Here is a 57671-nt window from a genome sequence, read left to right as displayed (position 1 = left end):
ACGCAGGGCCTGAAGGACGAGCCGGTTATAGATCGGCTTGACCAGGTTCTTCAGCCCGCGTCCGTATTTGTACTTGAATAGCGACTCCGACAGCAGCTTGTGAAATTCGAGGTCGGGATATTCCTGCTTCGGGTAGAGCCTTGCTGCGACCTCTGGCTGGCTGTCGAACACGAAGAAATCAACATCGCCTTGCGCAACCGTCTTGAGGATGTGGCGAATCGCCAGGAGAATCGCTGCGTCCCCTGTGTTCAGGCAGACTGTGTTTTCGACCGCGATCTTCATGGATTCACCTCATTTTGCGGGTAAGGGCTACGGCTGGGCCAGCGGTGCTCAAGACGGGTATAGCGGCCGACAAAATCCGTGCGTCAGGACGATCCCGATACGGTCCGCGTTACCATTTTTGCGCTGAACCGAGCGGGTGGTCAGCGCGTAATCGGAGTGGCGCTCAAGCAGGGTCGAGAGTAACGCATCGATTTTGCAGCGCAACAAAAAACGTTTTGTTTTTTGCTCCGCTGCGCCAAAAATGTTGCGCTGCAGCAAAGGCTGTACTACCATCTTCATGGGCGGGCTAACAGCGGTAGAGTTTTCATGCTGCATGTCTTGTACCTTGTGCATGACGTTTCCGACCCGGCAGTGCGCCGACGGATCATAATGCTCAGGGCAGGTGGCGCCCAGGTCACGCTAGCCGGTTTCCGTCGCACCGCGAGTCCGATCGCGGACGTCGATGGATTGCGGCCGATCGACCTCGGCGCGACGCGCGACGGCCGATTCGGCCAGCGCCTGACGGCGATCGCCAAGGCGATGGTTTCGATCGGATCGAAGCTTGCCGCCTCGAGTCCTGCAATACCGAGGCCCGACCTGATCATCGCGCGCAACCTGGAAATGTTGGCGCTCGCCCGGCGCGCTAGAGCGACGTTCCGGGCAGCGGTACCGATCGTCTACGAATGTCTCGATATTCATCGCCTGGTGCTTCGCGACGATTATCTGGGCAAAGCGATACGCGCCGCGGAACGCTATCTGGCCAGGGACGTTAAGCTCCTCGTCACGAGTTCGCCGGCGTTCGTCGCCAACTATTTCAAGCCTTTTGGACAGGTTGCCGCGCCGGTGGAGTTGGTCGAAAACAAATATTTCGAAACCGCGCCGGTCCTAGCGGATGATCGATTGAGGGCGGAAACGCCTGTTGCTCCGCCTTGGCGGATCGGCTGGTTCGGCGCACTCCGCTGTCGCCGCTCGCTCGAACTTCTGGCCGAATTCTCCCGCCGGCTCGATGGGCGATTCGAGATCATCCTCAGGGGCCGTCCGGCCCTGTCCGAATTTCCCGATTTTCACGCTTTCGTCGAATCCGAGCCCTGGCTCTCGTTTCGCGGACCCTACCGCAACCCCGAGGATATGGCGGCGATCTACCAGGAGGTTCATTTTTCCTGGGCGATCGATTTTTTCGAGGAGGGGCAGAATTCCGAATGGCTGCTTCCCAACCGCCTCTATGAAGGCTGCCGCTTCGGCGCCGTGCCGATCTCGATGGGCAACACCGAGACCGGGCGGTTCCTCCAACGACAGGGTCTCGGCATTTTGCTGCCTGAGGCCTCGCCCGCGGCGCTCGAGTCCGCGCTCGGCAAGATGGACGAGGATCGTTTCCGGAAATTGCGCGGAGACGTGCTTGCCCGCAACCCGCGAACATGGAGTTACAATCGCAGCGATTGCCGGGCCTTCGTCGACAAACTCAGTGGCCTGGCGGCGCCATCTGATCCCCTCGTAGCCGAAGCATTGGCGTAGCATGGCCGAGGATGGACAAGTGCCGATGACGCAAACGGAAGCGCTTCCGCCAAGCCTGATCGTGATTCCGTGCCTGAACGAGGCGGCGCATATCGGCGCGCTGCTTGAGCAGCTTCGCCCTGCCGCCGAAAGGCTCGGCGCCCGCATCATCGTTGCGGACGGCGGCAGTACCGACGGCACCCTGGGCATCGTCGGGGAGATCGCCGCAAGGGATCCGCTGGTCATCCTTGTCCACAACGACAAGCGCATCCAGAGCGCCGCGGTCAATCTCGCCGTCGACACGTTCGGTGACGGCGCGGAATACCTCATCCGTATCGACGCCCATGGCGGCTATCCCGCGGACTACTGCGACCGGCTGGTCGAGGAGGCGCTCGCCACCGGCGCGGATTCGGTCGTTGTCTCCATGCTGACCAGCGGCAGCGGTGCGGTGCAGAAGGCGGTTGCGGCGGCACAGAACTCCAGGCTCGGTACCGGCGGCTCCAAGCACCGGCACCTTTCGGCCGGAGAATGGGTCGACCACGGTCATCATGCGCTGATGCGCATATCGGCTTTCACGCCGGTGGGCGGCTACGACGAGACGTTCAGCCACAACGAGGATGCCGAGCTCGACTATCGGCTCCGCCAGGCCGGCTACCGCATCTGGATGAGCGGCAAGACGCAGATGGTGTACTATCCGCGCTCCTCGCTGAAGGGCCTTTACTTTCAGTATCTCGGCTATGGCCGCGGCCGCGCCAAGAACGTTCTCAAGCACCGAGTGATCCCGAAGGTCCGGCAAATGGTGCCGCTCCTGGTGTTTCCCGTTGTTCTGCTTGCAGCTTTTTCCTTCGTACACTGGCTGGCGGCCGTACCGCTTCTGGTATGGGCGTCGGTTTGCCTCGGCTATGGCGTGTGGACCGCCGTCAGCCAGCGCAATCCGGATATCGCACTGGCCGGGGTTTCGGCAATGGTCATGCATTTTGGCTGGTCTGTGGGCTTCTGGCTGCAGCTGCTGCGCCCGCGGTCTGAGCGCAGGGTGGCGTGATGGGCGTGGCCGGAAAGAACCGCAGCATTGACATCTCGGTCTGTACGTTTCGGCGGCCGGAGCTTGCCGACACGCTTCGCTCGATAGCCGCCATGGACAGGCCTTCGGGGTTCGAGATCGGTGTCATTGTTGCCGACAATGACGATGCGCCGACTGCCCGGGCGCTGGTGACGACGCTGGCTAGAGAATTGAAGCTGGCGGTCACCTACCGGCACGCTCCCGCGCGCAACATCTCGATTGCCCGCAACGCGTGCCTCGACGCCAGTACGGCGGACCTTGTCGCCTTCATCGACGACGATGAGACCGCGTCGTCGCGGTGGCTCGCCGAACTGGTCGCGACGGCAGAGACAAGCGGTGCCGTAGCGGTGCTCGGGCCGGTGCGGGCGCATTATGGATCGGACGCGCCGGACTGGATGCGCAAAGGCGATTTCCACTCGACCCTGCCCGTCTGGGTGCGCGGCGAGATCCGCACCGGTTACACTTGCAACGTCCTGCTCAGGATGAGCGACGAGAGCCTTCGCGGCCGCCGCTTCAGCCTGGCGCGCGGCCAGACCGGCGGCGAGGATACCGAGTTCTTCGATCAGATGGTCAAGGCCGGCGGCCGCATTGCCTTTTCGCCGGAGGCCCGGGTCGATGAGGTGGTGCCGCGCGCCAGGGCCGCGTTCGACTGGCTCGGCCGCCGCCGGTTTCGCTTCGGCCAGACGCACGGGCACCTTCTGGGCAGCAATGCGAGCGGTCTCAGGCTGGCCGTGCAAGTCGGCCTTGCCTCTGCGAAGGCGGCCTACTGTTTCGCCTCGGCGGTCGTGACGGCCGTCAGCCCGGTTCGCAGAAACCGCAGCGTGCTTCGCGGCATCATGCATGTCGGCGTCGTGAGCGGCCTCGTCGGCGTTCGCGAAATTCGCCAATATGGTCTGTCCTCGCCGCAGGAAGGGGGCAAGCGTGCAGCCTGACGTCACCTTCGTCATCGCCGCCTACAATGCCGAGGCGACCATTGACCGGGCGATTGCCAGTGCCATCGCCCAGCGCGACATCACCGTCGAGGTGATCGTCGTCGACGACAAGTCGCGCGACGGGACGCTAGACGTGGCGCGGTCCTACCCGCAAGACATCGTGCGCGTCGTAGCGCTTGAGCAAAATCGTGGTCCCGGCGGCGCCAGGAATGCAGGCCTCGATCTCGCCCGCGGCAGGTGGATTGCGGTTCTGGATTCCGACGATGCCGTCTATCCGGGACGGATCCGCGCCATGATCGACCGTGCAGAAAAGGCGGGCGCCGAGATAGCGGTGGACAACCTCCAGGTCGTTCGCGAGGACGGCGTCGCCGAAGAGACGATGTTTCCCATCGACTACATGGAAGGCTTGAGCGAAATCTCGCTCGCCGACTACATCGCCGGCAATGTGATTTTCGAGTCCAGGTTCAACCTCGGCTATCTCAAGCCGATCTTCCAGCGCCGGTTCCTGGACGAGAACGGGCTTCGCTATGATGAAAATTTGATCATCGGCGAAGATTACATCTTGCTGGCCAGCGCTCTGGCCAAGGGTGGAAAATGCGTGGTCGAGCCGGCGACCGGCTATGTCTACCACATCCGCACCGGCTCCATATCCCGCGTGCTCGAACTCCATCACGTCGAGGCGATGCGCAAGGCCGATGCCGTCTTCGCCAGAACCCATTCCATGGACGCAGACGCCGCAGCCGCATTCGCCAAGCGCGGCCGCAGCTTGCGCAGGGCGGCATCGTTCCTGTCTTTGGTCCAGCACATCAAGGCGCGGTCTCCGCTTAAGGCGATATGGACAGCGCTCAGTGATCCGGCGGCGGTTCGGCATATGGGCATGCCGATCGGCGTCCGGCTGCGAAGGGTGGCGGCACAGTTTGCCGTGGGCGGGGAGGTGAAGAGTGCAGGTGAGTGAAAAAGGGTTTTCATGGCCTGCAATGGGTGAAGTCGATCTCCTCAGAAGGAATATGCAATGAAGAAAGTCAGGAAGGCAGTCATACCGGTAGCGGGGCTTGGAACGCGGTTCCTGCCGGCGACCAAGTCCATGCCGAAGGAAATGCTGCCGGTCGTCGACAGGCCCGTCGTCCAGTATGCGGTAGACGAGGCGTTCGAAGCCGGGATCGAGCACATCGTGTTCGTGACGGGTCGCAACAAGGCTGTCATCGAAGACTATTTCGATCTGCATCCTGAACTGATCGGCACTTTGGAGCAGACCGGCAAGAAGGCGCAACTCCAGTCGCTTGAAGGCCTGCTTCCCGTCGCCGGCGCCACGAGCTTCATCCGCCAACAGTCGCCGCAAGGTCTCGGCCATGCGGTATGGTGCGCGCGCGAGGTCATCGGCGATGAGCCCTTCGCATTGCTGCTCCCCGACATGGTGTCCTTTGGCGGGCGCGGATGCCTTGCCGAGATTACCGACCTTTATGCCCAGACCGGCGGCAATGTCATTGCCGTCGAACGTTGCGACCCGAACGAGACCAGCAAGTACGGCATCGTCGGCCGTGGCGCGGATGTCGGCACCGGCTTCGAGGTGACGGCCATGGTCGAAAAACCGGCGCCTGCCAATGCGCCGTCGAACTTCTACATCAACGGCCGCTATATCCTGCAGCCCGAGATTTTCTCGCTGCTGGGCAATCAGCAACGCGGCGCCGGCAACGAGATCCAGCTTACCGACGCCATGGTCCGCCTGTCGCAGAACCAGGCCTTTTTCGCCCAGCCCTTCAACGGCCGCATGTTCGACTGCGGCTCGAAGGAAGGGTTCATCCAGGCCAATGTCGCGTTCGCTCTGGCGCGCGACGATATGAAGGGGCCTATTTTCGATATGCTTCAGGAGTTCGTCCGGTCGCATGAACGCCGGGAAGAAGCCGCATAATGCCCATTTTTTGGGTGTATATGCGTTAATGACGGTGCAACACATGCCGCTTCGCTGGCCAGTCAGGCCTCGCGCGATTCGGCATGAAGTTTGCGTGGCTTTTTGGCCGTGCCCCACCAATCTTCGAGGCCTGATAGCGCCTGCAACCTAGAATTGGACCGAAGATGAATTATGCCAACTTTCCTCTCGACAAGAGGATGCCATTGCCAAATTCCGATACGGAAAAAGGTGAGGACTTCATCGACATCGAGCGCCTGCTTGGCATGGCTGCCCGCCAGGCGAAGGTGGTTGCGGTATGTGCCTTCATCGGTCTTTTTATGGGCGTGCTCTATCTGCAGACCACGCCGCCCACCTACATGTCGGCCAGCAGCGTGCTGATCGACGAAGGGTTGAACAAGGTCGTCGACGAGGTCTCTGCGGCGTCGGTCAGCATGCAGACTGACGCCGCCCTTCTCAGCCAGATCGAAATTCTCACGTCGGCGAGGCTGGCGGCTGTGGTCGTCGACAAGCTGAAGCTCGACCAGAATAACGATTTCATGAATCCCCCGGTGTCGGCCCTGTCGCAGGGCATCGGCTTTGTGCGCGGCGTGGTCCGGTACTTTCGTCACAGCCCCGCGGTACCCGGCGTAGCTGGCGACGTCACCCAGGTTGACCCGGCGACGCGCGACGCCATGATCGCCTCGGCACGCCGCGACTATGCGATCCTCAAGCTGCAGAACGAGGTGATGGCGCAGCGCGTCGGCCGAAGCTATGTGATCTCCATCAGCTACCAGTCGACAAATCCGGCGTTGGCGACGGCGATCACCAAAGCCTATTCCGAGGCCTATCTCGCCGACCAACTCAATGCGAGTTTCGACGCAACCGAACGGGCAGCGGTCTGGCTGCAGGGCAGGCTGACCGAACTGCGCGAGAGTTCGCAGCGCGCGGCAATGGCCGTCGAGAAGTTCAGGGCCGAACATGGATTGGCCTCCAACGCCGATGGCCAGTTGATCAGCGACAAGCAATTGTCCGATCTGAATACCCAGCTCATTGTCGCGCAGGCCGATACCGCCCGCGCCGGTGCCCGCTATCAGCAATACAAGGCAATCGTGGAAAGCGGTTCGGAAGGTGCGTTCAAGGATGCGGCGATATCAAGCGACCAGCCGGGCAGTTCGATCATCGCAGGGCTCAAGACCCGCTATCTGAATGTCGCCAAACGGCTGCAGGACGTCCAGAACAACTTCGGCCCCGAGCATCCCCAGGCGGTCGCACTGGCCAAGGAAAAGGCAGATGTATCAAAGCAGATCTTTGATCAATTGAATCAACTGACCGAAAGCTACCGCAACGATTATGAAGTCGCTCTCCAGCGCGAGACGGCGCTCAGGCAAAATGTCGCAGCCGCGGCCGGCAAGAGCTCGATAGACAACCAGTCGCAGGTCAAGTTGCGTGAACTGGACCAGCAGGCAACCGCGCTGAGCACGCTCTACCAGACGTTCCTGGGCCGCTACGAGGAAGCCACGCAGCAGCAGACCTTCCCGGTCGGCAAGGTTCGTATCATCTCGGATGCGGCGATGCCTCTTTCGGCCGCGAGCCCGAGCACGATGAAGGTGTTGGCGCTTTCGCTTGTGCTTGGCGTCCTCATGGGAGCCGGGTTTGGCGGCTTGAATGAATTCAACGAGCGGTTCTTCAGAACGGGCGAGGACGTTCGCGATCGCGTCGGCCTCAAATTCCTCGGCTACCTGCCGACGATCGGCGGCAAGCTCGTCAAGGACAGCAAGCGCGATGACGGTAAGGCGGATGTCAAACCCGTCGACAATTTGTCGACCGCCGAAAATCGGGCCCGAATGAGAGTGAGCATCGATGCCCCGGCGTCGATGTTCTCCGAAACACTCCGCAATGCCAAGATCGCTTTCGATGTCGTGATGGAAGGGCAAGGCAGCCGGGTCATCGGCGTGATCTCGGTTCTCCCGGGCGAGGGCAAGTCGACGATAGCAGCAAATCTGGCGGGATTGCTGGCCGCCAACGGCTCGAAAACGCTGCTAATAGACGGCGATCTGCGCAATCCGGGCCTCAGCCGCAGCCTTGGCATGGGGGCCGAGCAAGGTCTGATGGAAGCTGTGGTCAGGGGCCAGACCTGGCAGTCCGTCGGCAAGATCGACCGGCAGACGAAGCTGGCGATCATCCCGGCCGTCCTGCGTGGCCAATTCTCGCACACAAGCGAACTTCTGTCGTCGGCCGGAATGCGGCGATTCATCGAGAACGCCAAGGAGACTTTCGAGTATATCATCGTCGATCTGCCACCGCTCGGCCCCGTGGTCGATGCCAAGGCCTTCGCACCGCTTGCCGACGGTTTCGTGCTGGTGACCGAATGGGGCCGCACGCCGCGTGCAATGGTGCATTCGATGTTGAGCTCGGAACCCTACATCGCCAACAAGATCGTCGGCGCCGTCTTGAATAAGGTCGAGTTGAAGAAGCTGGCGAAGTACGGATCGCTGGGCGGCTCCGAGAAATTCTTCGACAAATATTCGGCCTACTATCTGGAAAAGTCGAACGTGCGCACGAAGGCTGCCGCCTGAGATCAGCCTGCGCTTCGGCAGGTCAGGAAAATATCAGCCTGCCGTGCTTGCCGGCAATCCTGAGCGCGGTCAGCCGCCCGCTCTGAAAGGCGCCGGTGTCTATCCCGAGCCGGCGCCCGTCGAGCTTCGGAACATCCACCGGCGTATGTCCGTGCACCACCCAACGGTCGAGAAGATGAGCCGTTTCGAAGAAGTCCGAGCGGATGTTGAGCAGGTCGCCATCGTCCTGGGCGGCGAGATCGATGCCCGGCCTGATCCCGGCGTGAACGAACACGAATTTCTTCGAACAGACCATGATCGGCAGCCTGCGCAGGAAGCTGATATGAGCGGCGGGAATGATGTCCCGTATGCGCCGGTCGACCTCCTCGCTTGAGTTGTAGAGCTCCTCAAGTCGCGCCGGGTCGACGCCATAGGAAAACAGGGTTTCGAGGCCGCCTGCCGCCAGCCAGGGCTCCCTCGAAAGGTACCCGTCGAGATAATTCAGCATCGCAACCTCGTGGTTCCCGGCAAGGCAGATGCGCAGGAACCCCTTCGGCGGCGGCGCCAGCAGATGATCGAGCACGCGCGCCGACTGCAGCCCTCGATCAACATAGTCGCCAAGCATGATGATGATCTTGCGTCCGCGCAAAGGCAGCGAATCGAGCAGGATCTTTTGCTCCAGCGAACGGAGCTCCCTGTAGCACCCGTGCACGTCGCCGATCGCATAGACGACCGTATCCTGCATATCCATTTCCAGGCGCTGGCGCGCGGCAGTCGAAGGTTTTCTCGATCGCTGGAACAGGGTCACGGTTTGCGGCTCGTATGCCTGAAGATGGTACTCGGCAGAAGATGATTCTCGATTGTGAGGAACGCTGTCATGCCCCGCTTACAAAAGCGTGGATACATGCGTTGCGGGAGAAATTCCACAGCAGAGACAGGCCACCGGAGATATAGGCTGGGAAGCTTTAGCGCTCGGAGCCAGCGGGGTGTGCCGCTTTCGTTGGGCGCCGTTCGGCGACGCTGATTTTTACAGCCCGATTCCGCGTCCCTTCAGCGCCGCAGCGATCTCGTCGAGGATGGCCGGATCGTCGATGGTGGCCGGCATGGTCCACTCTTGCCTGTCGGCGATCTTCTGCATGGTGCCGCGCAGGATCTTGCCGGAGCGCGTCTTGGGCAGGCGCTTGATCGTCACCACCGTCTTGAAGGCGGCGACCGGGCCGATCCGCTCGCGCACCAGCCCGACCACCTCGTTCTCGATGATGCCGGCATCGCGGTCGACGCCCGAATTCAGCACGACGAAGCCGAGCGGAACCTGGCCCTTCATCGCGTCGGCGATGCCGATGACGGCGCATTCGGCGACGTCGGGATGCGCCGCCAGCACCTCCTCCATGGCGCCGGTCGACAGCCGATGGCCGGCGACATTGATGATGTCGTCGGTGCGGGCCATCACGAACAGATAGCCATCCTCGTCCATCATGCCGGCGTCGGCCGTCTTGTAGAAGCCGGGGAACTCGTCGAGATAGGCTTGGCGAAACCGGTCGTCGGCGTTCCACAGTGTCGGCAGGCAGCCGGCCGGCAATGGCAGCTTTACCACGACATTGCCCAGCGTGCCGCGCGGCACCTCGTGGCCGGCATCGTCGAGCACGCGGATGTCGTAGCCAGGCATCGGCACGCCGGGCGAGCCGTACTTCACCGGCAGCAGGCCCAATCCGGCAGGATTCATGGTCATCGGCGAGCCGGTCTCGGTCTGCCACCAATGGTCGATCACCGGCACGTTCAGTTTCTGCTCCGCCCATTTGATGGTTTCCGGGTCGGCGCGCTCGCCGGCGAGGAACAGCGTGCGGAATTTCGACAGGTCGTATTTCGGGACGAATTCGCCCCTGGGGTCCTGCCCCTTGATGGCGCGGAAGGCGGTCGGCGCGGTAAACAGCGCGACGACGCCATGCTCTGCGATCACCCGCCAGTAGGTGCCGGCATCGGGCGTGCCGACCGGCTTGCCCTCAAACAGGATGCTCGTGCAGCCATGCAGCAGCGGGCCGTAGACGATATAGGAATGGCCGACCACCCAGCCGACATCGGAAGCCGCCCAGAACACTTCGCCCGGCTTGACGCCGAATTCGTTCTCCATCGACCATTTCAAGGTGACCATGTGGCCGCCATTGTCGCGCACGATGCCCTTCGGCTGGCCAGTCGTGCCGGACGTGTAGATGATGTAGAGCGGGTCGGTGGCAAGCACCGGAACGCAGTCGACATTGGCGCCCGCTGCCCGCTCGCGGGCAACGGCGTCGGCATAGTCGATGCCGTAATTCTCTTTCAGCTCGCAGCGCAACTGGTCGCGTTGCAGGATCAGGCAGGCTTCGGGCTTGTGCCGGGAATTCTCGATGGCGTTGTCGAGCAGCGGCTTGTAGGCGACGACGCGTCCGGGCTCCAGGCCGCAGGAAGCGGAAATGATCAGCTTCGGCTTGGCGTCGTCGATGCGGGTGGCGAGCTCGTGCGAGGCAAAGCCGCCGAAAACGACCGAATGCACGGCGCCGATCCGGGCGCAGGCAAGCATGGCGAAGGCGGCTTCCGGCACCATCGGCATGTAGATGATGACGCGGTCGCCCTTGCTGATGCCGCGGTTCTTAAGCACCGAGGTCAGTGCAATCACCTCGCGCTTCAGTTCGGCATAGGTGAATTTCCTGATCGTCCCAGAAATCGCGCTGTCATGGATCAGCGCGATCTGGTCGGCGCGGCCGCCTGCCACATGGCGGTCGACGGCGTTGAAGCAGGTGTTGCAGGAGGCGCCGTTGAACCAGCGCCCATAGACGCCGGCTTTCGCATCGAACACGCTGTCCCAAGGCGAGAACCAGTCGATGGCTTGGGCCGCATCCGCCCAAAACCTTTCCGGATCGCGTTTCCAGCCGCCATAGACCTCGTGATAGCGTGACGCCATCCAACTTCCTCCCAGGAACGATTTGCCGTCTTTGGAAATAGCCTATGCTGTTTTTCCCAATCGTGTCTTCCCTGAATTTCGTCCATGCCGATCTCGCCTTCATCGCAGATATTCGGCACCATTACTTCTCGACCGCCACCGCCTCACGGCGGTGACCACCGATGTGAAATGAAGGGCGTGAACGCAATGCCGCATCATTGGCGAACCATCGCATGGCCGCTGCTGGCGGTTGCTGCGTCCCTTGCGCTCTTCCCAGGAGCCGTCGAGGCCGGCGATGCGGCGGCAAGACGCGTCATCGGCTTTTCGCCGGACGGCAGTTATTTCGCCTTCGAGCAATACGGCACGCTCGACGCCGGCGCTTCCGCCTCGGGCTGGTCGGAGATCGACATCATCGACACGCGCACCGACCAGTTCGTCGGCGGCAAACCGATCCATATCGTCGACGAAACGGAAGAGTCGACGCTGACGCTGGAGCAGGCGAGGGCACAGGCCGCCGCGCAGGCGGCGCCGATCATCGCCAGACATGCCATCGCCATGCGCGGCGAGCGAACGGCCTTCGACCGATTCACCTTTCCAGACGACATGATCGCCTATGACGACATCACTCGCCTTGAGCAGGTTTCGCAGAAATGGCTGGCGCCGTCCCATGGCGAACTCGGCATCTCGACCATCCGGCTCGACCACATCCTTGCCGACAGCGCCACGGATTGCTCGTCAAGCTTCGACGAGACGCAGCAGGGCGAAACAACAGGCAAGGCGCTCGGTTTCCGCCTGACGCTGCAGGGGCAGGATGGCAAGGTGTTCAAGGTGCTGCACGAGGACAAGGCCGTGCCCGGCTCAAGGAATTGCCCGACCTCCTACAGCCTGTCGGAATCCTATGAATTCACCCCCGGGGGCAAGCCGGCCGTGCTTGCCGTGCTCGTGCAGCGCTTCAGCCAGGGGTTCGAAGGGCGGGACCGCCGCTTCATCGCCGTGACCGGTCAGGCGCACTGAGAGTTTTTGTCTAAAGCGGCAGCGCCGCGAGCATCAGGCCAACACCGCCGGCGATCAATATGGCGGCGGCCAAGGCCTTCCGGTGACGTTCGAAACTCGTCGGAGCCCGATCCCAATTGTAACGCATACTCAATCTCCCAACACCGGCGAACTCTTAGCTTCCGCAGGGGAAGAAAAGCAACACTCCGGCTAAATCCGCTTCGACTGGCGGGCTACATCCCCCAACGCAGCGCTGCCGTATGCACCGGTGCGTCCCATAGGGCTGTCGTCTCGGCGTCAAGCATGCTCAGAGTGATCGAGCAGCCGGCCATGTCGAGCGAGGTTACATAGGACCCGACCAGTGAGCGGGTGACCGTCACGCCATTGCTTTCGAAGATCTTTCGCGCGCTGTTGTACATCAGGTAGAGCTCCATCAGCGGCGTGCCGCCGAAGCCGTTGACGAAGAGCAGTGCCTGGCCTTTCGCCTTGTCGCCCAGATCGCCCAGGATCGCTGCGCAGATTTCCTCGGTGATCGTATCGGCGCTCTTTAGCCGATCGCGGCGTCTGCCGGGCTCGCCATGGATACCGACGCCAAATTCCATCTCGCCGTCGCCGATGTCGAAGGTCGGTTTCCCGGCCGCCGGCACGGTGCAACTGGTCAGCGCTACGCCCATCGAGCGCGTCGCGCCGTTGGCGCGTTCGCCCAGGGCCTTCAGCTGCTTCAACGCCATGCCTTGCTCGGCGGCGGCACCGACGATCTTCTCGACCACCAGCGTGCCGGCAACGCCGCGCCGGCCGGTGGTGTAGGAGGAATTCTCGACCGCGACATCGTCATTGGTCACTACTTGCATGATGCCTTCCGACATCTCGGCCGCCATGTCGAAATTCATCACGTCGCCTTCGTAGTTCTTGACGATGAACAGGCAGCCGGCACCGGTGTTGACGGCTTCCGCCGCCGCCATCATCTGGTCCGGCGTCGGCGAGGTGAAGACCTGGCCGGGGCAGGCGGCATCCAGCATGCCGTGGCCGACCAGCCCGCCATGCAGTGGCTCATGGCCCGAGCCGCCGCCCGAGATCAGCGCCACCTTGCCCGGCTTGAGCGCCTTGCGGCGGACGAATTTGTGCTCCTCGCCGAGTGCCAGGATGTCGGCGTGCGCGGCAACGAAGCCGTCGAGGCTCTCGGTCAGTACCGTGTCCACGGAATTCAGAAATTTCTTCATAGCTGTCCTCCCGAGATTGCCTGATGTCAGGCGCCACTCTTGCCGGCAATGCTGGTGATCTTCTGGATGAAATCGTTGACCGCCCGGTCAAGCGCCGCATTCTGCTTGTCATCGCCGAAATCGGGGACGATCAGCGATACGTGCCGCGTCTTGCGCATGCCTGATGCCACCGACATCTTTCCCGGATGCGCCTGGTGGTAGGCGGCCAGAAACTGATCGCGCTCGGCCGGGCTGAAATGGCAGACCGAAAAGATAGCCGGCAAATGTCTGGACGGGATCGGCGTGGAATAGGCCGGACTGGAAATCTGCGTGACGAAGCTGCGGTGCTTGCCCAGTGCGTCGGCAAGGCGCTGGCGCATACCGGACGGGCGCTGGTCGATGACATGCGACAGGATCGTCTTGTAGGCGCGGATCGCCGCCTCCGAACCGGGTTCAGGCGTCTTGTCGGTCTCGGCCATGTGCAGCGCCGCCCTAGACGGATACGTCCGCGATGGCCGCCTTGGCCATGGCGAGCTGGGCAGGGGCCACGGAAAGGTCGCGCAGGCCGGCTTCGAGCAGCGCCGGAATCGACGCCGGATCACCGCCGGCGTCGCCGCACAGGCTGACCGGAATCTTCTGCGCGCGGCCGAACGCGGCAACCGAGGCGATCAGCCGAAGCACTGCCGGATGCCTGACCGAATTGAGATGCGCGACCGAAGCGTTGTCGCGCGCCGCCGCCATCACGTACTGGGTCAGATCGTTCGAGCCGATCGAGAAGAAGGCGACATCGGCAAACGCCTCCGGTGCGATTGCCGCCGACGGCACCTCGACCATGATGCCGAGCGGCGGCATCTTCTGCACGACGCCGCGCGCGGCGAGCCCGGCCTGCTCTTCCGCGAACAGCGCGGCGGCACGCTCATACTCGTCCTTGACGGCGATCATCGGGAACATCACTTTCAGATTGCCATGGACGGCGGCGCGCAGCAGCGCCCGGATCTGCACCCCGAAGATCTCTGGCCGGGCCAGCGACAGCCTGATGCCGCGCAGGCCAAGGAACGGATTGCCTTCCTCGACGGTGAAGCCTGGCACCGGCTTGTCGCCGCCTGCATCGACGGTGCGGATGGTCACCGGCTTGCCGCCGGCCCATTCCAGCACCTTGCGATAGGCGCGATATTGCGTCTCCTCGTCCGGCAGCGTCTTGCCGAACAGGAATTCGGTGCGCATCAGCCCGACGCCGTCGCAGGTCGAGACATCGATGCCGTCGACATCGGACGGATCGGCGATGTTGACCTGCACCCGTATCGCGGTGCCGGCTTTCGTTACCGCCGGCTTTCGCAGATAGATTTCCGCTTTCTCGCGTCGCGCCGCAAAGGACGATGACAACAGTCGGAACGCCTCGACCTCGGCCTTCGACGGCTTGAGCACGATGCCGCCATGCTCGGCATCGAGCAGCGCGATGCCAACCGGATTGGCCGGCGAAGCGCCAAGCCCGACCACCATTGGCACGCCGCGCGAGCGTGCCAGCATGGCGACATGGCTGGCCGCGCTCCCGGCTTTCAGCGCGATGCCGCCGCCGGAGCTCCAGTCGGTTTCGAGGAAGCGCGTCGGCGCGATGTCCTCGCCATAGAAGATGGCGCCTGCAGGTGCTGCATTCTCGCTCTCCTCGGTCAGCGCGCGCAGCACCTGGTCGCGTATGTCGCGCATGTCGGCGGCACGCGCGCGAAAATACTCCTGGTCGGATGTCTCATAGCCGGCGATCTCCGCGTCGAGTGCCTGCCGCCATGCCACATCGGCCGGTTGGCCGGAGCTAACCGCGGCAAGGGCCGGGCCGGTCAGCGCGCCGTCCTCCAGCATGGCGATCTGAAACTCGAGAATGCCCGCCGCGTCGCGGTCGGCTGTTTCGATCAGCGCAGCGAGCCGGCCTGTCGCAATGCCGATTGCCGTCTCGAGCGCGGCTTCCTCGTCCGCGACCGTCGCCTTGCCGGCGTAGCGCATGGCTATCCGGTCGAGATGGAACAGCGGCCCCTCGGCATAACCGGCCGAGGCCGAAATTCCCTTCAGCCTAAGCGGTTCGGACATGGTCCGCGCCTTCGTCGAAATCACGCCGCACCAGCTCGACCAGCGCTCCGACCGCCTCGCCGGCACCATCGCCCCTGGCCCTGATATGCAACATCGTACCCTTCGGCGCCTTGGCCGCCATCACCTTGACGATGCTCTTGGCGTCGAACCACGGTCCATTGGCGGCGAGCGCCACTTCGACTTCGGCCGTGAACGTCTTGGCGAGCTTGGTGAATTTCACCGAAGGGCGCGCATGCAAGCCCACCTCGTGGGTGATCAGGACGGTGGCTTCGGCGGATGCGGACATGCTGTCAAAATTCCTGTTCATTCACGACGGCGACAATTCATGCGCCGTCGCCACCACTTCCCGGAGCGAAGCGCCGCCGGAAGCCTCCGTTGCCGCCATCACTGCGCCCTCGACGATCGGCGCGTTGCAGACGATAATCTTCTGCGCGCGCGGCTCGCCGATCATCTCGACCGCCATCTCGCTGTTGGTCTCGGCGCCGCCAAGATCGACAAGTATGGCGACACCCGCTTCCGACCAGGCCTTGTCGATGGCGCCCATGATCGCCTCGACGTCGGTGCCCAGCCCGCCATGGCCGTTTCCGCCGCACCATGCAAGCGGCACTTCGTCGCCGACCATCTGGCGCACCATGTCCGCCGTGCCCTCGGCGACCAGCGGTGAATGCGATACGATGACGATGCCGACATTGCTCATCAGTGCCCCTCGATGGTTTCGGCGACAGCCCGCATCAGAAGCGCGACCGAGCGTGCCCCGGGATCCATATGGCCGATCGAACGGTCGCCAAGAAACGAAGCGCGTCCGCGCAGGGCCTTCATCGGCACCGTCGCATCGGCTGCCCTGCCGGCGACATCGGTGATTTCCGCCGCCGTCTTTCCCTGCAACAGCGCCTCATGCACCGGCTGCAGCACGTCGAGCATGGTCTTTTGTCCGGCCTGCGACTTGCCTCTGGCGGCTACAGCTTCGATTGCCTTGCCGAAAGCCGCCGCCAGGTTGGCGCGATCCGGCTCCGCTGAAATCTCCTTGCCGAGCGCCATGAACAGCGTGCCGAACAGCGGTCCTGAGGCCCCGCCGACGGTCATCACCAGCTTGGTGCCGATCGCCTTCAGTGCCTCGGGCAGCGGCTTTGCCGCGAACGCGTCGGCCTCGGTCCGCACCGCTTCGAAGCCACGCTTCATGTTCAGCCCATGGTCGCCGTCGCCGATTGCCTGGTCGAGCGCGGTCAGCTCTTCCGCATGAGCTACGATCGTATCGGCGGTGGCGATGATCAGCGCCCTCAGATCAACCTTGTCCATCGTCTCCGCGCTCATCGGGTTGCGATCCTGTTGCCAGCCTGGTCGAAGAACAGCGGTGCGCGGTAGCGGATCGTCACCTTGTCGCCCTTTTCCAGTTGCGTCTCGGGGTCGGTCAGCGTCACCAGTTTCTTGCTGCCTACCGTTACATGCAGATGGTTCTGGTCACCCAGATGCTCGACCCAGTCAACTATGCCGTCGGCGTGGCCGTTCGACGCCTTGCCGATCGACAGATGTTCGGTACGCGCGCCAATGGTTTTTGTTCCCGCCGGCATGTCGCCATCGGGCAGCAGCCCGGTCGGCAACAAATTGATCGCCGGCTGGCCGAGCCTGGCGGCGACATGAAGGTTTGCCGGCTGCGAATAGATCGTCCGCGGCGTGCCGATCTGCACCAGCACGCCATCGGCGAGGATGCCGATGCGGTCGGCCATGGTCATCGCCTCGATCTGGTCGTGCGTGACATAGAGCATGGTGGCACCGAGCTCGGCCTGGATGCGCTTCAGCTCGAGCCTGAGATCGGCGCGCAGCTTGGCGTCGAGCGACGACAGCGGCTCGTCCATCAAATAGATAGCGGGCTTGCGCACCAGGGCGCGGCCGATGGCGACGCGCTGCATCTCGCCGCCGGAGAGCTTGGTTGAGCGGTTGTCCAGCTTGTGGTGGATGCGCACCATCCTCGCCACATCCTCGACGCGGCGGCGCACCGCATCTTCGCTCAGCCGCCGCGCCGGTGAGCGCAAGGGAAAAGCGAGGTTGTCGTAGACCGACAGATGCGGATAGAGCGAATATTGCTGGAAGACGAAGGCGGTGTCGCGCTCGGCCGGCGACAGTATCGTCGCATCGCGGCCGGCAATATGGACCGTGCCTGTGTCGGGCCGTTCCAGCCCGGCGATCAAGCGCAGCGTCGTCGTCTTGCCGGCGCCGGTCGGCCCAAGCAGCACTACGAATTCACCGTCGGCGACGTGCAGGTCGAGATTACCGACGGCGATCTGCTCGCCAAAGCTTTTGGTCACGCCTTTGATGTGCACGTCAGCCATGACGGACCTCCGCGGTCGCGTCATGGATCGCGGTTCGTACCGCGCGGCCAGAGCCTCTCTCGAACAGCGACAGCCGCGCGCTGCTCAGCGAAAGACCCACAGGCTCGCCCGGGTTGAGCCGGATTTCGGCCGGCACCCTGGCCTTGATGATGCCGTCGGCCGTCTCCACAGCAACGATCTGCGTGGTGCCGAGATATTCGGTGCCGTAGATGGCACCGCGCAGGCTGGATTTGTTATCGAAGCGGATGTGTTCCGGCCTGATGCCGAGCGCCATGTCGCTCGGTGCGATATCCTCCCGCACCTCCGGCACCGCTACCTTGGCGCCTTGCACAACGATTTCCTTCGCGCCTTTCGAAAGGCCGCCGCCGAAGCCGAGGAAATTCATCGGCGGTGAGCCGATGAAGTCGGCAACAAACATTGTCGCCGGCCGGTCGTAGATTTCGCGTGGGCTTCCGAATTGCTCGATGACGCCGTGGTTCATCACCGCGATCTTGTCGGCCATCGACATCGCCTCCATCTGGTCGTGCGTGACATAGACCGTGGTGGCGTGGATGCGGTTGTGCAGTTCGCGCAGTTCGTGGACCATGAGATCGCGGAATTCGGTATCGAGCGTGCCGAGCGGCTCGTCCATCAGGAAGCATTTTGGCCGCCGCACGATGGCGCGGCCGAGCGCCACACGCTGGCGGTCGCCGCCGGCAAGGCCGGAGACGGATTTGTTGAGCAGATGGTCGATGCGCAAAAGCTTCGCCGTCTCTTCCACCCTGGCGCGGATTTCGGCGCCGGGCATGCCTTGCGCCAGCAGTGGGAAACCGATGTTCTTGCGCACATTCATGTGCGGATAGAGCGCGAACAGCTGGAAGACGAAAGCGATGTCGCGCTCGCGCGCCCGCCGCATGGTGACGTCCTCGCCGCCGAGCAGGATCTTGCCGCCGGTCGGCAGCTCGAGCCCGGCGATCATCCTGAGCGTCGTCGTCTTGCCGCAGCCCGACGGCCCGAGCATGACGAAGAACTCGCCATCCCTGACGACGAAGTTGGAATCCTGCACGGCGACGAAATCGCCAAATGCCTTCCTGAGATGCTCAACCCTGATCTCCGCCATCGTCTACTCCGGAAACTTCGAGACGATGATGAACATCGCCGTGCCGGCCAGCATGGTGATGAAGGAATAGGTGTAGAGCGCCAGCGCGAAGGGCTGGAACAGCATCAGGAAACCGGTGGCGATGGTCACCGTCGCAATATTCTCCATCAGGCCGCGCCTGGCCCAGGCCGGCCAGCGCGATTTGCGTTTTGCGGGCCGGGTCAGGCTCATTTGCGCACCGCGCCGAAGGTGATGCCGCGCAGCAGCTGCTTGCGAAGCAGGATGGTGAAGACGAGGATCGGCACCAGAAAGATCGTCGTGCCTGCCGCGACGGCCGGCCAGTCCTGGCCGCCTTCGCCGATGATCGTCGGGATGAAGGGCGGTGCGGTCTGCGCCGTGCCTGACGTCAGGAGTGCGGCGAAGGCATACTCGTTCCAGGCGAAGATCAGGCAGAAGATGGCGGTCGCGGCGATACCGGTGGTCGCCTGCGGCAGCACGGTGCGCCAGAACGCCTGCAGCCGCGTGTAGCCGTCGATCATCGCCGCTTCCTCATATTCGCGCGGGATCTCGTCGATGAAGCCCTTCAGCAGCCAGACGGCGAGTGAAACGTTGACCGCCGTGTAGAGCAAGATCATGCCGAGCGCGGTGTCGGAAAGGCCGAGCTCGCGATACATCAGGTAGATCGGGATTGCGACCGCAATCGGCGGCATCATCCGCGTCGACAGGATGAAGAACAGGAGGTCGTCGGCCAGCGGCACCTTGAAGCGCGAGAAGCCATAGGCCGACAGCGTGCCGAGAAACACCGCGCAGAAGGTCGATCCGAAGGCTATGATCAGCGAATTGACGAAGCGCGGCATGAAGTTGGACGGGCCGGCGATCACCATGTTGCGCTTGCGCACTGTCTCGTCGCACAGGCCGGTCGCCGGTCCCAACGCCTTGATGTATTCCGGCGTCTGCCGCGTCCGCGTCGTGAACAAATTGCAGTAGCCTTCGAGACTCGGCTGGAACAGGATCTTCGGCGGATAGGCGATCGAATCCGGCGGCGTCTTGAAGCTGGTGGCGAAGATCCACAGCAGCGGCACGATCGAGATCAGCGCGTAGGCGACAATGATCGTGCCCGCGATGCGCCTCGATGTGGCGCTTGGGGCGACGACCGAATGGGCTGATGTCAGGCTCATCGCTGCTTCACCTTGTTGAGCGCCTTGACGTAGATGTTGGCGAGGCCGAACACGGCGACGAACAGGATGATGGCGAAGGCCGAGGAATAGCCCGTTCGCCAGCTTTCGAAGGCCTGCCGCTTCAGCGTGATCGAGGCGACCTCGGTGGTCGAGCCCGGCCCTCCGCCGGTCAGGAGGTTGACCATGTCGAACATCTTGAAATTCTCGATGCCGCGGAACAGCACCGCCAGCATGATGAAGGGCAGCGCCATCGGCAGCGTGATCGACCAGAACTGCCGCCAGTTGGAGGCGCGGTCGACCTCCGCCGCCTCGTAGATGTATTCGGGGATCGAGCGCAGCCCCGCGAGGCAGATCAGCATTACGTAAGGCGTCCACATCCAGGTGTCGACGATGATGATCGACCACGGCGCCAGCGACACGTTGGAGAGCATCTGGATGTTCGTCGGCGGAATGCCGCTGACGAACGAGACGGCATAGGCGAACAGCCCGATCTGCGGCTCGTAGAGGAAGCGCCAGAAATTGCCGACCACCGCCGGCGACAACATCATCGGCACCAGGATGATGGTCGTCCAGAAGGCGTGGCCGCGGAATTTCCGGTCGATCAGCCAGGCCAGCGTGAAGCCGATCAGCGTTTGCAGCAGGATGGTCCAGAAGACGAAATGCGCCGTCGTCTGCATGGCGATCCAGATGTCCTGGTCGCCAAGGATGCGCTTGTAGTTGGCGAACCCAAGGTTCTTCACCACTTCGTTGGGACGATTGGCACGGTAGTTGGTGAAGGAAAGATAGATCGCCCAGAACAGCGGGAAGATGTTGATGGCCAGCAGCAGCAGGATCGTCGGCGAGATGAACAGCCAGGCCAGCCCTTTGTCGCTGATGCCCCGGACCCTGCGGGCCAACGGCTCGGGGGTAGCCCGGGCAACGCTGTCCGCAGTCCGATTGAGCATGGTCAGTCCTGCTTCGGTCACTTGGGTCGTCTCGACGATGGAATTTATCTGAACTGCGTCCCGTGCCAAGGGGTGGCACGGGACGCTTGGGCCTAGCTCGGGAGGAGCCGTTCACATCTTGCCGTCGTCCTGGAACACCGCGGTCCAGTCCTTGACCAGGCCGTCAAGCGCATCCTTGCTCGAGCCCTGGCCGGCCACGACATAGTCGTGGAAGCGCTTCTGCGAAGCCTGCAGCAGCGGCGCGTAGCTGGGCTCAGCCCAGAAATCCTTCACGATGGCCATCGAGTCGAGAAAGGTCTGCGCATAGGGCTGACTGGCCGGGAAGCTCCGGTCCTTTACGACCGCGTTGAGACAGGAGTAGCCGCCGAGCGACCACCACTTGGCTTGCACGTCCTTGTTGGCAAACCATTTGATGTATTTGAGCGCGGCGTCCTGCTTGTCGGAATAGGAGACCACCGAGATGCCCTGGCCGCCGAGCTGGGCGAACTGGTCGCCGTCGGGACCCTTGGGATTGGCGAAATAACCGATCTTGTCGCCGCCGACATTCTCGTCCTTCTGCAGGCCCGGCCAGGTAAAGGCGAAGTTCATGTGCATCGCCACCTGGCCAGATTTGAAGGCATCGACGCCTTCGCCCATGTAGCTGTTGGACGCCCCGGGAGGGGTGCAGCAGTCATAGAGCGCCTTGTAGAACTCCAGGCCCTTCACCGATTTGTCGGAGTTGACGAAACCGTCCATCTCGTAGGGCTTGTCGGGATTTTCGTATTTGAAGCCGAAGCTGTAGAGCACGTCCATGGCGCCCATGGTGATGCCTTCGGAGCCGCGCTCGGTGTAGATCGAGGCGCCGTAGACCGTCTTGCCGTCGATCTCGCGTTTCTGGAAGAACTCGGCGACCTGCTTGAGCTGGTCGAAGGTCGCCGGCGCGGCGAGATCCCAACCATACTTCTCCTTGAATTCCTTCTGCAGTTCCGGCTTAGAGAACCAGTCCTTGCGGTAGGTCCAGCCGACGACGTCGCCCATGGCCGGCAGCGCCCAGTAATTCGGCGAGTTCTTCGGCCATTCCGAATAGCCGACGACGGTGGCCGGCACGAAGTCGTCCATGCTGATCTTCTCCTTGTCGAAGAAGTCGTTCAGCTTGACGTAGTGGCCGTTCTCGGCGGCGCCGCCGATCCACTGGCTGTCGCCGATGATCAGGTCACACAGCTTGCCGTGCGAATTCAGCTCGTTGAGAAAGCGGTCTGCATAATTGGTCCACGGCACGAACTCGAATTTCATGCCGATGCCGGTCTCTTTGGTAAAGTCCTTGGACAATTCCACAAGCGCGTTGGCCGGGTCCCAGGCTGCCCAGCAAAGCGTCAGGTCTTCCGCATGCGCAACGTTCGAGACGGCTGTCGACGCAAGCATCGCCGAGGTCAGTCCCAACGCCAGTTTCAAGGTCGATTTCATGCCTTCCTCCCATTTGCGAAACGCGTCCGGATGACGGTTTCAAGAGCCCGCAAAACCCCTCCTCCGGGGCCTAAACATGACGACGCGGTGGCGCACCGATGTTTAGTAATTTGTTTAGTGATGCAATTTTTACTAAACAAGGCAAGCGAATTCGTTGCTGCGCCGCAGCATGGCGCGGATGGCGGTGCTGGAAGGTGAAGCGCAGTGATACGGCCGTGACTGCCGGCCGGCGGAAGCTCAGTGCGTCGGTGGCCGGCTCATTTGACCACCTTGTTGCTAACCGTCACCGGCCGGATCGGCGGCGCAGGCGGCAGCAGGGCGCGGATGTCGGCGAAGGGAAAGACCGGCTCGAAGCGAAATGCCTCTGCAAGCGCGCCCGTCTCGCCATTGCATTGGCCGGCACGAAAGGCGTTCTGCGTCCGCGCCGCATCGACGAAACGTTCGGGATCCTGTGACTGGTGCGCCCGGATCGCCTTCGCCTTGAGATCGAAATGCCCTGACATATCGACATAGTGCGTCGGCGAAAAACCGGTGCCGCCGAGCGTATCGGCATGCAGGACCGGGACAGCGAAGGACGCCGCGATGCGCACGCCGTCCGACAGCGCGCGGTGGTCGCCATGATAGTCGTTCGGCGCATGGGTGATCGCCAGATCCGGCCTGATATCACCGATCAGCGCCTTCAGCGCTCCGATCAGGGCGGCATCGGCAACCAGCGCGCCGTCCGCAAAGTCAAGAAAGTGCGGCGTCACGCCAAGCAGGCTCGCCGCCGCCGTCGCTTCCTGGCGGCGCGCCCGGGCAAGTGATGCCGGATCGCCATGTCCGCCCCTGGCGCCATCGGTGGCTATCGCAAAAGTAAGTTCTGCGCCTTGCGCGGCATAAGCGGCCATCGTACCGAACATGAAGATCTCGATGTCGTCCGGATGCGCACCGAGCGCCAATATTCTCACTCTGCTCTCTCCCGGAAATGGAAACACGTGACGAACGGAATTCTGCTCGCCCTGATCGCCTATGCAAGCTATTCGTGCAGCGATGCCGTCGTCAAAAGCCTGGGCGGACAGTTGACGGTGTTCGAGATCGGTTTCTTCTCGATGCTGTTTGCCGGCTTCTTCCTGCTCTTCAGCCGGCCAGCCGGCGAACGCTGGCGCGATTTCTGGCGCACCAAGCGGCCCTGGGCAGTGCAGGCCCGCGCCTGGACAGGCATCGCCTCTGGTGTGCTCAGCGTCTATGCCTTCACCACCATTCCGCTGGCCGAAGTCTATGCGCTGATCTTTCTGGCGCCGCTATGCGTCACCATCCTCTCTACCGTCATTCTCAAGGAGAAGGTCGGCCCGTGGCGGTGGCTGGCGGTGGTCGCCGGCTTTGCCGGCGTCATGCTGGTCGTCAGGCCGGGCTTTCGCGAGCTGCATCTTGGCCATCTTGCCGCGTTCGGCGTTGCCTTTCTCGCTGCCGCCAGTGTTATCCTGATGCGCTCGCTTGCCGCACAGGAAAAGCGCACGACAATGCTCGGCGTGCTGATCGGCTATGGCCTGTTCTTCAACGGTATTGGTGCAGCAGTCACCTCGTTCTCGCTGCCGGACTTAAGACAGCTAGCCTGGCTGGTGCTGGCTGGCGCCTTCACCGCCGGTGGTCAGTTGCTGCAACTGCTGGCCGTCAAATACGCGCCCGCAAACTGGATCGCGCCGACGCACTATTCGCAGATCGTCTGGGCGGTGATCCTGGGCGCACTGTTCTTCCGGGAGTATCCGGATTCTCTGTCGCTGGTCGGGCTCGCCGTCGTCGGCGGCTCCGGCCTGCTGACCATGGTGCGCGAGGAGGCGAGGCTCGGCACCGTGCGCTGGAACCCGTTCTCGCGGACCCGGCTTGAGCCGGCCACGCACGCCGGTTGCGCGGCAACCGCGACCGCTGATATGCGGGCGCTGCGAATTGGCAGCGTATCCTTGAGACGATGACCAGAAAACCCTTGCCGGAGCTTCCGGTATCCGCCGTGCTGCCGGCGCTCGGTGAAGCGCTCGGCCAAGGCAACAGCGCCGTACTGGTGGCGCCCCCCGGCGCCGGCAAGACGACGCTGGTGCCGCTGGCGCTGCTCGACGCGCCCTGGCTCGGCCCGGGAAAGATCGTTCTGCTCGAGCCACGCCGGCTTGCCGCCCGCGCTGCCGCCCGCCGCATGGCCGAACTGCTCGGTGAAGAGCCCGGCGAAACGGTCGGTTATGCCATGCGCATGGAAAACCGCACTTCTGCGAAAACCAGGATACTGGTCGTCACCGAAGGCGTGCTCGCGCGCATGATCCTCGACGATCCGGAATTGCCCGGTGTCGCGGCGGTGTTCTTCGACGAATTCCACGAACGCTCGCTGGACGGCGATTTCGGCCTGGCGCTGGCGCTCGATGTGCAAGGCGCGCTGAGGCCCGATCTGCGGTTGCTGGTCATGTCGGCGACGCTCGACGGCGCCCGTGTCGCAAGATTGCTTTCCGGCGCGCCGGTGATCGAGAGCGAGGGCCGCGCCTTTCCGGTCGACATCCGCTACGACGAGCGGCCGGCCGGCGTTGCCATCGAGGACGCCATGGCCAAGGCGATCCGCTCGGCGCTTGCCGAGGAGAGTGGCAGCGTGCTTGCCTTCCTACCTGGTCAGCGAGAGATCGAGCGCACCACGGAACGGCTGCAAACCCGCATCGGCGCCGACACCGACATCGTGCCGCTCTACGGCATGCTCGACAACAAGGCGCAGGACGCTGCGATCAAGCCGCCGCCGCCCGGCCGTCGCAAGGTGGTGCTGGCGACATCGATCGCCGAGACCTCCATCACCATCGACGGCGTGCGTGTCGTCATCGATTCCGGTCTGTCGCGACTGCCGCGCTATGAGCCGGCCAGTGGCTTGACGCGGCTGGAGACGGTGCGCGTTTCCCGCGCCTCTGCCGACCAGCGCGCCGGCCGCGCCGGGCGCACCCAGCCGGGCGTCACCATCCGACTGTGGCGGGCCGAGCAGACAGCGGCGCTTCCCGCCTTCACCCCGCCAGAGATCCTCGAGGCCGACCTTTCCGGGCTGATGCTTGATTGCGCGGCCTTCGGCGTCGCCGATCCGATGAGCCTTTCCTTCCTCGATCCACCGCCAGCCCCCGCGCTCAACGAAGCAAGGGCGCTGCTTCATGCGCTCGACGCGATCGACGAGGCAGGGCGCTTGACCGAGGCAGGTGCTGCGATGCGCAGACTGGCGCTGCCGGTGCGGCTCGCCCATATGGTGGCCGAAGCAGCAAAGGCCGGCCAGGCGCTCGAAGCAGCCATGCTCGCCGTGCTGCTCACCGAACGCGGCCTTGGCGGCGACGGCGCCGACCTCGAACGGCGGCTGATGCGGTTTCGCACCGAGAGATCGCCGCGCGCCACCGCCGCGCGGCAGCTTGCCGAGGGGCTGGCAAAACAGGCCTTACCCTCCTCCTTGAGGGGAGGGTCGCTCCGCGAAGCGGAGCGGGGTGGGTTGGGATCGGGCACGCCATCGCCGACCCCACCCCGTCTCTCTCGCTTGGCGCCAAGCACGTTCGCCGACCCTCCCCACAAGGGGGAGGGTAAGGCCGCCGGCACCCTTCTCATCCACGCTTGGCCGGATCGCGTCGCCAGGGCGCGCGGCGAGCGCGGCCGCTTCGTTCTGGCCAACGGTTCGGGCGCCATGCTCGTCGCCGCCGATCCGCTGGCGGGCGAGACCTGGCTCGTCGTCGCCGACCTGCAGGGCAAGGCGCAGAACGCCCGCATCACTGCAGCGGCTGCGATCGCAGAAGCCGACATTCGCGCAGCACTTGCCGACAGGATCGAGACCCGCCGCGAAACGAGCTTCGACCGCGACCGGCGTGCGGTGCGCGTGCGCGAAACCGTTCGCCTCGGCGCCATCACGCTGTCCGAACGCATGTTGCCGGCGCCGGACGGCGCCGATGCGGATCTTGCCATCCTCGACGCCTTGCGTGAGCACGGGCTGTCGCTGCTGGAGTGGAGCAAGGAGGCGGAGACGCTGCGCCAGCGGCTCGGCTGGCTGCATCGCGGCCTCGGCGCACCCTGGCCCGACGTTTCCGACATCGCACTTCTCGACCACCTCGACGATTGGCTGCTGCCTTTTTTGGGTGGCGCAGCTTCCTTTTCGGCGATCGATCCCGGCACACTTTCGGCCGGCCTCATGACATTGGTGCCGCATGACCTGCAGCGCCGGATCGACACATTGGCGCCGACCCACTTCGACGCCCCATCGGGCAGCAGGGTACCGATACGCTACGATGGCGAATGGCCTGTGCTGGCAATCCGCGTCCAGGAACTCTTCGGTCTCGACCGGCATCCCGCTGTCGCCGGCGGCACCGTGCCGCTGACGCTCGAGCTTTTGTCGCCGGCGCACCGGCCGATCCAGACGACGCGCGACCTGCCCGGCTTCTGGCGCGGCTCCTGGGCCGATGTGCGGGCCAACATGCGCGGCCGCTATCCCAAGCATGTCTGGCCAGAGAACCCGCTGCTGGCTGCCGCCACCAGCCGCGCCAAGCCGCGCGGCACCTGATGCCTGGAGATAGAAACATCATGGTCTACCCCCGGCCGTTTCCCGGCTATAATCCCTGGCCATGATCAACATCCTCAACGCGCCAGACTTCCAGCAAAGCCAGCGGCTGCGCCTCAATACGCTGATCAGGCTGCGCTGGCTTGCCGTCGTCGGCCAGAGCCTGACGGTGCTTGGCGTTGCCTATGGCCTGAAATTCCCGCTGCCGGTCAGCGTGTGTTTCGCGCTGATTGCCTGTTCGGCCTGGATGAACCTGTTTTTGACCTTCCGGTTTCCGGCGGCGCATCGGCTCACCCCGCTGCCGGCGTTCGCGATCCTGACCTTCGACAGTCTGCAGCTTGCTGGCCTGCTCTACATGACCGGCGGCCTCACCAATCCGTTTTCGGTGCTGATGACCGTGCCTGTCGTCATCTCGGCGACGTCGCTGCCGCTGCGGCTCACCGCCATCCTCGGCGCGCTGGTGATCTCGGCGGCGACCTTGCTGGTGTTCTTCCATCTGCCGCTGCCCTGGTATGAGGGTGCGCCGCTGACGATGCCGTTCATTTATGTCGCCGGCATCTGGATGGCGGTGTTCTCCTCGATCGCCTTCACCGCGATCTATGCCTTCCGGGTGGCCGAGGAAGCGCGCTTGCTCGCCAACGCGCTCGCCGCGACCGAACTGGTGCTGCAGCGCGAGCAGCATCTTTCGGCGCTGGACGGCCTCGCCGCCGCCGCCGCGCATGAGCTCGGCACACCGCTCGCCACCATCACGCTCGTTGCCAAGGAGATGGAGAAAGTGCTTGGCGAAGACCCTAAATACCGCGAGGATGTGACGCTGCTGCGCTCGCAGAGCGAGCGGTGTCGCGAAATCCTCAAGCGCTTGACCAGCCTGTCGACAGAGGGTGAGGCGCATCTCTCCCGCCTGCCGCTGACCTCGCTGGTCGAGGAGGTGACGGCCCCGCACCGCGATTTCGGCATCTCGATCAAGCTTCGGCCCGGCGAGCGCGTCGGCCCGGAACCGGTAGGGCGGCGCAATCCCGGCGTCATCTACGGCCTCGGCAACCTGGTCGAGAACGCCGTCGACTTCGCGCGCGAGAGCGTCACCGTGAGCTGGAGCTGGGACGATGCCGCCGTCACCTTATCGATCATCGACGATGGGCCGGGCTTTCCGCCTGAGATCATCGACCGCATCGGCGAGCCCTATATGTCGACGCGCCAGGGTACCGAAGCTGGCGGCGGCCTGGGCCTGGGTCTTTTCATCGCCAAGACCTTGCTCGAACGATCCGGCGCCACGCTCGATTTTCGCAACTCGAGCGGGCTGGGCGAGGGCGCCGTCGTGCAGATATCGTGGCCGCGCAGCATGTTCCTTAACCCTGAATCGACTTCGGCCACCATGTTTGACACGGCTTGAGGTCTTGTTGGAGGCGGCAAAATTGGACAACGGCGCTGCGGAACTGTATCTGCGTAAAATTAAGGCAGTAGGAATTTCATGACGATGAGTGGAGACGAAGCGACTGGCGCAATGATTGAAGGCGAGGACACCTCGCTGCTGATCGTCGACGACGACAAGCCGTTCCTTACGCGGCTTGCGCGCGCCATGGAAACCAGGGGGTTCGTGGTCGAGACGGCCGAAAGCGTCGAGGAGGCGGTGGCCAAGGCGCGTGCCAATCCGCCCGCCTATGCGGTGGTCGACATGCGGCTCGCCGACGGCAACGGCCTCGACGTCGTCGCCGCCATTCGCGAGAAGCGCGACGATGCCCGCGCCATCATCCTCACCGGCTATGGCAACATCGCCACCGCGGTGACGGCGGTGAAGCTTGGCGCCATCGACTATCTGTCGAAGCCGGCCGACGCCGACGACATTTTCGCCGCACTCACCCGCACGGCGGGCGAACGTGCCGCACCGCCAGAGAATCCGATGTCGGCGGATCGCGTGCGCTGGGAGCATATCCAGCGCGTCTATGAAATGTGCGACCGCAACGTCTCGGAAACCGCGCGCCGGCTCAACATGCATCGCCGCACGCTGCAGCGGATTCTCGCCAAGCGCGCCCCGCGCTAGCGCGTGGTTCCCAGCGAAATCGGTTTTCGCTGCGGATCGTGCGCGAAATCAAAGTGCTACAGCATCCTTTGCGCGTCCCAACGGAGCGCGGCGCTGTGGAGGCTTGCTCCGCCGCCGGTGTTTGCGCATCATCGCACGCAACGAAGACGGCCTGCCGGCCGACGGGACGGAGACGACATGCAGGACGAGAAGCAGCGGCCGGTCTCCGTCTTTCGTGAATTCCTCGATGGCGAGGCGGCCGGCGGCATCATCTTGATGGCAGCAGCAGCGTTGGCCTTGATCGTCGCCAATTCGCCGCTGGCCGAAACCTATTTCTCCACTCTCCATGCCTATCTGGGACCGCTCAGCGTGTCGCACTGGATCAATGACGGCCTGATGGCGGTGTTCTTCCTGCTGGTCGGCCTGGAGATCAAGCGTGAGATGCTTGACGGCCAGCTTTCGACCTGGCCGCGGCGCGTCCTGCCCGGTATCGCCGCTGCCGGCGGCATGGCGGTCCCGGCGCTGGTCTATGTCGCCATCAACCGCAACAATGCCGCCGCTCTGTCCGGCTGGGCGATCCCGACCGCCACCGACATCGCCTTCGCGCTCGGCGTGCTGTCGCTGCTTGGCAACCGCGTGCCGGCCTCGCTGAAGATTTTTCTCACCGCGCTCGCCATCATCGACGACCTCGGTGCCGTCCTCATCATCGCGCTGTTCTATACCAGCGGCCTGTCGCTCGCCTATCTCGGCGCTGCTTTTGCCGTCATCGCCGTGCTCGTCATGCTCAACCGCATGCGCGTGCTGACGCTGGTGCCCTACATCGTGCTCGGCGTCGTTCTGTGGGTGCTGGTGCTGAAGTCGGGTGTCCATGCCACGCTGGCCGGCGTGGCGCTGGCGCTTACCATCCCGCTCGAACGCTCCGCCGGCATCGGCCACGACCTGGAGCATTCGCCGCTGCACCGGCTCGAACACGGCCTGCACAAAATAGTGCCCTTCCTCGTCGTCCCGATCTTCGGCTTTGCCAATGCCGGCGTCTCGCTTGCCGGCCTCAGCACCGCGGCTCTGATCGAGCCGCTGACGCTGGGCGTCGCCGCCGGCCTGGTCGCCGGTAAGCTGGTCGGCGTGTTCGGCTCTTCTGCGCTTGCCATCCGGCTCGGCCTTGCCGACCTGCCGGTAAACGCCGGCTGGCCGCACATGATCGGCATCTCGCTGCTCTGCGGCATCGGCTTCACCATGAGCCTGTTCATCGGCCTGCTCGCCTTCGCCAGTGACGTGGCGCTGCAGGACGCGGTCAAGGTCGGTATCCTCGCCGGGTCTTTCATCGCCGCCATCCTCGGCGCCGCCGTGCTGCTCATGGCGCCGGCCGCAGATGGGGCGGACGAGGGTGAAGAGTAGAATTGCCATTTGACGCTGGCGAACGCTGAACCGAAGCACCCGAACCTACTCGCTCTCATCGTCCAGCGCCGGCACCGGGACGCCGGCGAGTTCGGCCGCCAGCAGCCGCGAAGCGCCGGCCCGCGCGATCCTCAGCATCAGCGCCTTGCGCGTTGCCGCCGCCATGCGGTGCTCGGGCGCTTCGCGCAGGATCTCGGCGCCATAGCCGTCGGAGAGGATGAAGCCGCATTCCTCCGGAAAGATTTCCGAGGGTACGCCGGGATGGGTGGCGAAGAAGAAGCGGTCGGAATGCAGCCGGTAGTCAGGCCATTTGCGGTCGACCCTGAAATCCTCGATCGACGACTTGATCTCGATGATCCAGATATCGCCCTGCCGGGTCAGCGCGACGAGGTCGGCACGGCGGCCGGTAGCCAGCGACAGTTCGGGCAGCACATGCGCGCCCATTTCCATCAAAAGCCGCTGCACGCCGCGCCGCACCAACAGCGCACGCTCCGACTGGCGGCCGTCGATAAGAGGGTTGATGGGTAGAGGCGAAATGATTGGCATGGCGGCTACCATGCCAGACTTTGTTCACGGTTTGAACCCGTTTTCTTGGATCGGGTTCATCGCACCCGAATGCCGTCTTCGCGAACGCCATTGTCGCGTCCGGTCGGCGGCCATTGAAACCGCCCCATTGAATTTGCTTCACAATCCTGTCGGGCGTGTTGCCGAAATGCCATAGTCGCGGGCTTACCGGCGTGCAAGCCCCTGCATGTAGGCATCGCCCGCTTGGCAAGCAAAGAAAATGCCAGCATGAATAATGGCAACAAAAGCGGCTGACTCGTGTCGCTACATCTCAGGCGGGGCATCGGAACTATTCATGCGCGTGAAGTCATTTGCAATCGTCGCGGCTCTCGCGCTGTCGACCGCGATCGCCGGGTGCAGCACCATCGGCTCGCAGATGTTCTCCAACAATTATGGCGCGATGACCGATGCCGGCTATCAATTGCCGCGCATCCCGATCGAGAAGGTGCCGGCGAAGTATCGCCGGCAGACGGTGCGCTACGACACCAAGGAAAAGCCGGGCACCATCATCGTCGATACGCAGAACAAATTCCTCTACTTCGTCATGGCCGACGGCGAAGCGATGCGCTACGGCATTGGCGTCGGCCGCGAAGGCTTTGAATGGCACGGCACCGCCCATATCGCGCTGAAGCGCGAATGGCCGACCTGGACGCCGCCCTCGCCGATGATCAAGCGTCAGCCGGAGCTTGCCAAATTCGCCAGCGGCATGGAGCCGGGCCTGAAGAACCCGCTCGGCGCGCGCGCCATGTATCTGTTCAACAAGGGCGGCGATATGGGCTACCGCCTGCATGGCAGCCCGGAATGGAACTCGATCGGCAAGGCGATGTCGTCGGGCTGCATCCGGCTGATGAACCAGGACATCATCGACCTCTACGACCGCACATCAGTCGGCGCCAAGGTCATTGTCTTGTAAAACCTTTCATACGCGGACCGTCCAGGCAACAACGGACGTCCCAAACAGAAAACCGGGCACTTTGGCCCGGTTTTTTGTTGGCTGCTTGAAAGAGAACTGGCGCTTAAGAGACCTGCTCGACATGCTGTACTTCCGGCACGAAATGCCGGAGCAAGTTCTGGATGCCGTGCTTCAGCGTCGCCGTCGATGATGGACAGCCGGCGCAGGCGCCCTTCATGTGCAGGAACACCGTGCCGTTCTCGAAGCCGCGGAAGGTGATGTCGCCCCCGTCCTGGGCAACTGCAGGGCGTACCCGCGTGTCGAGCAGTTCCTTGATGGTGATGACAAGTTCCTCGTCGGCCTTGTCGTAGAATTCGCCGGTCTTGCTGGTTTCGGCGGCGGGGCCGGCATTGGCCATCACCGGCGCGCCCGACATGAAATGCTCCATGATGGCGCCGAGGATCGCCGGCTTCAGATGCTGCCAGTCGGGGCCGTCCTTGGTCACGGTGACGAAGTCATAGCCGAAGAAGACGCCGGTGACGCCCGGGATATCGAACAGCCGGCCGGCCAGCGGCGAGGCCGCGACAGCACTCTCGGCATCGCGGAAATCGGCGGTGCCCTGGCGAAGCACTTCCTTGCCGGGCAGGAATTTCAGCGTCGCCGGGTTTGGCGTCGATTCGGTCTGGATGAACATGGCCGTCTCCATGCCCGTAACGGGCAGATAGTTTGGAACAATTCTAAATAGGCTCTATCGGTTGGACATTCAAGCGAAACGCGTTGCCGGAAGGGCTTGCCAGCGGAATGTTTTGCCGAGGAAAAATCGATCCTGTGCAGGCTCAGGCCAGGCTGTCGATCTCCTCGTCCGAAAGGTTCTGCGGCACCACAGTGACCGGGATCGGGAAAGCGGCGCCCTTGCCGGCCACCGCGCCGACCAGCGGACCCGGGCCTTCCTTGCCGGCGCCGGCCGCCAGCACCAGAATGGCGATATCCTGGTCCTCTTCGATCAGCTTGTGGATCTCGTCGGTCGGCTTGCCTTCACGCACCACCAGTTCCGGCTCGATGCCGAGCTTCTGGCGCACCTTGTTGGCATAGCTGTCGAGTGCGGCACGCGCCGTGGCGGTCGACTCCTCGCGCATGATCTTCTCGACGCCCAGCCAGTGCTGGAAATCGTCCGGCTCGATCACATAGAGCAGCACCAGCACACCGTTCGTGCTCTGCGCCCGCTTGGAGGCGTAGGCGACGGCGCGCTCGCATTCCGGCGTGTCGTCGATGATCGCCAGGAACTTGCGGCGGTGGCCGGCTTCGCGGCTAAGGCGTTTGGAGACCATATTCTACCTGTCCGATGGTTTCGGCCGCAATCTGCCACCGCCACAGACCGGCCGCAAGCGACCGGCGGGTGTGGTGGTGTTGGTGCAGATCAGTTCAAAGATCAGCCCTGCAGCAGGCCGATGATGTCGCGCACGGTCTTCATCGTCGCTTCGGCCAGTGTGCCCGCGCGCTCGGCGCCATCCCGCAACACCGCGTCGACATAGGTGCGATCGTTGGAAATGCGACGCATTTCGCCGGCGACCGGCGCCAGCTTTTCCACCGCGAGGTCGGCCAGCGCCGGCTTGAACACCGAAAACTGCTGGCCGCCGAATTCCTTCAGCACGTCCGCCTTCGATATCTCCGCAAGACCGGCATAGATGCCGACGAGGTTTTCCGCCTCGGGCCGGCTGACGAGGCCGTCCAACTCGCCAGGCAACGCCTCGGGGTCGGTCTTGGCCTTGCGGATCTTCTTCGAGATGGTGTCGGCATCGTCGGTCAGGTTGATGCGCGACAGGTCCGACGGATCCGACTTCGACATTTTCTTCGAGCCGTCGCGCAGGCTCATGATGCGCGCCGCCGGCCCGCCAATGATCGGCTCGGTCAGCGGGAAATAGCCGTTCACTGTCTCCTCGCCGACTTGCATCTCGATGCCGACGCCGAGTGCGGCGATGCGATCGGAAAAGTCGTTGTTGAACTTTTGCGCGATGTCGCGCGTCAGCTCCAGGTGCTGCTTCTGGTCGTCGCCGACCGGCACATGGGTGGCGCGGTAGGCGAGGATGTCGGCAGCCATCAGGCTCGGATAGGCAAGCAGGCCGAGCGAGGCGTTCTCGCGGTCCTTGCCGGCCTTGTCCTTGAACTGCGTCATCCGGTTCATCCAGCCGATGCGCGCCACGCAGTTGAAGATCCAGGCGAGCTCGGCGTGCTGCATGACCCGCGACTGGTTGAAGACGATGTGCTTCTTCGGGTCGATGCCCGACGCAAGAAACGCCGCGGTGATCGAACGCGTCTGGTCGGCGAGGTCCTCATGGACGAGCTGCGCGGTCAGCGAATGAAGGTCGACGACGCAATAGATGCAGTCGGAAGTTTCCTGCAGGGCGACGAATTTCTTGATGGCGCCGAGATAGTTGCCGAGATGCAGATTGCCGGTCGGCTGGACGCCGGAAAAGACAAGCGGTTTGAAGGCGGTCATGATGTCCTCATGGCTTGTGGAGGGCCGTTTCGCGCGCGGCGAAAGTCTTTCGACGGCGCGCTTATGGACGAAGCCGGCGATGGGATCAAGACCAGCATTGCGCCGTCTATTCGTCCGGCTCGGGTCTAGCCGCCGATGGCGCAGCTTTTGCCGTTCCCCGCTTGACGTTGCGCCGGATCATGCCGAAATCGGCGCCGCCGGTGACGAAGGCGGTGATGAAGTAGAGCACCGCACCGCCGCCGACGAGCAAGAGAAGCGTGACCGCCTTGGTCACCAGCGGCGAGCCTGAGCCGAGCCTGGCGGCGAACCAGTGCTCGGCAAAATAGAGCGCCGCCGCCATCACCGCCGCCGACAGCACCAGCCGGGGGATGCGTTTCATCAGCGGTACGTCTCGGCCCCAATGCCCGCGCCGGATCAGCACGCCGAGCAGCATCAGTGCATTGACCCAGCCGGCGACCGCGGAAGCAACAGCGATGCCTGGCGCGCCCATCGACGGGAACAGCGTCAGCGCGGTGGTGACGTTCACTCCCACCGAGATGGCGGCAAAGATCATCGGCGTGCGCGTGTCCTCGCGGGCGAAATAGCCGGGGGTGAACGCCTTGATCAGCACGAAGGCCGGCAAGCCCAAGCCGAAGATGGCCAGGATCGCCGCCACCACCGGCGTCGAGTTGTTGGCGGCGAACGCCCCGCGCTCGTAGACCAGCCGCACGATCGGTTCCGACATGACCAAAAGTGCCGCCGCCGCCGGCAAGGTCAGGAACAGCGTGAACTCGACCGAGCGGTTCTGCAGATTGGCCGCCTCGATCAGATTGCCCGATTTCAACGCCCGCGATAGTTCCGGCAACAGAACGATGGCGACGGCAACACCGACGACCCCGAGCGGCAACTGGTAGATGCGGTCGGCATAGGCGAGCGACGACACCGCGCTGTCCTGCGCCGACGCGATCGCCGTGCCGATCAGCTGGTTGATCTGGGTGATGCCGCCGGTGATCGCCGCCGGCAACGCCAGAATCAGCAGACGTTTGACAGAAGGCGTCATCTTCGGCCGGCGGAAACCGATCGAGATGCCGGCATGGCGCACCGCTACCCAGACGATTGCCAGCTGCACCAGCCCTGCCGCCAGCACGCCCCAGGCCAGCCCGAAGCCGACGGTGCGGGCATCCGAGCCCCTGTACCAGGCATAGGCCAGCACGGAGATCAGGATGACGTTGAGGAACACCGGCGCCACCGCGGCGGCGAAATAGCGGCGCAGCGAATTCAGCATGCCCGCCATCATGGCACCGAGCGACATGCAGATCAGATAGGGAAACATGGTGGTCGCCAGCGCCACCGTCGTCTCGAATTTCCCCGGCGTGTCGGCAAAGCCCGGCGCCACCAGGTAGCGCACGATCAGCGGCATCGCCAGTTCCATGGCAATCGTCAGCGCCAGCAGCGCCGTGAACAAGACGCCGAACACTTCCTCGGAAAAGCGCTTGGCGCCATCGGTGCCGTGGGTCTCGATCTCCTTGGCAAAGAGCGGCACGAAGGCGGCGTTGAAGGCGCCTTCGGCGAACAGCCGGCGAAAGGTGTTGGGAAACTGGAAGGCGGCGTTGAAGGCGTCGGCGACCGGCCCGGTGCCCAGCGCTGCCGCCATCAGCATCTCGCGGCCGAAGCCGAGGGCGCGGCTCATCAGCGTGCCGGAAGCAACGGTGGCAAATTTTTTGACAAGGCTCATGCGTAGGGAGACTGCCTGCAGGATTGGGACAAATAAATGGTGACGCTCACTCGGCCGCCGCCTTGGCCTTGCCGCCGCGCTCGGGCGTGGTTCCTTCGAGCACCCCGATAAGCCGGTTGTGGATAGTCGCCGTACGCGTTGGGCTGTCGATCTTCTGGCCGGTGAGGTCGGTGACATAGAAGGTGTCGATGACCTTTTCGCCAAAGGTGGTGATGTGCGCCGATGCGATGTCGAGCGACAGGTCGGACAGCACGCCCGTGATCTCCGACAGCAGGCCCGGCCGGTCCAGCCCTTCGACCTCGATCACCGAGAACCGGTTCGACAGCGTGTTGCGGATTTCGGCGCGCGGCGGAATGCGGAACACCTTGGCACCGCGCCGCGGCTTGGTGCGCTTTTCGATCATTTCGGGCAGCCAGCTCTTGCCCGACAGCACGTCTTCGATCAGCCGGCCAACGCGCTCGGCGCGCCGGCGCTCGTCCTCGTCGCGGTCGAACTCCCTCGAGATCAGGATGGTGTCCAGCGCGCGGCCGTCGGAGGTGGTGAAGATCTGCGCGTCGACGATGTTGCCGCCAGCCCCCGCGCAGGCGCCGGCAATGACCGAGAGCAGGCGCGGGTGGTCCTGCGCCAGCACGGTGATCTCGGTCACCGCCTCGAACTGATGGGTCTTGACCATGGTGGCAAGCTTCTTGCCTGCTTGGTCCGCCTCGCGGATGAATTCGGCATGGCGAAGCTGGTCGGCGAGATCGACTGTCAGCAGGTAGTTCTCGTAGTGCTTGCCGACATAACGCTTGCGCGCCTTTTCCGGCCAATCGGCAAGCGCCTCGGCCAGCTTTTCGCGAGCGGCCGCCGTCCGCATCGCCCGCGACACTTCCGAAAACCCGCCGGTCAAAAGCAATTCCGTCTCGTAGTAGAGCGTGCGCAGCAACTGCCCCTTCCAGCCGTTCCAGACGCCTGGGCCGACGCCGCGGATATCGCAGACGGTAAGCACGAGCAGCAGCTTCAGCCGTTCGGCCGACTGCACGATCGAGGCAAAATCCTCGATGGTCTTGCGGTCGTTGAGATCGCGGGTCTGCGCCGTCATCGACATGGCGAGATGGTTCTCGACCAGCCAGGCGACCGTTTCGGTGTCGGCCGGCGAGAGCCCCATATGCGGGCAGATGCGCCGCGCGATCCGGGCGCCCGCTTCCGAATGGTCCTCCGGCCGTCCCTTGGCAATGTCGTGCAAGAGCACCGCGACATAGAGCGCCTCGCGGCTCTTCTTCAGCCCGGGCATCAGCGAGTGCGCAAGCGGATGGATCTTTTCGCCGTCGCCGCGCTCGATCTCGGCCAGTACGCCGATGCAGCGGATGAGATGCTCATCCACAGTATAGTGGTGATACATCGAGAACTGCATCATGGCGACGATCTTGCCGAAGTCGGGGATCAGCTTTGCCAGCAAGCCCGCCTCGTTCATGCGCCTGAGGTTGAGTTCGGCGTTGCGGTCTGAGGTCAATATGTCGAGGAATAGCCGGTTGGCTTCCTCGTCGCGCCTCAGCGCTTTGCCGACCAGGCCGAGCGAGCGGGTCAGCAGCTTCAGCGCGTCGGGATGGAATTCCAGCCCGTGCTTGTCGGCAAACCAGAACAGCCGGAGAAGATTGACCGGATCGCGCTCGAACACCTGGTCGTCGGCTATGTTGATGCGGTGGTTGTCGACGATGAAATCGCTGGTGCCGGCAAGCTTGCGCTTGCGCCGCGAGAAGGTGAGGAAGATGCGGTTGAAGCCCGGCACGTGCTTGGCCTGTTCCTCCTCGAGCGCCGCGCAGAAGATGCGGGTCAGGTCGCCGACATCCTTGGCGACGAGGAAGTAGTGCTTCATGAAGCGCTCGACCGCCGACAGGCCGGGATGGGTGGTGTAGCCCAGCCGCTCCGCAATCTCGCGCTGGATGTCGAAATGCAGCCGTTCCTCGGCCTTGCCAGTGAGGAAATGCATGTGGCAGCGCACGGCCCACAGGAAATCCTCGGCCTTCTGGAATTCCCTGTATTCGCCGTCGGTGAAGACGCCCTTGTCGACAAGTTCCTCGCCGGTGCGCACCCGGTAGAAATATTTGCCGATCCAGAACAGCGTCTGCAGGTCGCGCAGGCCACCCTTGCCGTCCTTGACGTTGGGTTCGACGAGATAGCGGCTTTCGCCGGCCTTGGCGTGGCGCTCGTCGCGTTCGGCAAGCTTGGCCTGCACATATTCGGGTCCGGTCGTGCGCACCACCTCGTGGTCGAAGCGCAGCAACAGCTCGTCATAGAGCTTCCGCTCGCCCCACAGGATACGCGCCTCCAGGATCGAGGTGCGGATGGTGATGTCGGTGCGCGACAACCTGAGGCATTCGTCGATGTTGCGGGTGGCGTGGCCGACCTTCAGTCCCAGATCCCACAGCATGTAGAGCATGTATTCGACGATCTGCTCGCCCCATGGCGTCTGCTTGTAAGGCAGCAGGAACAGCAGGTCGATGTCGGACCCCGGCGCCAGCGTGCCGCGGCCGTAGCCGCCGACCGCAACGACGGCCATGCGTTCGGCCGACGACCGGTTCTTGACGCGGTAGACATGGGTCGCGGCGAAATCGTAGAGGGCGCGGATGATCTCGTCCATGAGATGCGACAGCCGTGCGGCACAAGCGGTACCGCTGCCGTCGTCCTTCAGCATGGCCTCAGTAACCTTGCGGCCGTCGGCAAGCCTGCCCTTGAGAAGCTGGAGAACGCCGCTGCGAACGGCTTTTCCAGAACCGTCGCCCGCCGTGGCGGCGGTTAGCGCGGTCATCTCGCGGCGCAAGACTTCGCCGTCGATCAGTTCGTCGAGTTTCAGAGATATTCTTGCCATATGCGCAGTCGGCTTTGCCTTTTTGGCGGCGTCTATAGCGCGTTTTCACGATTCTGGGTATGGGGCGGGCGGACACGTTTTCCAAGGTCGTCGAATGGGTACGACCTTCTCCTGCCTGAGCCGGCAGAGGTCCACAGCCTGTTGCGCTATCCGTTTGATCTCGATCCTGATTCTGTTGACCGCCATTTTCTCGCGTTCTTTAGCGGTGCCGTTTGCGACATATGGGCGAGCCTATCGCGGGATCGATCGAGGTTGACGATTAGGCGTTTATTTTTGAGCGGGATCAATGCGGTTGGGGCCCGGTGGTGTCCATCGTGTGGCGATGCAATTGCGTGCGGATTTTTCAGCGCATGCAGTTCGGCGCCGCCGACGGCCTAAAAATTCGATACTGCCCCTTGACCTTCCAGTTACTGGAAGTACCACCTCATTGACATCGAGACCAGCGAGGGCTTTCCAATGGCGCATTCCGACCATGACCATCACGCGCAAGCCGCTGGCGGCTGCTGCTCGGCGAAGAGCACTCCGTCTATCGCGGACGCCGTCGTCCGCGATCCGGTCTGCGGCATGACCGTCGATCCCGCCGCCGGCAAGCCGACGGCCGAGCATGGCGGCCACCTCTACCATTTCTGCAGCGAAGGCTGCCGCTCGAAATTCGTCGCGGAACCGGAAAAATATCTGACGGCCACCGATCCCGTCTGCGGCATGAGTGTCGACCGCGCCACCGCCAGGCACTTTTCCAGGCACGAGGGCCAAGGCTTCTATTTCTGCTCGGCCGGCTGCAAAGCGAAATTCGAGGCGGAGCCGGCAAAATATCTCGGCGGCAAGCCGGAGCCGCAGGCGATGCCGAAGGGCACGCAATACACCTGCCCGATGCATCCGGAAATCATCCGCGACAAGCCCGGCGCCTGCCCGATCTGCGGCATGGCGCTGGAGCCGATGGGCGTGCCGACCGGCGACGAGGGTCCGAACCCGGAACTGGTCGATTTCACCAGGCGCTTCTGGGTCAGCGCCGTGCTGTCCGTGCCATTGCTGATCTTCGCCATGGCGCCGATGCTCGGCCTGACGTTCAGCGGCTCTATCGACGATCGGGCCAAGGTCTGGGTGGAATTGGCGCTGGCCAGCCCGGTGGTCTTGTGGGCCGCTTTCCCGTTCTTCCATCGCGGCTGGGAGTCGGTTCTCAACCGCAGCCCCAATATGTGGACGCTGATTTCGCTTGGTGTCGGCGCTGCCTATCTCTACAGCGTTATCGCGACGCTGTTTCCGGACATCTTTCCGCATCAGTTCCGCGGTCACAATGGGACCGTGCCGGTCTATTTCGAGGCGGCCGCCGTCATCGTGGCGCTGGTATTCCTCGGCCAGGTTCTCGAGTTGCGCGCTCGCGAACGGACCGGCTCGGCCATCCGCGCGCTGCTCGACCTTGCGCCGAAGACGGCGCGGCGGATTGGCGAGGACGGTTCCGAGAACGACGTGCCGCTCGATACCGTCAAAACCGGCGACCGTTTGCGCATCCGCCCCGGCGACGCCGTTCCAGTCGACGGCATTGTGCTCGAAGGCCGCTCTTCGGTCGACGAATCGATGATTACGGGCGAACCGCTGCCAGTGGAGAAGACCGAAGGCGACGCCCTTACCGGCGGCACGCTCAATAAGAACGGTTCGCTGATCATGCGCGCCGAAAAGGTCGGCGCCGAGACCACGCTGGCGCGCATCGTCGAGCTCGTCGCCAAGGCGCAGCGCTCACGCGCGCCGATCCAGGGCCTGGCCGATCGGGTCTCGTTCTATTTCGTCCCGGCCGTCGTGCTGGTCGCGATTGTCGCTTTCGTCGCCTGGGCGATACTCGGCCCCGAGCCCAGCCTGATTTTTGCCATCGTCTCGGCGGTGTCGGTGCTGATCATCGCCTGTCCGTGCGCGCTGGGCCTTGCCACGCCGATGTCGATCATGACCGCCACCGGGCGCGGCGCACATGCCGGCGTGCTGATAAAGGAGGCGGCCGCCCTCGAACGCTTTGCCTCGGTTGACACGCTGATCATTGACAAGACCGGCACGCTAACCGAAGGCCGGCCGCGACTGACCGATGTTGTTGCCGCCAAGGGCATCGCGGAAAATGATCTGCTGGCATTGGCCGCCACGTTGGAAAAGGGCTCGGAGCATCCGCTGGCCGAGGCGATCGTCGAAGGTGCCGGCGAACGCGGCCTGAAGATCACCGATGCCAGCGAGTTCGAGGCGGCCACCGGCAAGGGCGTTTCCGGCACGGTGTCGGGAAAGAAGGTGGCGCTCGGCAATGCCGCGATGATGGCCGACCTCGGTATCGACACTGCATCCGTCTCGACCAGAACCGAGGCGCTGCAGGCCGAGGGCAAGACGGTGATGTTCGTTGCCGTCGACGGCAAGCTGGCCGGCACCGTTGTCGTTGCCGACCCGATCAAGGCGACGACGGCGGAGGCGATCAAGGCGCTGCATGACAGCGGGCTAAAGATCGTCATGGCGACCGGCGACAACGAGCGCACGGCAAAGGCCATCGCGGCAAGGCTTGGCATCGACGAGGTGCGTGCCGGCCTGCTGCCGGAACAGAAGGGGGCCTTGGTCGAGGAGCTGCGCGCCAAGGGCGCCGGCGTCGCCATGGCCGGCGACGGCGTCAACGATGCGCCGGCGCTTGCCGCCGCCGACGTTGGCATCGCCATGGGCACCGGCGCCGATGTCGCAGTCGAAAGCGCCGGGATCACGCTGATCAAGGGCGACCTCAACGGCATCGTCCGCGCCCGCACGCTGGCCCAGGCGACGATCCGCAACATCCGCCAGAACCTGTTTTTCGCCTTCCTCTACAACGTGCTCGGCGTGCCGGTCGCCGCCGGCGTGCTCTATCCGCTCACCGGCACACTTCTGTCGCCGATGATTGCGGCGGCGGCGATGAGCCTGTCCTCGGTTTCGGTCATCAGCAACGCGTTGCGGCTGAGGACGTTGAAACTCTGAGCCAAATCCCCAGATAGAAATTCGTTCAAAAAGGAGATCGCGAATGACCTTGGCCAAGAAGATCGTGTTGTTGCTGATGGCGGCCGGAATGCTGCTGGCTGTTTTTCTCGAGAGCGTTCCGGCGCAGTCGCAGGAGATGAAACACGACATGGGCGCCATGGCAACGGACAATCCTTCGACCGACGCCTACAAGGCGGCGATGGACAAGATGCATACCGACATGATGGCGATCGAATATTCCGGCAATGCCGATGTCGACTTCGCCCGCAGCATGATTCCGCATCACCAGGCAGCGATCGACATGGCCAAGGTTCAGCTCGCCAACGGCAAGGATCCGGAAATGCGCAAGCTGGCCGAAGCGGTGATCACTGCGCAGGAAGCCGAGATCAAGCAGATGCAGGCCTGGCTCGCCGCTCATCCAGTGGAGTGAGCGTAGCGCATACCCGCGTCCGAAATGACGCACGCGCTGTAACGGCGAAGCACAAACCGGGAGAGGCCTTCATCTGGATTTCTCCCGGCATCTATGATGCCATGCCAGCGATCGCGCGGCCGCCCGGGAGTATATCATGCCGACAACCATGAGAACGACCACGCTGCCCTCGGGCGAAGCCGTTCCGGTGCTTGGTCAGGGCACGTGGAACATCGGCGAGGATTTCAGTCGCCGCGCCGACGAGGTGACGGCCCTGAAGCTCGGGCTGGATCTCGGAATGACGCTGATCGACACCGCGGAAATGTATGCCAGCGGTGGTGCCGAGGAGGTGGTTGCGGAGGCCATTGCCGGCCGCCGCAACGATACCTTCGTGGTCTCTAAGGTTCTGCCCACCAACGCTTCGCGCACGGGCGTGCCGGCGGCTTGCGAAAAAAGCCTGAAGCGCCTGCGCACCGATCGCATCGACCTCTATCTGCTGCACTGGCCGGGCAGCGTGCCGCTGGCGGAAACGGTCGAGGCGTTCGAAGCCTTACGAAGGGCGGGCAAAATCCGCCACTGGGGCGTCAGTAATTTCGACACCGACGAGATGGAGGAACTGACCCGTCTGCGCGCCGGCGGCAACGTACAGACCAACCAGGTGCTCTACAATCTGTCGCGACGCGGCATCGAGTTCGATCTGGCGCCCTGGAGCCGGCAGCGCGGCATTCCGCTGATGGCCTACTCGCCGGTCGATCAGGGCGTATTGGCGCGCAACGCGAAGCTCGAAGCCGTTGCTGCCCGCCATGATGCCACGACCGCCCAGATCGCCCTTGCCTGGGTGATGGCGCAGCCCGGCGTCATCGCCATCCCGAAGGCCAGTAAACAGGAGCATGTGCGCCAGAACGGCGCCGCGCTCGACGTCAAGCTCACATCGCAGGATTTCGCCGATCTCGACCGCGCCTTCCCGCCGCCGACGCGCAAGCGCGGGCTGGAGATGATCTGAGGCGTCTAACCAATAGCCAACCGCGCCCGCTCTCGTTGCAGGGCGCGTGAAAAAACCGCCGTATCATCGAAGGCGCGGGCAAGGGTGAGCGCGCCTTGGATTGCGGCGACAGTTTCTTCGGCAAGGTCGGCCGCCTGCGCCTCGCCACGCCCAGTACGTTTCAGTGCCTCGGCAAGGTGAGCCACCCAGCGGCTGAAATAGGTTTTTATCTCCTTGGCAAACAGGTCGCGCGCATCGTCCAGCGCAAACGCGCCGACGAGACAAACTCGCCGTCCGGAACGGAAATAGTGGTCGGTCGCCTGCAGCATGCGGCTAATGCCCGCGCGCGGCTCCTGCACGTCCTGCAATGGCGCGAATACATTGGTTTCGAACCAATGATCGATATGGGCTATGACGGCCGCCGCCATCTCCTCTTTCCCGCCAGGGAAAAAGTGATAGAGGCTCCCCTTGCCAAGCCCCGTCGCCTGGCCGATCAGGGCGAGGCTGGCGCCCTCATAGCCGTGTTCGCGAAAGACCTCGGCCAGGATGGCCAGCAGGCCGTCGCGATCGGGCGCGATCCGCCGCATGGCTTCTACAGTCCGAGCTCCGAAAGCCCTGGATGGTCGTCGGGCCGGCGGCCAAGCGGCCAATGGTATTTGCGGTCGCTCTCGGCGATCGGCAGGTCGTTGATGCTGGCCAAGCGCCGGCGCATCAGGCCTGCGTCGTCGAATTCCCAGTTCTCGTTGCCGTAGGAGCGGAACCAATGGCCGCTGTCGTCGTGCCACTCATAGGCGAAGCGGACGGCGATGCGGTTGCCGTTCCAGGTCCACACTTCCTTGATCAGGCGATAGTCGAGCTCGCGCGCCCATTTGCGCGTCAGGAAGCCGACGATCTCGTTGCGGCCGGAGAGGAACTCAACGCGATTGCGCCACACACTGTCCTCGGTATAAGCAAGCGAAACCCGTTCCGGATCGCGGCTGTTCCAGGCATCCTCGGCCAGGCGCGCCTTCTGCGCCGCGGTTTCAGCGGTGAAGGGCGGCAGTGGCGGACGGCTCATGGCATTCTCCATCGGATAGTAGCTCCCCGGTACGGCCTGATGGGAATTGTACCGAACGGTACAATGATGTCAAGGCGGATTGCAGGCTGAAACGGCAGCGCTATGGCTTTGCCACTAGCCCTTCAGTCGGTAGAGCGCTTCCAGCGCCTCGCGAGGCGTCATCTCGTCGGGGCTGATCTCGTCGAGCGCTGCGCTCAGCGCGTCATTCTTTGCCGGCTTCGGTGCCTCTCGTTTCACCGCCACCGAAAACAGCGGCAGATCGTCGACCAGCCGGTTCGCCTTGCCCGAAACCTCGCCTTCTTCCAGTTGGTGCAGCACCTCCTTTGCCCGGCCGACCACCGCTTCCGGCAGCCCGGCCAGCCGCGCCACCTGCACGCCATAGGAGCGGTCGGCCGCACCCTTGCCGACCTCATGCAGGAAGACGACATCGCCTTCCCACTCCTTGACCCGCATGGTGACATTGTGCAGTCGCGGCAGTTTCCCCGCCAGCGCCGTCATCTCGTGGAAATGGGTGGCGAAGATCGCCCGGCAGCGGTTCTTCTCATGCAGGTATTCGACCGCCGCCCAGGCGATCGACAGGCCGTCGAAGGTGGCGGTGCCGCGGCCGATCTCGTCGAGGATGACCAGCGCGCGTTCGCCGGCCTGGTTGAGGATCGCCGCCGTCTCGACCATCTCGACCATGAAGGTCGAGCGGCCGCGCGCCAGATCGTCCGACGCGCCGACGCGCGAAAACAGCCGGTCGACGACGCCGATATGGGCTGATGTCGCCGGCACGAACGAGCCGGTCTGGGCAAGGATGGCGATCAGCGCGTTCTGCCTGAGGAAGGTCGACTTGCCGCCCATGTTGGGGCCGGTCAGCAGCCAGATAGCGCCGGCCCTCGCATCGCCCTCCGGCGACAGATCGCAATCGTTGGCGACGAACGGGCCTTCGCCCGAACGCCGCAGCGCCTGTTCGACCACCGGATGCCGTCCGCCCGAAATCTCGAAGGCAAGGCTCGCGTCCACCAGCGGCCGGCACCACGCCTCGCTTTCGCAAAGCAAAGCAAGCGCTGCCGATACGTCGAGCACGGCAAGCGCTTCGGCGCCGGCGCGGATTTTGTCCGCCTGGCCGACCACTTCCGCCGTCAGCGCGTCGAAGGCGGCAAGCTCTATGCTCAATGCCCGGTCGGCGGCATTGGCGATCTTCGATTCCAGCTCGGCCAGTTCGGTGGTGGTGAAGCGCATGGCATTGGCCATGGTCTGGCGATGGATGAAGCGCGCCTTCGCCCCATCGTTGTCGGTCATCGCGGCATGGTGGTTGGCGGTGACCTCGATGTAGTAGCCGAGCACATTGTTGTGCCGGATCTTGAGCGAGCGAATGCCGGTCTCGTCGATCAGCGAACGCTCAAGCCCGGCTATCACCTTTCGCGATTCGTCGCGCAGCGCCCGCATTTCGTCGAGCTCGACGTGGTAGCCGGAGCGGACAAACCCGCCGTCGCGCTTGAGTAGTGGCAGTTCGTCGCTCAGCGCCTGCGTCAGATGCTCGGCCAACGCGTGTGGCAGCGCCTCGATTGCCGCCAGCGCCGCTGCCAGCTCCACGGGCAGCGCAGTCGCCCTGAACAGTTCGGCAATAGCGCCCGCCGCCTCGAAGCCGGCCCGCAGTGCGCCGAGATCGCGCGGTCCGCCGCGGTTGAGCGCCAGCCTGGACAAGGCGCGGGGCATGTCGGCGACGCTCTTCAGCCTCGCCCGCACCGACTGGCACAGGCTTGTCTCCGAACGGAAGAACGATACCGAGTCCAGCCGGGCACCGATTGCCGCCGGATCGGTCAGCGGCGCCATCAGCCGGTCGGCGAGCAGCCGCGCGCCGCCGCCGGTCACCGTGCGGTCGATCGCCTTGAACAGCGAGCCGTCGCGGCTGCCGGACAAGGTGCGCAACAGCTCCAGATTGGCGCGCGTCGCCGGGTCGATGAACAGCGTCGAACCTTGCTCCTCGCGTTCCGGCCGCGACAGCGGCGGCCGCTCGGCCTTCTGCGTCTTCTCGACATAGGCGATCACCCCCGAGATCGCCGACAGCTCGGCGCGGGAGAACGTGCCGAAACTGTCCGGTGTCGCCACCTCGAAGAAGCGCGCGATGCGTCCCGCCGCCGAAGCCGAATCGAACAGCGACGGCGGCTGCGGGTTGGCGACGCGACCGAGCACGTCGAACACCGGCTTCAGCTCGGGGTCGTAAAACACCGGCTCGGCGACAATCAGCTCGCGCGGGTCGACGCGGAAGACGTCGGCGAGCAGCCGGTCGGCACTGGTCTCGGCGACGCGGAAGGCGCCGGTCGAGATTTCGATCCAGGCCAGGGCGAAGGCATGATCGCTGTTGCCTTTCACCCGTCCCAGCGCCATCAAAAAACTCGATTCCGACGGCGCCAGCAATTTATCCTCGGTGATGGTGCCGGGCGTCACCAACCGCACCACGTCGCGGCGCACCACCGATTTGCCGCCGCGTTTCTTTGCTTCCGCCGGATCCTCGATCTGCTCGCAGACGGCGACGCGGAAGCCCTGGCCGATCAGCTTCTGTAGATAATCGTCGGCCGCATGCACCGGCACGCCGCACATCGGGATATCGAGGCCCTGGTGCTTGCCGCGCTTGGTCAGCACGATGCCGAGCGCCCGGCTCGCCTTTTCGGCATCGTCGAAGAACAACTCGTAGAAATCGCCCATGCGGTAAAACAGCAGCGAATCCGGGTTCGCCGCCTTGATCTCTATATACTGCTCCATCATCGGCGTTGCCGGCGCAAAGGCCGGCGTGGCGTTGTCGCTGCGAATGGGCGTTTCGTCGTTCAAGAAACTGCTTCCGAAAATTTCCAAGCCATCTGCTTGGCGGTTTACAGCGGCGAAGTGTAGCCTTAATCCCGAACGTTCCACAAAAGAAAGCACTGCACCCGTCACAACGAGGTGCCGCATGGGCGAGGAAATCAAGGCATCATGGCCAGGAAAACCGAAAGCAATGGCCCCTCCGTCAGCGCGCAGGAGGCGTTGGAATTCCACGTCATGGGCCGCCCGGGCAAGCTGGAGATCGTCGCCACCAAGCCGATGGCGACGCAGCGCGACCTGAGCCTCGCCTATTCGCCGGGCGTTGCCGTGCCGGTACGCGCCATCGCCGAGGACCCGAGCCGCGCCTTCGACTACACGACGCGCGGCAACATGGTCGCCGTCATCTCCAACGGCACTGCCATCCTCGGTCTTGGCAACCTCGGCGCGCTGGCCTCCAAGCCGGTGATGGAAGGCAAGGCGGTGCTGTTCAAGCGCTTTGCCGATGTCGATTCCATCGACCTCGAGGTCGACACCGAGGACGCCGAAGAATTCATCAACTGCGTACGCTTCCTCGGTCCCTCCTTCGGCGGCATCAACCTCGAGGACATCAAGGCGCCGGAATGCTTCATCATCGAGCAGCGGCTGCGCGAGTTGATGGACATCCCGGTCTTCCACGACGACCAGCACGGCACCGCCATCATCTCGTCCGCCGGCCTGATCAATGCGCTGGAGATCACTGGCCGCGACATGAAGACCACCAAGATGGTCTGCAACGGCGCCGGTGCCGCCGGCATCGCCTGCATCGAGCTGATGAAGGCGATGGGCTTTGCGGCGGATAACATCATCCTGTGCGACACCAAGGGCGTCGTCTTCCAGGGCCGCACCGAAGGCATGAACCAGTGGAAGTCCGCCCACGCCGTCAAGACCGAGGCGCGCTCGCTGGCCGAGGCTCTGGACGGCGCCGATGTGTTCCTCGGCCTCTCTGCCAAGGGCACGTTGACGACCAAGATGGTGCAGTCGATGGCCAAGAATCCGATCATCTTCGCGATGGCCAACCCCGACCCGGAGATCACGCCCGAGGAAGTGGCCGAGATTCGCACCGATGCCATCATGGCCACCGGGCGCTCCGACTATCCGAACCAGGTCAACAACGTGCTCGGCTTCCCCTACATCTTCCGCGGAGCGCTGGACGTGCGGGCCACCACCATCAACGATGACATGAAGATCGCCGCCGCGCGTGCGCTCGCCGAACTGGCGCGCCAGGACGTGCCCGACGACGTCGCCGCCGCCTATCAGGGCATGCGGCCAAAATTCGGCCCCAACTACATCATCCCGGTGCCGTTCGACCCGCGCCTGATCTCGGCCATCCCGATCGCAGTGGCAAAAGCCGCCATGGAATCCGGCGTCGCCCGCAAGCCGATCCTCGACCTCGATCGCTACGCGCAAGAACTCTCCGCCCGCCGCGACCCGATCGCCTCGACGCTACAGCGCATCTACGACCGCGTCCGTCGCCAACCCAAGCGCATCGTTTTCGCCGAGGGCGAGGAGGAGCAGGTGATGCGCGCTGCCGTCTCCTATGTGAACCAGCGCCTCGGCACCGCCATCCTGCTCGGCCGCGACGATGTCATCAAGGAGAACGCCAGGAGCGCCGGCATCGACCTCAATAAGCAAGGCATCGAATTCATCAACGCGCGGCTGTCGCGCCGCAACAGCGTCTACACCGACCACCTTTACGAGCGCATGCAGCGCAAGGGGTTCCTGTTCCGCGACTGCCAGCGGCTGATCAACAACGACCGAAACCATTTCGCCGCCTGCATGGTGGCTTTGGGCGATGCCGACGGCATCGTCACCGGCGTCACCCGCAACTATTCGACGGCACTGGACGACATCCGCCGCGTCATCGACGCCAAGCCCGGTCACCGCGTCATCGGCGCGTCGATCGTGCTCGCGCGGGGTCGAACAGTAATTGTTGCCGACACCGCCGTGCACGACATGCCGAATGCCGAGCAGATCGCCGACATCGCCGAGGAGGCGGCCGGCTTCGCCCGCCGCATGGGCTATGAGCCGCGGCTCGCCATGCTTGCTTATTCCACCTTCGGCCATCCGCATGGCGAGCGCTCCGAACGCATCCAGGAGGCGGTGCGCATCCTCGACAAGCGGCGCGTCGATTTCGAATATGACGGCGAGATGGCCGCCGACGTTGCGCTCAACGCGCGTGCCATGGCGCAATACCCGTTCATCCGGCTGACCGGCCCGGCCAATGTGCTGGTCATGCCGGCATTCCATTCGGCCTCGATCTCGACCAAGATGCTGCAGGAGCTCGGCGGCTCGACCGTCATCGGCCCGCTGCTGGTCGGCTTGAACAAGCCGGTTCAGATCGTCTCGCTCAATGCCAAGGATTCTGACATCGTCAACATGGCGGCGATCGCGGCCTATACGGCGGGGGCTTGAGGAACCCTCCGCAGTGAAACGGCCCCCAATTTTCGCTGCGGGCCGTCTTTTATGCTATTACTCGAACTATCAGAACGAGCGCTGAAAGCGGAGAATGCCGCCGATGCTGTTTTCCTTGTCGGCTTTGGTAAAGTTGGTGACAGTATCTTCGCCAAGATGCAAGTAGTCGACTTCGGCCGTGGCTTTGAGACCTTTAACGATTTCATAGGCGATGTTTGCTGCAACGCCGAAGTTCTTGCCTTCGTCATAGGAGAGCTGGGCGTTGAAGGAGGTCTTCTCGTTGATGGTGTAGGTGCCACCACCCCAGACTGCCCAGTTGCCACTCCACTGCTTGTAGAAGCCGCGGCCGTGGGCGTCGATGATGTTGCCGGCGTCATCCGTGAGGTTGTCGTCGGTGCCGTAGCCGCCCATGATGAACAGTGACAGGTTGTCCATGGGCTTGACGTCCAAGCGAACCTTGCCGGCCACCTCTTCGTAGTTGCTGTCATAAGCAACGACGCCGGTGATCGCACCCCAGCCCTGCGTGTACTTCACGCCGCCGACGACATGCGGAACATAGCTGTCGATCGTGCCGATTTCGCCCGAGCCTTCTTCCAACGAAACCACGGCCGAGAAGCCGTTGCCGGCGTCGAAGTAGTACTGGACGACGTTGGTGTCGAAATCGCCGTAGGGAACCAGCGTATCCTGGATGACGTTGCCGGCGTAGCCGATAAACGTATCGAAGGCCGATTCGTCCTTACCGACGCGGAGACCACCGAGCTGGATCCAGGCGAATTTCACCGAGACGCCCTTGTCGAAGGCAGCATTACTGGTTGCGGTGTTGCCGAAGTTAAAGCGCATTTCAGTGTAGGTCTTCAAAGTGCCGAGCTCGGTTTCCTGGCCGGTCCAGGTCTTGAAGGTGAAGCGGGCGTTCTTCTTCCAAGTGTCCTGGACATCGCCGTCCTGACGGTCGGTTGCTTTGGCACCGTCGAACGAGCCAATATCGCCAGCGCCGATGTCATAACGGACATAGCCGCCGATGCGCAGGCAGGTTTCGGTGCCGGGGATATAGAAGTAGCCAGCGCCGTAGACGTCGCAGATCTTGACGTATTCGGCCGGTTCCGGCTCGGCGACGACGACCGCGTCGGCAGCACGCGCGCCGGTGACCGCGACCAGGGCCGCAGCGGAGCCGAGAAGAAGCCTCTTGATGTTCATTTTCTGTGTCTCCAGACAAAAGTTAAAAACGGGTTTGATATCTTTGCTGAAGGGCAAGCATTGCCGCCCCGTCCCCACTGTTGAAAAAGATGCGCAGCGCGCCGCTTCTTCGAACTCGACATGACCCATGCGGTGGCCGCGTTCAACAGAGATCGTGGCGAAAAATTGATTTTCAGAGTCTTATATAAGTATTGTTGCGTAAATATCACGCAATCTTCGAACAGTACTGCACAAACTGCACAACTTGTACAAATGAAACGCTTCTCTATATTTGCGCGAATCGAAATAGTGCCAATTATAACTGCTTTCCGAAAATGTTTGGTTGGCTAATTTACAGCAGGGCAACCGATTGCCAATTGGTTGAATTCAGCCAGAAAAAATCAAACCGATGAAAACGCGCGTGCGGCCGGCACCACGTCCCGCACCAAGTCCTGCCTGAGCATTTCAATCGGGATGCGGCCGTCGAGCTCGGGCGAAGGGCGGGTCAGCCAGAACCATGCAAGCCTCGGATTGGCGATCGCGGCAAGCACCTCGCTTATTCCCGGAGCCGGCCTGCCGTCGACGAACTGGGCCAGGGGGAAGACATGCTTGCGGCCGCCTTTGCGCAAGGCAATAACCTCGTTGCGCCTTTGCCAGCGATGCAACGTCGAGCGCGGTATGCGAAAATTCTCTTCCAGATAGGTCGAACCGGCGACCCGCCCCGCCCAGTCCTCGATCAGCATCGATTCGAGGTCGTCGGCGCGATTTCGCAGGTTTTGGGGGGTGGGTCTTCTGGTGTCGTTTGCCGGCATCAAGGCAGGGTTTTCATCTATGCCGGCGGCAGCTGTCGCGCTGCGACGTGCGGCCTCGGCTGCCAGCGCATGGACGAATTCCGACGCCAGGCCAGCCAATTCGCCCTGGATAGCCTCGATGGCACGTTGGTGCGTTGGCGGAAGGAAAGTGACGGCGGCGGCAACGCTGCCGGCAATCCTGCTGGCCGAGATCAGGGTCGGTGCGTTCATGTTGGCGTCGTGCTGAACCAGCGCACGTTGCACGGCGCCCGCGACAAGGCTTGCAACCGCATCCTGGGAAATCATGTCTGACGGGCTTTGAAATTTGGTCATGCGTCTGTCTTGCAGGCCGCACGCTCTCCTCCCGAGGCGCGGCCGGTTGTTGAATTGCTATCGCCGGAAATTACAGCAGATGCAGCGATCTGATCGATTTCTGTCTTGCATCGTTGCCAAGCCCCCCACAAATGGCTCGATCGCCCTCGGCTTTCGCGATGAGGCTCCGGAACGTTCGATTGCGTGTAGGTGCGATGTGTGACAGCCGCGCGACGGTTGGCGGCAAGAAGCGCCCGTTCTACAACAACCCCGCCTGCTCGGCCTCGCGGCGCAGATTCTGCCGTGGCCTCGGCCCGATCTGCTGGATGACCAGTCCGGCCGCCAGCGAGCCAAGATCCCCACATGCCTGCAAGTCACGGCCGGTCGTATAGCCGTAGAGGAAACCCGCGGCATAGAGGTCGCCGGCGCCTGTCGTGTCGACCAGTTCCCTGATCGTCGTCGCCTCGATGGTGACGGTCTCGTCGCCGCGTACGATGACCGAGCCTTTTTCCGAGCGGGTCACGGCGGCAATCTTGCAGTCCTTGCGGATCTGGGCCAGCGCCACGTCGAAGGAGGCGGTCTGGTAGAGCGACTTGATCTCGTGGGTGTTGGCAAAGACGATGTCGACGGTGCCCGAACGCATCAGGTCGAGGAACTCGTCGCGATAGCGGTCGACGCAGAACGAGTCCGACAGGGTCATCGACACTTCGCGCCCGGCGGCGTGCGCGAGCCTGGCCGTCTGCCGGATTGCTTCCTTGGCGCGCGGCGGGTCCCACAGATAGCCCTCGAAATAGGTGACCGCGGCGCCGGAGGCCTTGTCTGCCTCGACGTCCTCCGGACCGAGCTCGATGCAGGCGCCGAGATAGGTGTTCATCGAGCGCTCGCCGTCCGGGGTGACAAAGATCATCGAGCGCGCCGTCGGCGGCTCGCCCTGCAGCGGCTTGGAGTCGAAGGCAACGCCCTGGGCGTGGATGTCATGGGTGTAGATTGCGCCTAGCGGGTCGTTCGAGACCTTGCCGAAGAAGGCGGCGCGTCCGCCGAAGCTGGCGACGCCCGCCGCGGTGTTGCCGGCGCTGCCGCCCGAAGCCTCGATCGCCGGCCCCATGCGGCTGTAGAGCAGCTCGGCGCGCCTTGTGTCGATGAGGTTCATCGCGCCCTTGATGATGCCGTTGGTCTGGAGAAACCCCTCGTCGCACTGGGCGATGATGTCGACAATGGCATTGCCGATGCAAAGCACGTCATAATCCGGCATCAATGTCTCCGCCTCAAAACCGTGCCGGCTTTCTGCCATGCCGGCCGGGCGCCGGTCTAGCGATTTGGAGCGGCTTTGCCTAGAGCGGGATCAGCAAAACAGGTCTGGCGCACACCGCACAACAGCCTGGCGCATACCGCACGACATTCTGTCAGATACCATTAGGTCGCGATCGAAACATATCTTGCGTGGCTTACCTACAAAGGTGGTAGCCGATCAATGTCCCCGAAGGTGCCAGCCGGCCATGCCCACAAGAACCGACATGAAGACCGAGCTGGTGCTCCTCGTTGCGCTGGCGCTGCTCTGGGGCGCTTCCTACACCTTCATCAAGATCGGCGTCGAGACGATCCCGCCGGTAACGCTGATCGCCGCCCGAACCTTGATTGCGGGCGGAATTCTTTTCGCCCTCATTCGCTGGCGTGGCCTGGCCCTGCCGATCGATGCTGCCAACTGGCGCCGTTTCGCGTTCCAGGCATGCCTCAACAGCGTTGTTCCGTTCACGCTGATCGCCTCGGCCGAGCGCTCGCTGGATGCCGGCCTGGCGACGATCCTGAATGCCACCTCGCCGATCTTCACCTTCCTGCTGGCCGCGCTCATCACACGCCACGAGCCGGTGACCCTGCGCAAACTGTTCGGCGTCGGCGCGGGCATGTCAGGAATATGCCTCATCATCGGCACCCAGGCGCTTGGCGGTCTTGGTCACCAATTGCTGGCGCAGCTTGCCGTCGTCGCGGCGACGATCTGCTATGCAGGCGCGGCCATTTTCGGTCGCGGCTTCAAGGGCCTCGATCCGATGATCCCGGCCGCCGGTTCGATGCTTTGCGGCGCAGCGATGCTGGTGCCGCTCAGCCTCGCGTTCAACCGGCCCTGGACGCTGGCGCCATCGACAAGTTCGATCCTTGCCCTGCTTGGGCTTTCGGTTTTTTCGACCGCTCTGGCTTTTTGCATCTATTTCCGTCTCATCCATACGCTGGGTTCGGTCGGCACCACCTCGCAGGCCTATCTGCGCGTGCCGATCGGCGTCGGCATCGGCGCCGTATTCCTTGGCGAAAGTCTTGGTCCGACGGCGTGGTGGGGAATGGCCCTTGTCGTTGCCGGCGTGGCGGCGATGACCATTCCCGCCCGCCAGGTGACGCTTGCGAGGTAGGTCGCGCTTGTGGCCAATCCTGTCTCCGCCTATTTCGGAGATGTCTCACGCTTAGGGTTTGGAAACGCCGTGATACTCGACGCCGCCCGCGCCGCCGCAAGCCGGCTGTTCTCGCCCGAATTCCGCTCGGTGTTCCTGAAGACGCTTGGGCTGACCCTGCTCGCATTGGCGGCGCTCTGGTTCGCGATCCGCAGCCTGTTCGAATGGCTGGCCTTGCCGTCGATCGATGCGCTGCTGCCTGGCCTGCCGTTCTGGGCCGGGTGGCTCGGCGCAATCGTCGCCAGTGTAGGTCTTGCGCTGGGACTGGCACTGTTTGTCGCGCCGGTGACGGCGATCGTCGCCGGCCTGTTCCTCGACGATGTCGCCGAGGCGGTCGAGCGCACCGACTTTCCCGGCGACCCGCCCGGCCGCGCCGTGCCGGCGCTGCGCTCGCTGGTGCTGGCGACAAGATTCTTCGGCGTCGTCATCCTCGGCAACATCGTCGCCTTGCTGCTTCTGCTAGTGCCGGGCATCAACATCGCCGCCTTCTTCATCGTCAACGGCTACTTGCTCGGGCGCGAGTTCTTCGAATTCGCCGCCATGCGCTTTCGCCCGGAGGCCGAAGCCAAGGCGTTGCGCAAGGACCATTCTGTCACTGTGTTTCTCGCCGGGCTGGTTATTGCCGCCTTCCTCGCCGTACCGCTGCTCAACCTGCTGACGCCGCTGTTTGCCGCCGCCATGATGGTGCATTTGCATAAGGCGATCTCGGAGCGGAAGCGGCTTGATGCCTGATTCCTTATGGGCTCATAAGCGCGCAGCCACATCAAGCCAGGCTATCCTCAGCAGAACGGCCGCCACAAGCGCATGCATCTGACGCTCGAGAGGGAAACGACCCGACCGCCCGGCATGAATGGCCTGCAGCAGCAGACCCGCCTTGACACTTTCGCAAGCGAATTCAATACCGAAAGGCCGCACGAGGCACTCGCCATGAATACTGGCCGCTGTCTGTACGCTATCTTCAAGAGCCTATGAGGGGCTGCCGGATGTGGACTACCCTGCCCACGACCGCGACATCCTCGTCACCGCCAGCGTTGCGCCCACGCCGGTTTTCAAGACCGAGGCCTTAGCTAAAGCGCGTCGCGACTGAACGGATTCATGCGACGCGCTTTAGGTTATTGCTTTTATGTATGTCGTTGTCCCAAAACCGCTGCGCACTTTCGAGCGACATGCACTAATGCGCGGTTCCCGCGACCTTTTGCCGACGAGACCTGACCGCCTCCAGCAGTTCGCGCTCGCTGGTGTGAGCATTTCGAAAAATGGCCACAACCATCACCGCCAAAATTTCGGTGTCCGGATCCAAAGGGTCGAGCTGTTCATCCGCGCAGACCTGATCGAACACGCGTTCGCAAATATCCAGATCGTGAGGACTGAGGCAGGTGCGATTGAAACGCCGACGCAGCATCTGTGCGAACCTTTCAGGGCCCGCTGCCCGTGCTTTGCGGCGGGCTTTTTACTGATGAACCACTGAGGCGAATGGAATGCTTAAGTGACAATATCGTCCGGAGTGTATTGTAATCAGTTTACTCGGCGCCTGATGATTGCACTGTTAAGAGTCCCAAAATTTGCGCGCACTCGCGAGCTTTATACTGGCCAGCGATCATCAATCGGTGGTAATCTTCCCGTTTGTGTTCCGGGATATGAAAACCACGCCGAAATTCCGCCGCCTCCTTCGGGCTTCGAGTGCAACCAAGTTTACTGGCGCTGACTTTTAAACTCGCCAGTGAGCATCCGATCTTGGCAGCAATATCTTTCAGCGGTTCGTTATTAACGTATCCATCAAGGATTATCTTGCGTCGGGCTTCGCTTTTGAGCTTTGCGTTCATTTCGGGGGGCTCCTCAACTACGCATTCACAATGCGCGATTCTATACGCACCAAGTTGAAGATTGTCGTTGGCTTCGCATCCAGAAACTTTTCTCGGAATGCATTTTCTTACTGTAATTCAGCGTGATACCGCTTCACGCCAGCCCGGCGCCAACGAACGAAGCGATTGTAGCAGGTGGTATGAGGACCGAAGCTCTCCGGCAGATCGCGCCACGGCGCACCTGATCGCAAGACCCAGAAGATGCCGTTGAGGATACGGCGGTCGTCGACGCGGGGAACGCTGCGTGGCTTGTTCGGGAGCATCGGTCTGATGACGCTCCATTCGTAGGTGCTGAGTTCATATCGCATGATCGTGCTCCGATTTTTTTGGGGGAGCTGGAACGACACTTCCGGAGTCTGCGTCAAAGCGGACGCGACAGCGCCGCTTAGTTACTTCGCAAATTGTGATGGGTTTCGGATGCCGGCCATCCACGTGTTGGCCTGGCGCCGGGGCCGGCGCCCGAAAGCCTCCAGGGAAGGAACCCGCGGGATGGAGGCTCGGTTCCGGCACTATGGGGATTTAGCGTTTGTGCTTGGTGTGTTGTGGTCGAAGTGATGCGGCTGGCGGAAGGGAATGACGCTGTTGACGACGGATCCAGCCTTGCGGATGCGGCGCATGCCGGGGCGTTGTGGTTGCCGGACGGGCGATTTCGGCGTGGCGAGCTGTGAGGTTCGTGTTGGCGGGCGCCGGCGCACGAAGCCGCCCATCCGGCGACGATGAGGTCTCTCGGCAGGGATGATGCGCGGTGATGGTGGGTCGTCATGGCGTTGGGGCTCCGCTTGAAGAGCCCGAAGATGGCGGTGCTCGGGGGTCGTTGCCGCGCTCGAAGATCTCGATGATGATCATGCGCCCGCCGCAGCATGGACACGGCGGCCGCCAGTCGGTTGGAGCGGGCGCATCGGCGCTATCGGATCCGCCGGATTCGGCCTTGGGCTGGGGCGCGGCGAGAAGCTCGCGAGCGCGCGCGATGTTGGTCTTGGCGTGCGCGCTGGCAAGCAGCCCATAGTGGCGGATGCGGTGGAAGCCCTTGGGCAGGACATGGAGCGGCGGATGAACTCGGCCGGCTCGAGCGTCATGGTCCGGTAGCGCTCCTCCCCGTTGCGACGATAATCCTTGACGCGGAATGTGACGCCCGCCTCGTTGAGCGCGATCAGCCGGCTGTTGGAGATGGCGACGCGGTGGGTATAGCGCGACAGGTAGGCCAGCACCGCCTCGGGTCCGGCGAAGGGCGGCTTGGCATAGACGAACCAGTTCTTCTTCTTGAGCGGTGCCAGGAATTTAGCGAAGGCGCGAGGCTCGCTTAAGCCCGCATGATCGCCGAAGAACTGCAGCTGCCCGGCAGCATGGGCCTCAGTGAGCTTCGACAGCAAGAGCCGTCGGAACAACTTCGACGGCACGCGCACGGGCAGGAAGAAGCCGGGCCGGCAGGACACCCAACGCTCACCATCGAGCGCGATGCCGCCACCCGGCACGATCATGTGGACATGCGGATGATGGGTCATCGCCGAGCCCCACGTATGGAGGACGGCGGTGATGCCGATGCGGGCGCCGAGATGTTTTGGATCGGCGGCGATGGTGAGCATGGCTTCCGAGGCGGCGCGGAACAACAGGTCGTAGATCACCGCCTTGTTGGGATAGGCGATGGCGGCGATCT

At 63.3% G+C, this 57671-nt stretch carries 50 protein-coding genes and 3 pseudogenes (1 of these 53 running past the window's edge); 20 read left to right on the top strand and 33 right to left on the bottom strand.

The window, feature by feature from the left end:
- Together EN859_RS13810 and EN859_RS13805 are read right to left on the bottom strand one after the other, a co-directional pair.
- Positions 1–282, bottom strand: a pseudogene (locus EN859_RS13810) (polysaccharide pyruvyl transferase family protein); its annotated part reaches 771 nt to the left of the window's first position; the annotation flags it as partial.
- Between the two features lie 48 nt (positions 283–330).
- Entirely contained in the window at positions 331–597 is a 267-nt protein-coding gene (locus EN859_RS13805; protein WP_127853544.1) for a hypothetical protein, read from the bottom strand.
- Between EN859_RS13805 and EN859_RS13800 the strand changes: the two genes are divergently transcribed.
- The 6 genes from EN859_RS13800 (at position 589) to EN859_RS13775 (ending at position 8208) form a co-directional block, all read left to right on the top strand.
- On the top strand, positions 589–1773 hold the full coding sequence (locus EN859_RS13800; protein WP_127853545.1) for a glycosyltransferase: 1185 nt from the start codon (positions 589–591) through the stop codon (positions 1771–1773). The two genes, EN859_RS13805 and EN859_RS13800, sit on opposite strands and share 9 nt — an antisense overlap.
- A 25-nt stretch (positions 1774–1798) precedes the next feature.
- The gene (locus tag EN859_RS13795; RefSeq protein ID WP_127853546.1) at positions 1799–2794 is read left to right on the top strand and encodes a glycosyltransferase family 2 protein; all 996 of its coding nucleotides are present in this window, start codon (positions 1799–1801) and stop codon (positions 2792–2794) included.
- Positions 2794–3744, top strand: coding sequence for a glycosyltransferase family 2 protein (locus EN859_RS13790; protein ID WP_127853547.1), 951 nt, complete (start codon positions 2794–2796; stop codon positions 3742–3744). Before EN859_RS13795 ends, EN859_RS13790 begins: the two co-directional genes overlap by 1 nt.
- On the top strand, positions 3734–4699 hold the full coding sequence (locus EN859_RS13785) for a glycosyltransferase family 2 protein (protein ID WP_245525564.1): 966 nt from the start codon (positions 3734–3736) through the stop codon (positions 4697–4699). Before EN859_RS13790 ends, EN859_RS13785 begins: the two co-directional genes overlap by 11 nt.
- Before the next feature lie 57 nt (positions 4700–4756).
- Positions 4757–5653 (top strand): UTP--glucose-1-phosphate uridylyltransferase, encoded by an 897-nt coding sequence (locus EN859_RS13780; RefSeq protein WP_127853549.1) that lies wholly within the window; start codon positions 4757–4759, stop codon positions 5651–5653.
- Between the two features lie 164 nt (positions 5654–5817).
- Positions 5818–8208, top strand: a complete 2391-nt coding sequence (locus EN859_RS13775; RefSeq protein ID WP_127853550.1) for an AAA family ATPase — start codon at positions 5818–5820, stop codon at positions 8206–8208.
- Between the two features lie 22 nt (positions 8209–8230).
- Here the strand turns inward: EN859_RS13775 and EN859_RS13770 are convergent, their stop codons facing one another.
- On the bottom strand, positions 8231–8938 hold the full coding sequence (locus EN859_RS13770; RefSeq protein ID WP_245525573.1) for a metallophosphoesterase: 708 nt from the start codon (positions 8936–8938) through the stop codon (positions 8231–8233).
- Between the two features lie 276 nt (positions 8939–9214).
- Positions 9215–11122: a propionyl-CoA synthetase gene (locus EN859_RS13765; protein WP_127853552.1), complete on the bottom strand. Its 1908-nt coding sequence runs from the start codon at positions 11120–11122 to the stop codon at positions 9215–9217.
- A gap of 168 nt (positions 11123–11290) precedes the next feature.
- Between EN859_RS13765 and EN859_RS13760 the strand changes: the two genes are divergently transcribed.
- Positions 11291–12115 carry a DUF2259 domain-containing protein gene (locus EN859_RS13760; protein WP_245525563.1) on the top strand — a complete coding sequence of 275 codons (825 nt, stop codon included), beginning with the start codon at positions 11291–11293 and terminating at the stop codon, positions 12113–12115.
- 212 nt (positions 12116–12327) lie between these two features.
- On the opposite strand, the gene dhaK is transcribed toward EN859_RS13760, so the two are convergent.
- From dhaK to EN859_RS13695, 13 genes are all read right to left on the bottom strand, one after another.
- Positions 12328–13314 (bottom strand): dihydroxyacetone kinase subunit DhaK, encoded by a 987-nt coding sequence (gene dhaK / locus EN859_RS13755; protein ID WP_127853553.1) that lies wholly within the window; start codon positions 13312–13314, stop codon positions 12328–12330.
- A gap of 26 nt (positions 13315–13340) precedes the next feature.
- Positions 13341–13772, bottom strand: a complete 432-nt coding sequence (locus EN859_RS13750; protein WP_127853554.1) for a hypothetical protein — start codon at positions 13770–13772, stop codon at positions 13341–13343.
- A 13-nt stretch (positions 13773–13785) separates the two neighbouring features.
- Positions 13786–15372 carry a phosphoenolpyruvate--protein phosphotransferase gene (gene ptsP / locus EN859_RS13745; protein WP_127853555.1) on the bottom strand — a complete coding sequence of 529 codons (1587 nt, stop codon included), beginning with the start codon at positions 15370–15372 and terminating at the stop codon, positions 13786–13788.
- Entirely contained in the window at positions 15356–15658 is a 303-nt protein-coding gene (locus tag EN859_RS13740) for an HPr family phosphocarrier protein (RefSeq protein WP_127853556.1), read from the bottom strand. Before EN859_RS13740 ends, ptsP begins: the two co-directional genes overlap by 17 nt.
- 21 nt (positions 15659–15679) lie before the next feature.
- Positions 15680–16069: a dihydroxyacetone kinase phosphoryl donor subunit DhaM gene (gene dhaM / locus EN859_RS13735; RefSeq protein WP_127853557.1), complete on the bottom strand. Its 390-nt coding sequence runs from the start codon at positions 16067–16069 to the stop codon at positions 15680–15682.
- Positions 16069–16668, bottom strand: a complete 600-nt coding sequence (gene dhaL / locus EN859_RS13730; protein WP_127853599.1) for a dihydroxyacetone kinase subunit DhaL — start codon at positions 16666–16668, stop codon at positions 16069–16071. The genes dhaM and dhaL overlap by 1 nt, the downstream gene beginning before the upstream one ends.
- A gap of 11 nt (positions 16669–16679) precedes the next feature.
- Positions 16680–17699: an ABC transporter ATP-binding protein gene (locus EN859_RS13725; protein WP_127853558.1), complete on the bottom strand. Its 1020-nt coding sequence runs from the start codon at positions 17697–17699 to the stop codon at positions 16680–16682.
- On the bottom strand, positions 17692–18798 hold the full coding sequence (locus EN859_RS13720; protein WP_127853559.1) for an ABC transporter ATP-binding protein: 1107 nt from the start codon (positions 18796–18798) through the stop codon (positions 17692–17694). Before EN859_RS13720 ends, EN859_RS13725 begins: the two co-directional genes overlap by 8 nt.
- 3 nt (positions 18799–18801) lie before the next feature.
- Positions 18802–19008 carry a hypothetical protein gene (locus EN859_RS13715; protein ID WP_127853560.1) on the bottom strand — a complete coding sequence of 69 codons (207 nt, stop codon included), beginning with the start codon at positions 19006–19008 and terminating at the stop codon, positions 18802–18804.
- Entirely contained in the window at positions 19005–19955 is a 951-nt protein-coding gene (locus EN859_RS13710) for a carbohydrate ABC transporter permease (protein WP_127853561.1), read from the bottom strand. Before EN859_RS13710 ends, EN859_RS13715 begins: the two co-directional genes overlap by 4 nt.
- Positions 19952–20920, bottom strand: a complete 969-nt coding sequence (locus EN859_RS13705; protein ID WP_189501950.1) for a sugar ABC transporter permease — start codon at positions 20918–20920, stop codon at positions 19952–19954. The genes EN859_RS13710 and EN859_RS13705 overlap by 4 nt, the downstream gene beginning before the upstream one ends.
- 90 nt (positions 20921–21010) lie before the next feature.
- Positions 21011–22342, bottom strand: a complete 1332-nt coding sequence (locus tag EN859_RS13700) for an ABC transporter substrate-binding protein (RefSeq protein WP_127853562.1) — start codon at positions 22340–22342, stop codon at positions 21011–21013.
- A 257-nt stretch (positions 22343–22599) separates the two neighbouring features.
- Entirely contained in the window at positions 22600–23289 is a 690-nt protein-coding gene (locus EN859_RS13695) for a PIG-L deacetylase family protein (RefSeq protein ID WP_127853563.1), read from the bottom strand.
- 27 nt (positions 23290–23316) lie between these two features.
- On the opposite strand from EN859_RS13695, the gene EN859_RS13690 reads away from it, so the two are divergent.
- From EN859_RS13690 to nhaA, 5 genes are all read left to right on the top strand, one after another.
- Positions 23317–24291, top strand: a complete 975-nt coding sequence (locus EN859_RS13690) for a DMT family transporter (protein WP_245525562.1) — start codon at positions 23317–23319, stop codon at positions 24289–24291.
- Complete coding sequence (gene hrpB, locus EN859_RS13685; protein ID WP_127853564.1) at positions 24288–26867, top strand: ATP-dependent helicase HrpB; 2580 nt, start codon at positions 24288–24290, stop codon at positions 26865–26867. The genes EN859_RS13690 and hrpB overlap by 4 nt, the downstream gene beginning before the upstream one ends.
- Positions 26868–26928: 61 nt before the next feature.
- On the top strand, positions 26929–28254 hold the full coding sequence (locus EN859_RS13680; RefSeq protein ID WP_189501948.1) for an ActS/PrrB/RegB family redox-sensitive histidine kinase: 1326 nt from the start codon (positions 26929–26931) through the stop codon (positions 28252–28254).
- An 84-nt stretch (positions 28255–28338) separates the two neighbouring features.
- A complete protein-coding gene (locus EN859_RS13675; RefSeq protein ID WP_127853566.1) occupies positions 28339–28902 on the top strand; it encodes an ActR/PrrA/RegA family redox response regulator transcription factor in 564 nt (187 codons plus the stop codon).
- A gap of 177 nt (positions 28903–29079) precedes the next feature.
- Entirely contained in the window at positions 29080–30276 is a 1197-nt protein-coding gene (gene nhaA, locus EN859_RS13670) for a Na+/H+ antiporter NhaA (protein ID WP_127853567.1), read from the top strand.
- A 45-nt stretch (positions 30277–30321) separates the two neighbouring features.
- Here the strand turns inward: nhaA and EN859_RS13665 are convergent, their stop codons facing one another.
- Complete coding sequence (locus tag EN859_RS13665; RefSeq protein ID WP_189501946.1) at positions 30322–30822, bottom strand: MmcB family DNA repair protein; 501 nt, start codon at positions 30820–30822, stop codon at positions 30322–30324.
- Between the two features lie 313 nt (positions 30823–31135).
- Here EN859_RS13665 and EN859_RS13660 point away from each other — a divergent pair, with 313 nt between their 5' ends.
- Positions 31136–31753 (top strand): L,D-transpeptidase, encoded by a 618-nt coding sequence (locus EN859_RS13660; protein WP_127853569.1) that lies wholly within the window; start codon positions 31136–31138, stop codon positions 31751–31753.
- A gap of 103 nt (positions 31754–31856) precedes the next feature.
- Here EN859_RS13660 and EN859_RS13655 read toward each other — a convergent pair whose 3' ends face one another.
- The 5 genes from EN859_RS13655 to EN859_RS13635 all read right to left on the bottom strand — a co-directional run bounded on the left by EN859_RS13655 (position 31857) and on the right by EN859_RS13635 (position 38827).
- The gene (locus EN859_RS13655) at positions 31857–32426 is read right to left on the bottom strand and encodes a NifU family protein (protein ID WP_127853570.1); all 570 of its coding nucleotides are present in this window, start codon (positions 32424–32426) and stop codon (positions 31857–31859) included.
- A gap of 142 nt (positions 32427–32568) precedes the next feature.
- On the bottom strand, positions 32569–33060 hold the full coding sequence (locus EN859_RS13650; protein ID WP_127853571.1) for a universal stress protein: 492 nt from the start codon (positions 33058–33060) through the stop codon (positions 32569–32571).
- A gap of 101 nt (positions 33061–33161) precedes the next feature.
- Positions 33162–34229: a tryptophan--tRNA ligase gene (trpS, locus tag EN859_RS13645; protein WP_127853572.1), complete on the bottom strand. Its 1068-nt coding sequence runs from the start codon at positions 34227–34229 to the stop codon at positions 33162–33164.
- Positions 34230–34335: 106 nt separating this feature from the next.
- Positions 34336–35943 carry a murein biosynthesis integral membrane protein MurJ gene (gene murJ / locus EN859_RS13640; RefSeq protein ID WP_127853573.1) on the bottom strand — a complete coding sequence of 536 codons (1608 nt, stop codon included), beginning with the start codon at positions 35941–35943 and terminating at the stop codon, positions 34336–34338.
- A gap of 46 nt (positions 35944–35989) precedes the next feature.
- Entirely contained in the window at positions 35990–38827 is a 2838-nt protein-coding gene (locus tag EN859_RS13635; protein WP_281015611.1) for a [protein-PII] uridylyltransferase, read from the bottom strand.
- 420 nt (positions 38828–39247) lie between these two features.
- On the opposite strand from EN859_RS13635, the gene EN859_RS13625 reads away from it, so the two are divergent.
- The 3 genes from EN859_RS13625 (at position 39248) to EN859_RS13615 (ending at position 43170) form a co-directional block, all read left to right on the top strand.
- Positions 39248–41758, top strand: a complete 2511-nt coding sequence (locus tag EN859_RS13625; RefSeq protein ID WP_127853575.1) for a heavy metal translocating P-type ATPase — start codon at positions 39248–39250, stop codon at positions 41756–41758.
- Between the two features lie 43 nt (positions 41759–41801).
- The gene (locus tag EN859_RS13620) at positions 41802–42188 is read left to right on the top strand and encodes a DUF305 domain-containing protein (protein WP_127853576.1); all 387 of its coding nucleotides are present in this window, start codon (positions 41802–41804) and stop codon (positions 42186–42188) included.
- A gap of 136 nt (positions 42189–42324) precedes the next feature.
- Positions 42325–43170: an aldo/keto reductase gene (locus EN859_RS13615; RefSeq protein ID WP_127853577.1), complete on the top strand. Its 846-nt coding sequence runs from the start codon at positions 42325–42327 to the stop codon at positions 43168–43170.
- A gap of 5 nt (positions 43171–43175) precedes the next feature.
- Here the strand turns inward: EN859_RS13615 and EN859_RS13610 are convergent, their stop codons facing one another.
- The 3 genes from EN859_RS13610 to mutS form a co-directional block, all read right to left on the bottom strand.
- Entirely contained in the window at positions 43176–43736 is a 561-nt protein-coding gene (locus EN859_RS13610; RefSeq protein WP_127853578.1) for a TetR/AcrR family transcriptional regulator, read from the bottom strand.
- A 5-nt stretch (positions 43737–43741) separates the two neighbouring features.
- Positions 43742–44206: a nuclear transport factor 2 family protein gene (locus EN859_RS13605; RefSeq protein WP_189501944.1), complete on the bottom strand. Its 465-nt coding sequence runs from the start codon at positions 44204–44206 to the stop codon at positions 43742–43744.
- A gap of 114 nt (positions 44207–44320) precedes the next feature.
- Positions 44321–47020 (bottom strand): DNA mismatch repair protein MutS, encoded by a 2700-nt coding sequence (gene mutS, locus EN859_RS13600; protein WP_245525561.1) that lies wholly within the window; start codon positions 47018–47020, stop codon positions 44321–44323.
- Between the two features lie 141 nt (positions 47021–47161).
- Here mutS and EN859_RS13595 point away from each other — a divergent pair, with 141 nt between their 5' ends.
- The gene (locus tag EN859_RS13595; protein ID WP_127853580.1) at positions 47162–49441 is read left to right on the top strand and encodes an NADP-dependent malic enzyme; all 2280 of its coding nucleotides are present in this window, start codon (positions 47162–47164) and stop codon (positions 49439–49441) included.
- Positions 49442–49510: 69 nt separating this feature from the next.
- Here the strand turns inward: EN859_RS13595 and EN859_RS13590 are convergent, their stop codons facing one another.
- The 3 genes from EN859_RS13590 to EN859_RS13580 all read right to left on the bottom strand — a co-directional run bounded on the left by EN859_RS13590 (position 49511) and on the right by EN859_RS13580 (position 52969).
- Positions 49511–50635, bottom strand: a complete 1125-nt coding sequence (locus EN859_RS13590) for a porin (protein ID WP_127853602.1) — start codon at positions 50633–50635, stop codon at positions 49511–49513.
- Between the two features lie 380 nt (positions 50636–51015).
- Positions 51016–51738: an antitoxin Xre/MbcA/ParS toxin-binding domain-containing protein gene (locus EN859_RS13585; RefSeq protein ID WP_127853581.1), complete on the bottom strand. Its 723-nt coding sequence runs from the start codon at positions 51736–51738 to the stop codon at positions 51016–51018.
- Positions 51739–51976: 238 nt separating this feature from the next.
- Positions 51977–52969, bottom strand: coding sequence for an adenosine kinase (locus EN859_RS13580; protein WP_127853582.1), 993 nt, complete (start codon positions 52967–52969; stop codon positions 51977–51979).
- A 244-nt stretch (positions 52970–53213) separates the two neighbouring features.
- Between EN859_RS13580 and EN859_RS13575 the strand changes: the two genes are divergently transcribed.
- The 3 genes from EN859_RS13575 to EN859_RS40470 all read left to right on the top strand — a co-directional run bounded on the left by EN859_RS13575 (position 53214) and on the right by EN859_RS40470 (position 55127).
- Entirely contained in the window at positions 53214–54116 is a 903-nt protein-coding gene (locus EN859_RS13575) for an EamA family transporter (protein ID WP_127853583.1), read from the top strand.
- A gap of 69 nt (positions 54117–54185) precedes the next feature.
- Positions 54186–54887: a sulfate transporter family protein gene (locus EN859_RS13570; protein WP_127853584.1), complete on the top strand. Its 702-nt coding sequence runs from the start codon at positions 54186–54188 to the stop codon at positions 54885–54887.
- Between the two features lie 72 nt (positions 54888–54959).
- On the top strand, positions 54960–55127 hold the full coding sequence (locus EN859_RS40470; protein WP_292442199.1) for a hypothetical protein: 168 nt from the start codon (positions 54960–54962) through the stop codon (positions 55125–55127).
- 199 nt (positions 55128–55326) lie between these two features.
- Here the strand turns inward: EN859_RS40470 and EN859_RS13560 are convergent, their stop codons facing one another.
- The 4 genes and pseudogenes from EN859_RS13560 to EN859_RS13545 form a co-directional block, all read right to left on the bottom strand.
- A complete protein-coding gene (locus EN859_RS13560; RefSeq protein ID WP_127853585.1) occupies positions 55327–55557 on the bottom strand; it encodes a hypothetical protein in 231 nt (76 codons plus the stop codon).
- A gap of 118 nt (positions 55558–55675) precedes the next feature.
- On the bottom strand, positions 55676–55978 hold the full coding sequence (locus EN859_RS13555; protein ID WP_127853586.1) for a hypothetical protein: 303 nt from the start codon (positions 55976–55978) through the stop codon (positions 55676–55678).
- A gap of 134 nt (positions 55979–56112) precedes the next feature.
- Positions 56113–56325, bottom strand: a pseudogene (locus EN859_RS13550) (transposase); the annotation flags it as partial.
- A 451-nt stretch (positions 56326–56776) separates the two neighbouring features.
- A pseudogene (locus EN859_RS13545) lies at positions 56777–57671 on the bottom strand (transposase); the annotation flags it as partial.

This window comes from Mesorhizobium sp. M00.F.Ca.ET.216.01.1.1 (genome assembly GCF_004010325.2).
Lineage (GTDB): Bacteria > Pseudomonadota > Alphaproteobacteria > Rhizobiales > Rhizobiaceae > Mesorhizobium.
This window is presented reverse-complemented; position numbering and strand designations above follow the sequence as displayed.

Coding starts and splice junctions, on each gene's coding strand:
- EN859_RS13800 (WP_127853545.1), top strand. CDS start 589: ATGCTGCATGTCTTGTACCTTGTGCATGACGTTTCCGACCCGGCAGTG.
- EN859_RS13805 (WP_127853544.1), bottom strand. CDS start 597: ATGCAGCATGAAAACTCTACCGCTGTTAGCCCGCCCATGAAGATGGTA.
- EN859_RS13795 (WP_127853546.1), top strand. CDS start 1,799: ATGACGCAAACGGAAGCGCTTCCGCCAAGCCTGATCGTGATTCCGTGC.
- EN859_RS13790 (WP_127853547.1), top strand. CDS start 2,794: ATGGGCGTGGCCGGAAAGAACCGCAGCATTGACATCTCGGTCTGTACG.
- EN859_RS13780 (WP_127853549.1), top strand. CDS start 4,757: ATGAAGAAAGTCAGGAAGGCAGTCATACCGGTAGCGGGGCTTGGAACG.
- EN859_RS13775 (WP_127853550.1), top strand. CDS start 5,818: ATGAATTATGCCAACTTTCCTCTCGACAAGAGGATGCCATTGCCAAAT.
- EN859_RS13770 (WP_245525573.1), bottom strand. CDS start 8,938: ATGGATATGCAGGATACGGTCGTCTATGCGATCGGCGACGTGCACGGG.
- EN859_RS13765 (WP_127853552.1), bottom strand. CDS start 11,122: ATGGCGTCACGCTATCACGAGGTCTATGGCGGCTGGAAACGCGATCCG.
- EN859_RS13760 (WP_245525563.1), top strand. CDS start 11,291: ATGAAGGGCGTGAACGCAATGCCGCATCATTGGCGAACCATCGCATGG.
- dhaK (WP_127853553.1), bottom strand. CDS start 13,314: ATGAAGAAATTTCTGAATTCCGTGGACACGGTACTGACCGAGAGCCTC.
- EN859_RS13750 (WP_127853554.1), bottom strand. CDS start 13,772: ATGGCCGAGACCGACAAGACGCCTGAACCCGGTTCGGAGGCGGCGATC.
- ptsP (WP_127853555.1), bottom strand. CDS start 15,372: ATGTCCGAACCGCTTAGGCTGAAGGGAATTTCGGCCTCGGCCGGTTAT.
- EN859_RS13740 (WP_127853556.1), bottom strand. CDS start 15,658: ATGTCCGCATCCGCCGAAGCCACCGTCCTGATCACCCACGAGGTGGGC.
- dhaM (WP_127853557.1), bottom strand. CDS start 16,069: ATGAGCAATGTCGGCATCGTCATCGTATCGCATTCACCGCTGGTCGCC.
- dhaL (WP_127853599.1), bottom strand. CDS start 16,668: ATGGACAAGGTTGATCTGAGGGCGCTGATCATCGCCACCGCCGATACG.
- EN859_RS13725 (WP_127853558.1), bottom strand. CDS start 17,699: ATGGCTGACGTGCACATCAAAGGCGTGACCAAAAGCTTTGGCGAGCAG.
- EN859_RS13720 (WP_127853559.1), bottom strand. CDS start 18,798: ATGGCGGAGATCAGGGTTGAGCATCTCAGGAAGGCATTTGGCGATTTC.
- EN859_RS13715 (WP_127853560.1), bottom strand. CDS start 19,008: ATGAGCCTGACCCGGCCCGCAAAACGCAAATCGCGCTGGCCGGCCTGG.
- EN859_RS13710 (WP_127853561.1), bottom strand. CDS start 19,955: ATGAGCCTGACATCAGCCCATTCGGTCGTCGCCCCAAGCGCCACATCG.
- EN859_RS13700 (WP_127853562.1), bottom strand. CDS start 22,342: ATGAAATCGACCTTGAAACTGGCGTTGGGACTGACCTCGGCGATGCTT.
- hrpB (WP_127853564.1), top strand. CDS start 24,288: ATGACCAGAAAACCCTTGCCGGAGCTTCCGGTATCCGCCGTGCTGCCG.
- EN859_RS13680 (WP_189501948.1), top strand. CDS start 26,929: ATGATCAACATCCTCAACGCGCCAGACTTCCAGCAAAGCCAGCGGCTG.
- EN859_RS13675 (WP_127853566.1), top strand. CDS start 28,339: ATGAGTGGAGACGAAGCGACTGGCGCAATGATTGAAGGCGAGGACACC.
- nhaA (WP_127853567.1), top strand. CDS start 29,080: ATGCAGGACGAGAAGCAGCGGCCGGTCTCCGTCTTTCGTGAATTCCTC.
- EN859_RS13665 (WP_189501946.1), bottom strand. CDS start 30,822: ATGCCAATCATTTCGCCTCTACCCATCAACCCTCTTATCGACGGCCGC.
- EN859_RS13660 (WP_127853569.1), top strand. CDS start 31,136: ATGCGCGTGAAGTCATTTGCAATCGTCGCGGCTCTCGCGCTGTCGACC.
- EN859_RS13655 (WP_127853570.1), bottom strand. CDS start 32,426: ATGTTCATCCAGACCGAATCGACGCCAAACCCGGCGACGCTGAAATTC.
- EN859_RS13650 (WP_127853571.1), bottom strand. CDS start 33,060: ATGGTCTCCAAACGCCTTAGCCGCGAAGCCGGCCACCGCCGCAAGTTC.
- trpS (WP_127853572.1), bottom strand. CDS start 34,229: ATGACCGCCTTCAAACCGCTTGTCTTTTCCGGCGTCCAGCCGACCGGC.
- murJ (WP_127853573.1), bottom strand. CDS start 35,943: ATGAGCCTTGTCAAAAAATTTGCCACCGTTGCTTCCGGCACGCTGATG.
- EN859_RS13625 (WP_127853575.1), top strand. CDS start 39,248: ATGGCGCATTCCGACCATGACCATCACGCGCAAGCCGCTGGCGGCTGC.
- EN859_RS13620 (WP_127853576.1), top strand. CDS start 41,802: ATGACCTTGGCCAAGAAGATCGTGTTGTTGCTGATGGCGGCCGGAATG.
- EN859_RS13615 (WP_127853577.1), top strand. CDS start 42,325: ATGCCGACAACCATGAGAACGACCACGCTGCCCTCGGGCGAAGCCGTT.
- EN859_RS13610 (WP_127853578.1), bottom strand. CDS start 43,736: ATGCGGCGGATCGCGCCCGATCGCGACGGCCTGCTGGCCATCCTGGCC.
- EN859_RS13605 (WP_189501944.1), bottom strand. CDS start 44,206: ATGAGCCGTCCGCCACTGCCGCCCTTCACCGCTGAAACCGCGGCGCAG.
- EN859_RS13595 (WP_127853580.1), top strand. CDS start 47,162: ATGGCCAGGAAAACCGAAAGCAATGGCCCCTCCGTCAGCGCGCAGGAG.
- EN859_RS13590 (WP_127853602.1), bottom strand. CDS start 50,635: ATGAACATCAAGAGGCTTCTTCTCGGCTCCGCTGCGGCCCTGGTCGCG.
- EN859_RS13585 (WP_127853581.1), bottom strand. CDS start 51,738: ATGACCAAATTTCAAAGCCCGTCAGACATGATTTCCCAGGATGCGGTT.
- EN859_RS13580 (WP_127853582.1), bottom strand. CDS start 52,969: ATGCCGGATTATGACGTGCTTTGCATCGGCAATGCCATTGTCGACATC.
- EN859_RS13575 (WP_127853583.1), top strand. CDS start 53,214: ATGCCCACAAGAACCGACATGAAGACCGAGCTGGTGCTCCTCGTTGCG.
- EN859_RS40470 (WP_292442199.1), top strand. CDS start 54,960: ATGCATCTGACGCTCGAGAGGGAAACGACCCGACCGCCCGGCATGAAT.
- EN859_RS13560 (WP_127853585.1), bottom strand. CDS start 55,557: ATGCTGCGTCGGCGTTTCAATCGCACCTGCCTCAGTCCTCACGATCTG.
- EN859_RS13555 (WP_127853586.1), bottom strand. CDS start 55,978: ATGAACGCAAAGCTCAAAAGCGAAGCCCGACGCAAGATAATCCTTGAT.